Below are 57671 nucleotides of genomic sequence, written 5' to 3'. Positions count from 1 at the left end.
ACGGTAAATGCAAATGCTGTGGCCGGATGGCCGCGCAAATCGATCGCGAGCATTTAGATTAGGAGACTTGAATGAATTGCGCCAACGCATCACCCTGGAAGTACGTCGTCATGTGGTTGCGGCTCTGCTTCCGGAGTTCATCTTTTCTACTCGGGGATCGATACATCCTGAGCGGTTAGGTGCCGGAAATCCCCGGTATCGGCGGAGCTTACGTTGCGGCGGCCACAACAATTCATATGTATTCAGCGGTCAAGTAAATGGAGTTCTTTTACGGGCTGATGCTCTTGACGAACCGGGGCGTACTGCTCGCGCTAATCCGCGAGATGCCAACCACCGTAACGATCTTCTGGCTCAACACGTACATTGTCGCCACGCCGCGCCAGCTCTTTACCGGGCCGCAGGAATTGTTTATGAACGGCGTGCTCCTGCTGGCCTACAGCGGATACATGGCGGCGGTGTTTCGACTCAAACTCGAACCGATGTGGCTTTGGGACGGCTGGAAAAGGTCTTTCCGGAGCGAACCCAACAGTTCAACAGCGAAACGTGCGCTGTCATCACCACATCAAGGCGACGCATAACCGTTGAGGCTGATATGAAGAAGGATACCTGGATAGCAGCAGGAATCTGTTTTTTGCTCACCGTGGCGGCGTATATTGGCTCGACGGGTTTGGGGTATGCCGATTACCGTCCGCTGCGCAATTTCGACTACTTCGGGTTGGGTGTGGCTTAGCTGGTCTTTGTTGCAAACCTCATACGTGACCAGCGATCGGTAAGCGCATAGAGGTATGACCCGGGGCTGATGCAGTAGCAGGCGGCTCAAGATGATGCGGCACCGACACGATACGGTTTGCCGACGACGTGGATCCGGGTCTTTTGGTTGGTCGCTCGACACGATCACCTCGACGGGCGATCATCCGCCTTTCCGTCCGTCAATTCTTGGTTCAGAGAATGTGGAAATAGCACGCTTGTCGATGGTTTGCGCTGGAGCACTGGCATACGCATCGCACGGGCACCCAACATCGGCACAGTGCATCGACAGGCGCCTTTTCGCGGGACAGAGAGGATAAAGTGATGAAGACCGGAGAGCAATCTTTACGTTTCGTAGTTGAAAAGTGGCTCGGGTTGCAACCTCCAGAGAGCGCAAGGGTGACGGCACTGGGCCGTCCGCGCTCGGGCAAAGGGCGTTTCGTGTGCGTCGAGACCGTACACGGCAGCGAAAGACTCGCACTGTTTTTCTTTCGGCACGACGACGGATGCTGGAAGGTCTTTCCTCCTGCTGCGGCGTTGCCAGAGATGGCTTTGGAGCGTCTGTTTGGGTAGCCTAAATCGGGCCTGTCAGTAATTTCGTGTTCGAGGCATACAACCCCGCGTACAAGCAGGAAATTATCAAAATTCCTGCTGTACGCATAATCGAGGCAGGGCCGGTCGTCGAGGACCGTAATACAGCGGCCGCGAAGTAGGGCTCTTGTCAGCTTGGCGGGCACAGACTGACCTGTGTCGCTCAAGAGTAGTTATCCTTATCAAATAATTTTCTCGACTGCGGCAGAGACAGTCCAAGCATGCCATGCGGCGAAGCGTTCTCTGAGTACGGCACGATGACAGGCCGCGGTCATCCGATGTCCGGGCGACGCGAAGTGCTGCCCGATCGGGCCGAAGCATGAGAGAAATGTCTGCGTGCGACGGGATCGCGAAAGCCGCACATCTGGCGTTCGCGCCTGCGGGTCGGCTGGTGGCTGTTCTCGGCGCGGTTGTTCACGCATGCAGCTGCTTCGACGAAAACGTGCTTCACATGAGCGAGCTCGGGAATCTCAGCCTTCGCCGCCGGATAGCTGCGAAGCTGGTCGGTAACGATCCGGCGCCGCGCCGGGTTTGAACGCAGCAGGCGCTTGAAGAAGCGCTTTGCCGCGGCCTTGTTGCGCCGCTTTTGCACCAGCACATCGAGATCGGCGCCATGCTCGTCCACTGCACGCCACAACAGATACGGCTCGCCGCGCAGCGTCACGAACAGCTCGTCCAGATGCCAGGTGCTGCCCGGCTTGCGCCGCGCCGCTTTCGCGCACTGGGCGAATCGAGCGCCGAACTTGTCGCACCAGCAACGGATCGTTTCATACGTGACCACGACACCACGCTCGAGCATCAACTCCTCGATGTCGCGCAAGCTCAGGCTGAACCGGCAATACCAGCGAACCGCGCAACTGATGATGACCGCAGGGAATCGGTGGCCGTGATAAGGTGATTTCGTCTCTTTCATCACTTCATTCTACCGCCGCCTCCCCACCAACCTGACAGTGCCCTTCATGGTCATCCGGCAGGCGATGGGTGTCGCCAGGAGTCGGCGCGAAATGGCTGCGAAGATGTTGCGTGAGTTCGTTGAGGACATGAAACGAAACGGTTTCGTCGCGCAAGCGCTTGAACGCCACCGTATTGCAGGTGCCTCTGTCGCGCCGCTCGAGTAAATAGCAGGGAAGGGTGTAGAAGCGCGGTCCGCTGGATGACCGTTGCGTGACGCCACTGCGGCTCGGGTGACCGTAGACGGTCACGGCTGAAGGTGAGCTGCCGTCGGCCGTCGGCCGTCGCCGTCACGTTGCCATTCGAGATGGTTACTTTCCTTTTTGGGGTGCCGCCTCTTACCACGGGCAATCAGTGTCGAAGATGAATCGAACACTTCCGACCGCATCGCCTACATGCGCGAAGCTACGTGTTGCTTGTCAAAAGGTTCTAAATAAGGATTACGTTCCGAACGCAACAGAATGCGCAGCTATGGCATTGGTAGACCACGTAGTGATTGAAGCTCCGCAGACTTTCCAGATTATTTACGCGGTAACTAAGTTTAATTTGAGCGGGTGTTCTGTGCGTTGGTACTGCTCAATCGGTTCGGAACGGGCTTGAGGTAGGAGGCCGATGCGTGATGGCATGCAGTTACCGACGATTCGTAACCATGCCCGGGCGCGGTTCTCCGACTTTGATCGTGTAAGGAAGATCGCTTAGGGTCATTGCTCGAGCGGCGTCAACTGGCCGAGCGCGCTGCGGTCAATAAGCTGTTCGGCGTACACCGTGGATGCGCGTCGCGCATCTCCCGCGTTTGCGAATGAATGCTTCTCCGGTACATGAAACGGCGCGCAGCACGATCCGGTGCTGTCGGATGCACGCTTCGATGGTATCGCCGACTTTTTCGGCGAGCGGCAGCAGTACTCCATAGTCGAAGCGCAAGCGCAATTGCCTCTGCCTGTACCCAAGAGCGACGCTGTATACGCGTCGCTGATCAAGCGGGCGGTGAAGCTCGCAAAGAGAGCAGAACTGCGCTCGGGGTTCCAGGGTTACCTCGGCCCGGCCGACTGACACGCGCTCGCATGGCATGCATCGGCACCTCTGGCCTATGCTTCCGCTGCTCGCGCTCGCGATGGCCATGCAGGACGAGACAATCGCGAGCTTCGGCGGCCAGTCTATCTGGACGATCGACGTCATCGCCAACATCGTCAAATGCGCGGACGCGATGATAGCGATCATCTGGGTGGGGAAGGCGGACGGGCAGCGGACGGCCTTTTGCTACGATCCCGACGTGGGCCAGGCAGCACGACTTTTATGCACGTCGACCGGACACGCATGGCTCATGACGATGACCGATGAACAGGCGGCCGCGCTGGTCTTGAAACAGGGCTTCGGACAGCCGAATGAATTCGGACCCAATGCGCCGACGACGCTCAGGGCGCTGCTCGGTTTTCTGCACGCTGCACGGGTCCGTGGCTATGCGATGATCGACGAGGTGTTCGCGCCGCGCATGTCGGCGGTTACCACGCCCGTGCGGCTCGCGCTGCGTTGGCGTCATCAGCCCGGCCGGTCCGAGAGGACGGCTGACCGTGGGAAAAATACACGAGTATTCGGTACTGCTGGGCGAGGCGGCCAATGAGCTAGTCCAGTTGAGCAACCTGGCGGGGTTCCCAAGTCGGCCGCCGCTCGGCAAGGGATGAGAAAATCGGGGCTTACGCCGTCCAGCCGACGGGGCTTGCGCCCTTTGGTCGAACCGCTATCTCCGGCACGCCGTGACCGGAGTCGCGTGACACATCAGAAGCCGGGACTTTAATCGGCAAGCGCCTTCGCGCGGAAGCCGACCACTACGCAGGTCGCTGGCTTTACTGGGGAGCTTGCGGAATGTGTACCGAGAGTGACCACCCGCCTCGTATCGGAATGATCCGTTGCAGCTTGAGGCAGTCAAACTGCCAGACAAACGCATCGAATGTGCTCTGGTGATCGAGGAGGATCTGGTGCAAATAGGTAGTGGATAGTGGGTCCGTTATGCCTTGAGATATGGATGCCTTATCAATTGAAAATGACGGCATTCCAGACGGAGGGGCAGTGATGTCCTCAAGCGCAAGAGCGGACAGGTCAAACTGCCCCTTGCGAATGCGATGCATCAACTCGATGCCTGAAATCGTAGTCTGGGCATTTATGAACCTCTTGAGACCGCGCATCACATTCGCCCTGGACTTGATGTGACGATGGTCTTGTTCGATCAGGTTATTGAGGTACTTCGAGGAGCGCACCTTCGTATCCTTGGAAGCAGTCCATAGGACTTCATCTCACGCCCAGCCCGGTGCGACGCTGCATACCCATATGGCGTGGCCGTCTCCCGTGGTCGCCCTGATGCTTGACTGCCTTGGTGAAAAAGGCCTTAGCTGCTGCGACATCGCGCGGCATCACAGCACAAGGTCGTGATACGTGCGCAAGGTTATAACGCGCAACTCAATAGTCGCGAACCGCCACCATTGAATGGCAAATTGCGCCAGTTGGGGAAGCCAAGGGTTTTCACCAGAATATGGCTCATTGACATTGTAGGCCGCTATAAATACTATTTTGACTGAGGACAACGAATTCTATTGTGCCTGCTTTTAGGTGAGCGCTTCCAGTGGAAGACATTGGCATGCGCGCCCTGCGTTCCGCCACGTATCTTCGTGACACGCGGCTCTTCGCGGTCCGCGGGGTCACGGCTGCGAGCGCGCTTCTTCTTCTTTTGTCACCGGGTCATGGTGGCGGGGCAATTACGACGGCCGAAAACGTGGCTTTGCTCGGGAGGATGATACTGAAAGGCATTTCGATCGCAGGCATACAGCTTGGCGAATATCCTCTGTCGACCCATATCTATCCAACACGTTCCGGGGATCCGGTGTGGGATAAATGGTGACTCTTTCCCATGTCGGTGCGATTAGCGCGGTATCGACCGCCGGATTGGCAGTCAAGACGTCGGTTGCTGCTTACGTTTCCGTCGGGGCGGCGGTTGCGATCGGCATTATTGGTGCGCATTAGGTGGTATCAGGATGCATTAGAAAAGCGTTATCGAGATCATGCGAATCCGAAGCCGAACATGATGCTGAAGGCTGATCCGCGGACTCTCACGGAGTGACGGATTAGAAGGTGATTGATGGCCGTAGGAAGTCGGAAGACGGTGTGGTCAAGCTCATGGCTACTAGGGGTGGTCGACAACTGGGCCGACGCCGGCCCCTTTCTCTATTTGGTCGGTGCCTACGGGCAACTGGCACCGCCCCAGGCGCTCGCCATTCAAGAATTGCTTCGGGCGTCCCGCCGGGTCCCGACGTCGCATTGGATGCTGCACATTTCCAGGAGGGCAACGGACCAGCGTAACAAATTGACGTACTCGCGTTTCTAATTCAATAGCAGTCGGTTTCAGAGACCACATATAACAATCAGGAGAATGTATGAAACACCAGGGGACGTGGAGGAAACACCGGTGGGCCGCGGTGCCGCTTGCATGTGCATCAGTTTGCATGAGCGTTACGGCCGCCCGTGCGCAAAGTAGCGTCATGCTTGGGGGATTTCTTGACGAAGGTGTCGCCACCTATCGTGATTCAGGTGGGGCCCGTTTGTATCAAATGCAGGATTCCGCCATCTTTCCCACCAAGTTTTTCTTCCGCGGGAGCGAGGACATGGGAGGGGGCCTGCGCGCAAACTTCAGCCTCGACTCGATGATCAGCCTGAGCACAGGGGGACTTGATCCGCAGTCCCGCGGCGCGATGTTCGAGAACTCGTCGTGGGTCGGACTCAGTCAAGCAGGGATTGGCAGCTTCCGCCTCGGGCGCCAAAACGACTTCGCCTTCGACTACTACCTGATCGGTGGTATCGATCCGGCAACGGGCATCGCTGGCGGTATGCTCAACTTCCGGACCGGTAGCTTCGGTGCCGACCTGCTCGGCGTTTCAGGGCCGGCGCAGATTGCTGGCGCCGTCTCGGGCGGCCCGTTCGCGCCTATCACGACGAACGGCCAAATTTCTGGATTAGCGGCCATCAACTGGGATCGTGTCGGCGGCAAGCGGATGGCGAATGCCATCAAGGTTGTGTCGGAGGAATATGCCGGGCTGTCGGCTGGCGTCATGTATAGCTTCGGCGGCACAGCGGGCGACTTCAACAACGGGGCCGGAAAAAGCGCGGCGATCAGCTTCCGGAATGGTGAAACGCGTGCTGCTGTTGTTTACACTGAGCAGAACTATGCGCCGGTCAACAATGGACATAGTGGCATCGCCAACCTGCTCGCCGGAGCAAGGACGAAGTTCGGCCATTTCACTGTCTCAGGGATGTATAGCGACGCGCGCAACACCCATACGGGGGCCAAGATTTACGCCCTGGCTGGTGGCGTCGGATATGACTTCTCACCGGCTTGGAACCTCGGCGGCGCTTATACCTACGAAAATGGTAACGCGTTGCTGAAGAACGTGGTGATCAACCAGGCCGCGTTGCAGTTGACGTACACGTTGTCGAGACGCACCGCGGTCTATGCCGCCGGCGTATATCAACGCACCAACGGCGCATACGCTGCAGAAATCGGGAACATCGTGGCAAGCGGCAATATCCAGACTGTTTTCCAGCTTGGCATGATGCATCGATTCTGATGCTTCATTGAGGAACGGCAGCGATGATCATGTTTTCGTCATCGCTGTCGTGGCCTTCTTGGGTTATGCACCGGGGGCCGCAAATACTGCCATCCGTCCGTTCCAAGCGGTCGCCAAGGTTAGCGCGGCGCAATTCGAACTCAGTGCCAGCGTGCCTCGATTGATCAGTTTTGCCTTTCCGCTGCGATTTGGGTAGGAAAGTCCGCCCCGTCAAGCTCAGAAAGTGCCCCAATTTCCCCTCGTCCGAAGTAATGATAATATTCACATTTGAATGCTATAATAAAGTCCAACGTCTTCGGAAACGTTCGACCCGCGGATGAGAGCAATTCGGTGCGCCGGGCAAGCAGTAGCAGCGCAGGAGCGAATGATCAACCATAGTACGAGGTGGTTTTAGGACGTATAGAGCACGCCCAACCACTGGTTCCGACCACCTTTGCAGGAAAAGCAGCAAGAAATGAAGAGCGAGGAGGGGCTACACCTAGGTTATGAGGCGGAAGTCCCGGCTTTAAGTTGGCTCACCCGTATTGTTGAGATTGACAAAGCGATCTCCGAGTCTGCTGATCAACATTTGAAGTCATCGCTTGGGATTTCGTTTGCACAGGCGAAGGTCGTCGCATGCCTGGCTGGGCACCAATTCATGACGCAGGTTCAACTCGCGCACCGGCTGCATTTCGATATGGGGGCGCTATCCAGAATCATTCCGCGTCTCATGGATGCTGGAGTTGTAATGAGGTCTCGGCATCCAAACGACTGTCGCTGCTGGTGTGTTCAGCTTACGGGAAGCGGAGTTGCGATGGCTGCGAACATTACAGCCATTCTCGGCGCAGCTGACAATAAATTGATTGGCCTCTTAACCGAGGATGAAGCCGATATTTTTATTGCGTTGCTTAAGCGCCTGCTTGCTAATTCCCCAGCCCACGGCTCAATCGATGTCTCGAGATTTGCCGTGAAGGGCAGTCCAAGACCCTCCAGCGTCGTTGGCGCACCGGCGTGAACGGCAACCTCCCTTCTCCGCCCTAAAACGTGGCCAGCGGATGATCTAATCCAGCGCGTCTTTGCGTTGGCCTTTATCCACGACGTCTTCTCGCGCGCGTGTCCGGTGATCGTCGCGGCCGCGAGCAACGGTCTGAACAAACGCCAGCATTGCGCGCCATGCACGGCTTTCACCCAGTCGACGCGACTGTCCGGATGCCGCATGCGCGGCACGCTGGTCCTGCTCGAGTTCAGAGTTTCCAGTGCGCACGCGTACAGGGCGGTTATCGATCTTGCGGGGCGCGGCTATAACGCATCGGGCCAGATTACACAATTAACGTTGTCACCTATCCATACTCATAGGGCTCATGCCGAAATACAAAGTATACAATTAATGTAGGCAATAAAACATGTTCCTGCTTCTTTGCAATCTCAAAATACGCAACCGGCTGTTTGTAAGTTTCGCAATCGTTATCGTGCTGCTATGCAGTGCCGCGGGATTTGCGCTCTTCCAGGCGCATCAGATTCAATCACATCTAATGGACATCAAACAGAATTGGATGGAGTCAGTCAAAACGATTGCGGATCTTCGTCTGGCGCTCAGTACAGATCGTCGTTCCACGCTGGGTCTTGTCTTGTCTGATACCAAGAATGCCAAAGATACCAATGCTGCGATTCGAGCCGAAGCCTTGAATCAGCTGAGAAAGAGTGTCGATCGCTATGAGAAACACGCGCGCCCGGGCGAGGATCGTCAGTATTTCGAGAACGATAAGAAAGCAATCGCTGCGTACGCGATGATCAACAAAGAACTCTACACGCTTGCAATGTCTGATAATCCGGATCTTGCTACCGAGCGTGTGCTCGCCAACACCAAGATCTTTGCTGTTTTCAAATCCACGGAGGAGACGCTCACCGCCCATATGGACTTCATTCAGAAGCAGGCAGATCAGGCTGCGGAAAAGGCCATTCATGACTATGATGTGGCCTTGATGCTGACGTTCACCGTAATATGTATCGCTATCGTTGCTACGGTATATGTCTGCAACACGGTTGCGACGTCGATCGTCTTCCCGTTGAATGACGCCGTAAAGATTGCTGAGGCAGTTGCGTCAGGGGATTTGACGTCAGAAGTCAGGGTACATTCCGATACTGAACTTGGCCAATTGATGCGCGCGCTTCGCAGCATGAATGAGAGTCTCGTGGATATCGTAAAGCAGGTCCGGTCCGGCAGTGAGGCGGTATTGACCGGCGCATCCGAAATCGCCGCGGGGAACGAGAATCTGAGCCAGCGCACCGAGGAACAGGCGGCGTCTCTCGAGCAGACGGTAGCTTCGATCCAGCAGTTGACGGCGACGGTGCAGAACAACGCGGCGAATGCCAAACAAGGCCTCAAACTCGCACAGACTACGTCCGATCTGGCAAACAGCGGTGGAGAGGTCATGAAACACGTTGTGACCACCATGAGCGGCATTGCCGATCAATCGAGGAAAGTCGCCGACATCATTGCGACTATCGAGGGCATCGCTTTTCAGACCAATATCCTAGCCCTTAACGCGGCGGTCGAAGCCGCACGTGCTGGCAACGAAGGCCGTGGCTTCGCCGTCGTGGCCCAGGAAGTCCGCACGCTGGCTCAACGCTCGGCAACGGCGGCCAAAGAGATCAAGGAATTGGTCAGCAATTCGGTCACCCGCGTTGTCCAAGGATCTCAACTGGTGAACGATGCCGGGTCCAAAATCAACGACGTGGTGAGTGAGTTCACCCGGGTCTCGACTCTGATGGAGGAGATCACCCACGCATCCGATGACGGCCACCGCGGCATCATGGAGATAAATAAGGCGATCGGCGAAATCGATACAGTGACCCAGCACAACGCAGCCTTGGTCGAAGAGGCCGCTGCTGCAGCCCGTGGCGTTCATGCAGAAGCAGAGCGCCTACAGACACTGGTTACTAACTTCAAGATCGCACGCGCCATCTAAATCAGAGTCTCCAGGCACAAAAAAAGCCATCGATGAGGGATGGTTTCCTTGATATCGACGAAGACTGCGGTACTGCGGACAACTTATTGCAACAGAACCGAGAAAAAGCCTTCGATGTTAATTAACTGCATCCCAAAAGTTCGACACGGATCCAACCTTTGGGGTGTCTTTCATGGCGAAGTACGATAAGCGGTTCAAACTGAAGTTAAGCAACACGCATTTGCGCGGGGGGAGTTGGGCGGCCAGTATTGGCAGCCCGCCACGAGATCGGCTACTCGATGTTGCGTCGCTGGGTTGATGCCTATCGTTTGCACGGCGACGCAACGCTATGCCCTAAGCGCAGTCGATACGACGTTCACTTCGCGGGCCGAAGGTGCTCAGGCTCACGTCGCGTGAGGGGCTTTCCCTGCGCGAAGTCACGGCTCTGTAGGACATCCACGATCCTGCCAGGGTCTCGCAATGGGTGCGCCTATATGATGAGGGCGCTGCAGATGCTCTGATGCCCCGCCGACGATGGCGTCCAAAAAATGCCCAAGACCCGGCGTGACCTGCCTGTTGAAGAGAAAGCTGCCGATACGCGATCACGCGAAGAACAACTCAGGGAACTCGTGTATCTGCGGATGGAGGCGGCGTATCTGAAAAAGCTCGATGCGCTGTCCAGGGGAAAAAACCAAACAGCACAAAAGAAAAACACGCAAATCGTGAAGGGCTGCGGACTCGGCATCCGCTTGCCGCACTACTGAAAATCGCGGGACTGGGCGGTGAGCGCGTATCACCGCACGGATAATGCTGACAACGCCATGAAGCCACCATGAATGCCAACATCGTGTCCAGCGGCAAGGTACCGTGGGGCCGAACACCTCCTGTACACGACGTTCCAATCAAATGAGCGTAAGGGGGCACAGATTGCGGCCCTCCTTTCGTTTTTAGGCCCCTCTAGCGGCCAGTACCCTCACCAGTCCTTCCAAAACCACTGAACGCCCTTGATCATAGGCTGCAAGCAGATGAACTCTGTCCCGACTTTCCAGTGCCTGCACCAATCGCGCTTCGATATCTGCCCGGCGATGTTCCGGACTTGCCGAGACATCCGCGGCCAGCGCACGATAGCGATCCGACAAACGCATCAAACGCAGGATTTCTAGCTTGATCACCTTGTGTGGAGACAGTTCGAAAATCGTGTCGTGGAAAGCACGGTGCTTTTCGATCCAGCCATCGCGATTACCCGCCGCCAGCAACTCCGTGAGATCTGTAAGCATTCGCTTGAGCAGCGTCAGCTGCTCGGGCGTAGGCCACTCGATCGTGCTCAGCAGTTCTGCCTCAAGCCGTTGACGCATCCGATATAGTTGTCGGGCCTCATCACTTGACAACTGTGCGACAAAGAATCCACGATTCGGATCGTGCTCAATGATGCCTTCTACCGCCAAGAGCTTCAGTGCTTCCCGGATCGGAACGCGGCTGATCCCGAATCGATCAGCAAGTTCCGACTGCCGCAGTTGGAGGCCCGGTGCTAACACCCCTCGATTAATCAGCTTGCGCGTCTCTGCGGCCACGTGAGCCGGAAAATCAACGGTGTCCGTTTCGCGAAGTGCGGTGACCATCTACTCCCCACCAAAACGAAATACATTTTGGTCTTATATATCAAGATTCGAACTTCCGAGTATCTCTCGTTGGCAAAATGAAGAAAAGCCCTTTTCTGTTCAGGATTCCGACAGCAGATCACTCACGGTGCCGTTTTTTTTCGTTTATTCCCGGGCCGCAAGCACTATCATCAACCCGTCAAGAACCACCGTTCGCCCTTTCTCATAAGTTGAGAGCAGCAATTCCCGGTCTTTGCTTTCCAAAGCGTTCACGAGTTTTGCTTCGATATTAGCGTTACGATTTTGCGGATGCGCTGAAATATCGGCAGCCAGCGCCCGATAACGATCGGTGAGTCGCAACAATCGTAGGACTTCCCGTTTAATCACTTTATTAGGCGAGAGGTTGAAAATCTTATCGTGAAGTGTGCGGTGTAATTCGATCCACCCCTCACGATTACCGGCTTGAATCAATTCTTCAAGCCGGGACAGTAAGCCCTTGAATTCCCTGATCTGCGCGGATGTGGGCCATTCAACCGTCATGAGCAACTCTGCTTCGAGGAGTTGGCGCATCCAATACAACTGTCGGGCCTCACCGCTCGACAACTGAGCGACGAAAAATCCACGATTCGGATCGTGTTCGATGATGCCTTCCGCCGCCAGTAGTTTCAATGCCTCACGCACCGGCACACGGCTGATGCCGAAACGTTCCGCGAGGTCCGACTGTCGTAGTTGAAAGCCGGGCGCGAGCGTTCCCCTATTGATCAGTTTTCGCGTCTCTGACGCCACCTGAGCTGGAAAGTCAATGCCATCCACTTCCGGGACGGTAGCGATAGGAGTTCGGCCTGGTGTCGGAATCGCATTCATTTTAGTATTATATCTGAGAATCTTCGCCTGACAACGTTGTCAGGCGATTCGGTGATCGACCGTTAGAAGGTCTTATAAACTCCCGGCCAGGAAAAGCGCAGAGCCTGGCCAACGGAGATAATCGGGTGAGGAATGGTACTTCTGCGCGCCGTATAGCTGACGTTGATGAACGAGAACGCGCCACAGCGTCGCTATGCCCCGCGCGAGATGTTCAACACTCCTTGCTGGGTTGTGGGCTGGTGCATCGTGACGCTTGTTGCTTGCCCAATGACTTTCGAGCGTGGGAGTCGTCGAACAGCAGACGCAGCGCTGGGTTGAGGAGGCTGTCTCGATGCGATAGACAATGACCTGTGTTCGATCGTCCGGGTCGCGCAGGAGCGCAGTGGTAAATCGAGCGCGGTCTTTGTGGACGGTCGACCTACGCGAGAGCGCCACGTGCGGGTCACGACGGCTACAAACGAAAATGCGGCGGCGAGGTCCACGCGAACGCAGCTTTGCTGGCTCAACTGCGTCCGCTGGCTGAGCCAGACGCGCAGTCATTTATACCCTGGAATTGGCTTGCGCAAAAAACTTGGTTACCACCGCCCGCAAATTCGCCACGCTGCACTGTCAATGTGGAGAAGCGTGAAGGACTTTATGTCCGCATAGATGAAAGTACGTCTGTTCAGAGACATTTCGGCCAGTGCCAGATGTAGCAGTCGAGGCCCCAAACAGAAACTTCCCCGTTCGTCCTGCGCCACCGATCCGGTGCTGCGTAGGCTACAAATGTATCGGTAGGCTGGTACTGCGCGACATGTTCAAGTGTGTCGAAATCTCCTGCTGGCGAAGTGCGAAACATTCTTCCACGGCACCGGTGGCGCATGCGTGATCCGAATGCCAAACGCCGCCAAGATCACGCTTTCATTGCAACCTGGTCACGCAAAAGCCAGCTCATTACGACCTTGGGTTTAAGCGTCTTATCCAGCTTCGCCATGAAAAACCCCAAGGGTCGGATTTATCTCCAATTCTTGGGGTTCAGTGCAACGATAGGGGTTTTCTATGTTGCACCGTGGTTTCAGATCAGTACACGAAGCCGGGCATCACTTCGCTCGCAGTGGGAACATCCTTGATCTCGGGGATACGCGCCGAACCAAAGACCACCAGGGGACGCATCTGACCTTTCTTGATGTACGGGGCTGCGACATCGTACGGAACCGGGATCACCTGCACCTTCGCTTTCATCAAACCGTCGATTTCCTCTGCGGTGTCCTTGTACGATAACTTGACCATGCGAACACCGTTACGCTTTTGCAATGTGGTCATCGCGGTCAGGTCGCGCGTACCGTCAGCCGTCGTACCGAAGGTGTAGCAATCCGGATTATCTTTCAGGCGACTAATCAGATCCGCGTAGTCCTTGATGTCGGTTCCGGACACGCCTTTGCCGATTTCAGCGACCAGAACAACACCCGTGGGCGCACCAACCGGGGCTGCCGCTGCCGGCTTAGCCGCAGGTGCAGCAATAGGTGCAGGTGCCGGTTTGGCAGGTGTACTCGCGAGGGCGACGCCCGAGATCAGTGCGCCCGCTGCGAGGACTGCCGAGAGGAAGAGTTTCCGGTTCAGTTTCAAGATCAATTGTCTCCAAGTATTCTAAAGGATGCCTGAAAGGCGGCTAACAATAATGCATTTTGTGATCAACAAAATCGCATCATATCTTGCGTGCGGAATAATGCGGGCCGTACCTCCATCTGAAATTTTTGGATTAGTCGGACCCCCAGTTGGAGATCCACAGTAAATCATGGAAATCGACGGCTCTATTCGCCTGAAATTCGCCGTAAGAGCCTTGGGAATACAGCAGCGGCGTCGTTGCGTCGCCATTAATGGCAGTGCCTTCGACATGCCCAAAAATCACGGCGTGGGTACCAATCTCAATGATGCGTTCGACGCTGCAATCGAAATTGACCATAGTATTGGCCAAAGCCGGAGCCCCCGTCTTAATACGATTCCACGTCCCTGCCTGAAACTTTTCTTGCGGCGAAATGGGTCGCGAGAACCGCTGCGCCAATTCCCGCTCACTGCGCGCCAGAACGTTGACGACGAAGTTGCCAGTGGCCTGCACGTGCGCCAGAGACGAGTTTGCACGATTGATACAGACCAGCAGAATAGGAGGCGCTGCACTAACAGACGTCACAGCGGTTGCGGTCATGCCGGCAAGCGGTCCGTCCGTGTCCGAACCGGTAGTGATCAAACATACGTGCCCGGTCAAACAGCGCATGGCGCGTTTGAATTCGGATTCTTCTATGCTCACCTCACCCTCCAATCAAAAAACCAGACGGAGAAAATGGAGGGGTGGCGTTTTTTCGGGGCGCCACCCATGCTATAGACGCGAGTCTCAGCCGGTTTACTGATCCCAACCGAAGATACTGAGCGTGCTCTCGCCCGCTTCCATTCGCTTCATCTGCTGTGCTTCTGCTGCTTCGCGTGCTTCGGATGCAATGATCACCTCGGCGATTCGCTCACGCGGGATGCACACGACGCCGTCTTCATCACCAACGATCAGGTCACCTGCATTTATAGTGACATCGTCGAATCGAATCGGGGCGTTGATCCAACCTCTGGCGCCGAAATCTTTTCCTGTGCCACGGATACAAAGACCGCGAGCGAAAACGGGAAACCCGATCTCGGACAGCAGTCGCTGATCACGAACACAGCCGTTAATGACGAGACCGGCAAGCCCCCGAACCTTTGCGGCCGTTGACATGATCTCGCCCCAGTACCCGTGTTCATATGCTTCGCTTACGGAGACGACCAGGACATCACCTGGTTGTGCTCCGTAAATCGCACGGTGAAGCCAAAGGTTATCGCCACCGGGCGAATGGACGGTCACAGCTGGGCCGCAAATCTTGAAGCCGGGCGCGACAGGCTTAATTTCATAAGGCAGGACGCCGATCTTTCCGGCAGCCTCGTGAAGCGTTGCTGCCGGCAATTTCGCGGCGGCGTCAAGCAAATTGACGTCCGGTCGCTCGATAGCGAGACGCGTGGTCTCATGACGATTGAAAACCGGGCCCGTCATGCCTCTTCTCCAGTCCGACGCGTTTGCAGTTGATGGTACTTGAACTGTTTGCGAGCCTCGTCTAGCCGCATACCCGTTGCCACAGACCGTCGGATTGCATTTTCCGCGGCATCGATTTCTTCAGCAGCAGCAAGCACGCGTTCTTCGTGTTCCTTCGGAATCGAGATCACGCCGTCCGCGTCACCGCGCAGCAGATCGCCCGGAGCAACGCGCACGTTACCGATATTCACCGGAACGTTGGTGGCTTCGACCTGCACGCGATCCTTGCCCGTGCGCATCCAGTTATCCTTGGAGAAAACCGGGTAACCGAGCGACAGGCACAGGTGTACGTCACGATTTATGCCGTCGATTACGGTACCAGCGATACCACGGCGATGAGCGATCTCGGTCAGGATGTCGCCCCATACCGTTGCGTCTTCGCGACCACCGTTGTCGAGGACGATGACCGAACCCGGCGGAACGTCGTCGATGAAGTCACCCACGGTGCCTGCGGGCGAAGCGGCGGGGCCGTAGAGAATCGTGAATGCCCGACCGGCCATTCGGAACGACGAATCACGCGGCTTGATCTTGTAGCACTGACCGTTCAGGCCCAATCGGTCCAGTGCGTCGCTCAGGGTCGCCGTTTCGAGTTTCGCTGCGCGGGCAACATTCTTGTCTTGTTCGATTTCGGACATGGTTAATCCTTAAGCATAAATTCGTAGTTGCCACCCATGACTTCATGGATCGGCGTGTCCGCCAGTAGTGCCTTCGCCATCAAGGCTTCGCGTGCGACGATCGATTCAGCAGTCTCGACCACCCTGGCGATGTTTGCCTTGCTGATGAAAATCACGGCGCTGCTGTCGGCGATCACGTAGTCGCCGGCTTCCACTGCGGCCCCGAAGACTTCAATGGGGACGTTCACGCCCTTTTCGACGATACGGCCACGAGCGGTGAGCGCCGTGAACTTGTTTGTGAACACCGGCAGGCCCATCTCGCGGGATTCGTCGATATCGCGAACCGGACCGTCAGCGATCACGCCCGCGATACCGCGAACCTTGGCACCCAGCGACAGGATGCCGCCCCACGAACCGGCTTCAATACCGGTGCGCTGCTCGACAACGATCACATCGTCGGAGTTGCCGAGTTCGATCGCGGTGGTGCCCAGATGACGCGGCGGGCCGGGAGGCGGATCACCAACACCGAGTTTCATCGTGATAACGCGACCTGCGATGCGCTTCGTGCCTGAGGCTTGGGCGACGCCGCTCACGACGCCGGACAAGCCGAGTTTATCGAGTGCGTCCGAGACTGCGCAGCAGTCCAGCCGACGAAGGCGGTGGATCAATTCGTCTTTGGTTGCCATATATTTGATGTTTCCTTATTCGGACTGCGGCTTCCAGTACACAAAGCCCATGGCGTTGCCGGTACCGGCTTCGCTGCGATAGCAGGGCACATAGTCGACCACCGTCATGTCGAAGGCGAGTTCATCCATCATGCCGGCGACGGGAATCCAGTTCTTGATTTCCGATGTACCCGCCTGGAAGATTTCTTCGCCCAACGCGAATACCGGCGTGAGGTCGTGGTTCTTCATCGCGTCGAGAATCAGATTGTCGACGCGCTCGTCAATGACGAAGTGCGTCAGACCACCGGAAGCGATGACAGCTACACGTGCGTCCGAATCCCACGATTCGATGGCGCGAGCAATCGATGCACCGAAAGCGTGGCAGCGTGCGACTGTCGGTTGATTCGGCGGATAGAACGTATTGACAAACACCGGCACGGTCGGAACGACCTGGTCTTTCATCAGCTGGCGGAACACGAAGCCGTATGCATGCGGCGTTTCCGTTTCTGACAAGCGGCCAAGAGCGGCCACGTCAAAGTTGTCGGCGATCGCGTTCTTGATAATGTGCTTTGCAAGCTCTGGAACGCCTTCATGCGTGGCAGTTTCCGGCTTGTAACCCGGCATCGAATGGCGCACGCCCGGAGGCATTTGCATCAATTTATCGTGACTGATCATGTTGTTCACGATCGTCGGGCCGTGCATGACGCCGAATGCGGGAATGCAATCAGTGGTGAAAATTTCCATCTGATCGTTGCCGACAATGACAACGACGTCAGCTTTGGCCTCAGCCAGCACCCGCGCCATTTCCTCGATAGCCGCCCGGCACTGGGCATGGCGCTCCTTCCACTTCTCCGGCGTGATCTGATCCGCGAGGTTCTCGCTACGGCGATATTCAACGAGTTCATCGAAGGCCCATTCGCGGCCTTCGAAATCATGCTTGCTCAGTCGATCATCAGGTACGCGAGCGCCCCAGGTCTCCGGTGGAGTGATGAGCATGGGGCCATGCGAAGTTCCCATTCCCAATACGATTTTTGCCATGATTTCGAGTCCTGTGGGCGTCGGGATTATTCGTAATCCGCGAGGTTGAGCTTAAAGAAGTCGCGAGCGTTCCCGAAGAAGATTGCATCCTTCTCTGCTTTCGACAGCCAGTCGAAGCTTTCGATATACGGCTTGATGTCGTCGAAAGTGCGGCCGGTGTCCGGGTTGATAGCCGAACCCACGCCCGGGCACTCAGCGCCGAACATGCAGCGGTCAGCGCCAACCGTCTTGATCAGTAGACGCAGCGATTCTTCGGAGTAGAGCACGGTGTCGTAGTACAGATTTCGCATGCCCTCGAGGAAGTTGCGGCCGGCACGCGAGGCGCCCGACTGGAAACGGCCGATCTGGTAGGGGATCGAACCGCCGCCGTGCGACACCATGATCTTCAGATTCGGAAAGTCCTTGAAGACGTTCGAATTGACGAGGTTGAACACCGCGATCGTTTCTTCGTTAATGAAGTGAACGGTGTACGGCGAACGAGCCGACTGCGAGCCAGTAGCGTGGATGTGCGCCGGTACGTCGAGTTCGCACAGTTTCTCGTACAGCGGGTACCAGTAACGATCACCGAGACCGGGGGCTTCGACGCCGCTGTTTTCGAATGGGTCGGGATTCAGCAGTACGCCCTTGAAGCCCAGTTCCTTGACGCAGCGCTCCAGTTCCGGCAGCACGACCTCGATCGGGTCGCCCGACACTTGCGGCAGGCCGCCGACTCCGATGAAACGCTTCGGCAGCAGCTTGACAGTGCGCGAGATGATGTTGTTGGTTTCTTCCGTGAACCAGTGCACGAGCTTGCCCGGCTTCTGGCTGTGCATCATCTGGAACGGACGCGGCGACATCAGCTGGACGTTCGTGCCGACGCGGTCGAGCATGTCGAGGTGGCCAACCGGCGCCATTTCCTTCTTGTTGGCGTAGTGCAGGATTTCCTCGTCGGTCACCTCCGGCATCTTGCGACCGTGTTCGCCCCGATGCGACAGAATGTGTGCCTTGTAGACCCACAATTCTGCGGGTGCGCTGACGTGACCGTGGCAATCAATAATCACTTACGTGTCTCCTTGATTAACGTGATGGTGGGTGCCCGTAGGCACACGGGTGTTTGTTACAGATCGAGGACGAGACGATCGCCCTTGCAGCCAGAACAGCAGATAATCATCGTCTTGTTCGAAGCCTTTTCGGGCTCCGACAGAATGGCGTCGCGGTGATCCGGCTCACCTTCCAGCACGCGGACTTCACATGCACCGCATACGCCTTCTTCGCACGAGTATGAGATCGGTACACCGGCTTCGCGCACGACGTTGAGAATCGTCTTGCCTTGAGGGACGGTGAGCGTCTTGCCGCTCTTACGCAGTTCAACGACGTAGTTGCCATCGAGTGCGGCTTCGTGTTTGGCACTGAAGTACTCGACGTGGACTTGTTCAGGGGGCAAAGTCGAGCAAGCCTTTTCGAATGCTTCGAGCATCGGGCCGGGGCCGCAGCAATAGAAATGGGCCGACGCCGGCTCCCGCTTCACCACGTCTTCGATATTCAGAAACGTGCCGACTTCTGCGTCGACGTGAACGAGCGAACCTTCGAACGTCTTCAATTCTTCAGCGTAGGCGACGTCAACCCGGTCTCGGCACGAATAATAGATACGCGGCGACTTTCCGATTTCCTTCAGGCGACGCGCCATACACAGAATAGGCGTGATCCCGATACCACCGGCAACCAGAATCGTGTGCTTAGCGTCTTCGTCGAGGGGGAAGTTGTTGCGCGGGGTTTCGACCTGCACGAGGTCGCCGACACGCATCGTTTCGTGGATGTAGCGGGAGCCACCACGCGACCGCGGGTCGAGTTTGACGCCAATCACGTACGAACGCTGCGTCAGGCTATTGCTGGACTCAAGGAGGGAGTACTGACGCGTCAATCCGTTCGGCAGGATCAGTGCGACGTGCGAACCCGCGTCAGCGGCGGGCAGACGCTCGCCCTCGGGGTCTTCAAAGGTCAGAGCCAGCGTGTTGCGCGCTAAATATTGACTCGCCGTCAAGCGCAGAGTCATCACTTCATTAAGTTCAGTCATCTCACCTCCAAAATCATAGAACGCGCGGAACCCTGCGAATGGGGGGCAGGCATCACACATCACGCTTCCTCAGTCACCAATCATTGAAAGTTTCTTGCCAACCGTTTGACGCGTAATTCTTTTTTGCATATTATTTCGTCTGAGCGGGAAAAAGTCAAAGACAGGCGACATCACATGGGGTATTCCCTAGGGAGGAGAAATGATTGCAGTTTTGACCACCAACGGTGGAACCGTTACGCACGGTGATGGCGCGGCAACGACGCTACTGGTTGCTACGATTCGCGGCATGCTCGTATTCGAGCGTGAAGACGCCAGTGCCCCGTGGGATCTCACGCGCACGACGCTGGAAGATCGCCACGTGAGCGCGTTGCTCTATGTTCCGGGTGCGGGCCTGTTGTTCGCGGGCGCACACGGCCAAGGCAGTCTCGTGGTCTCGAAGGACTTGGGCCTGACGTGGGAACCAGCCAACAATGGCCTGAAGAGCACGCATATTTATACGATGGCGCAGCAGGAGCGCGACGGGAAGACCGTCCTGTTCCTGGGCACTGAGCCGTCCGCGCTTTATCGCAGCGACGATCTGGGTGCTTCGTGGGTCGAAATTCCCGAAATGATGACGGTGCCGGACCAGGACAGGTGGACGTTCCCGCCGCCCCCGCATATCGCACACGTCAAGAATATTTCGTTTCACCCGGCCGAACCCGAAACGCTTTATGTCTGTATTGAACAGGGCGCGCTTCTCAAGACTACCGACGACGGCAAGACGTGGAACGAGCCGCGGTCGTACGAATCGGAAAACGACAAGTTCTACCACGACAACCACCGCGTGGTGATCCGCCCGTCGAATCCGAAACAGATCTTCATGTGCGGCGGCGAAGGCCTGCACTACAGCGCAGACGCTGGCGAGACCTGGGTTCACCTGATGACGCGTCAAGACCTTATCGGTTATCCCGACGCCATGTTTATCGACCCGCGCAACGAGAACGTTTTGTATCTCGGTGGACCGGGTAACGCACCGCGCGATTGGGGCGCCCGTAAGTCGGCGAACGCAACTGTTCTCAAGAGCACCGATGGTGGTGTTACCTGGAAACATATGCGTGACGGTCTGCCCGAGGAAATTATCGGCAACATCGAGGGTATGGGTATGTACCGGTGGGATGACAAGATCATGCTCATCGCCGGTACGGCAACGGGCGAAATCTATGCGACGGAAAACGACGGCGAAAGCTGGTACGTCGTCTCCGAAGACGTTCCGCCGATCTCGAAGGGCGGTCACTATCGCTGGTTCCTCGACGCCAAGGAACGTATGACCGTCGAAGATCGTTATGGTCGCAACGAACACTGAGCGATATCTAAGCAAAAACCATTCTGCACGCCGGCCACGTTCCGGCGCACCAAGTCCTCCCAGGAGAATGTCTTGAGCCGTATTAACAGCCGCGAGGAAGCCCTCGATATTGCCCGTGGTTTGCATGACGCGATTCGTTCACGCGTCAAACAGACCGAAAGCGACCGCGTGGTGCCCAAAGAAACGATCGATGCACTGCGCGAAACGGGTCTTTTCAACATCATCACACCGAAGACGTTTGGCGGTTCCGAACTAGGTTTCACTACGCTCGTCGAAGTTACGGCAGAAATCGCATCGGCCTGTGGCTCGACGGGTTGGGTTTTCGGCGTTCTGGCGGGTCATAGCTGGATGTTGAATCTGTTCCCGTTGCAAGCACAGCAAGACGTGCTTGGCAAAGGCCACGTATTGACGGCAACCGTGTTCCGCTTGGGCGGCACGATTACCGAAGTCGACGGCGGCTACAAACTCGTGAACGGCGACGGTCGCTTCTGTTCGGGTATCGACCACGTGCAATGGGTCATCATCGGAAACGCCGTGCAGCGTTCCGATGGGCCGCCTGAACCGCGCTTTTTCGTGATCCCGCGTTCGGATATCGAAATTGTCGATGACTGGCACACGGCTGGCCTGCGTGGCACCGGTAGCCGCACGATCAAGGTCGCGGAAGCGTTCATCCCGAAACATCGTTCGGTGTCGGTCAAAGACATGATGACGGGCAACGTCGAAGGCGCTGACGCAATGCGTGCCCCGATCTACCGGATGCCTTTCCAGAACGTCACGCCGTTCTCGCTCATCGGCGCGCCGCTGGGCATGGCACGCGCAGCACTCCGTTCGTTCGCTGAGGGTTTGGCGCCGCGTCTTCAGGCAATGCCGGCCGCTCAAATGGCGGAACAGTCGGCTACGATCGAACGCCTGGCACACGCGACGGCAGATCTCGACGCGGCCTACGCATTGATTCTCGAAGACACGCGCCGCGTCGATACGGCAGAAAGTGCAGAGTCACTGACGGCGCTCGAATGGTCACGTATACCGCGCGACTGGGCGTATTCCGCTCAAACCGCTCGTCGCGCCGCCAACAGTGTCTTCGAAGCTGCCGGCGGCACCAGCATTTACAACGCTTCGGAGCTCCAACGTATCTGGCGCGACGTCAATTCCGCCGCCCAGCACTTTGCTTTCACGTGGGATTCGGCGCTGACGGCATTTGGTCGCCATGCGCTCGGCCTCCCACCTTCGCAGTTCGGTCCAGGTCCCAAGAAATAAGGATGAGCCATGAACGTGGATGATATTCACTCGATCGAAGATTACTCACCGCAAACGCTGCGTGAACTGATCGGGCGCGTGGAGAAGTCGAGTACGTTCGAGCACATGATTTACCGCGAATCCGAGCTCGATGAAGTCTGGCGGCTGCTCGATAACGATATCGTCGCTGCTGCACGGCAGGGCTCGAATGTGCGGGAAGTGCAGAACCTTGCTGCTCTGCGCAACCTGATTGTCGAAGCGCACGATTTCATTGGCAACGACAGCAACACCGTAGACGCGCGTGATCGATTGCTGAAGGCCGTCGAACTCGTTTAACGCTAGTGGGAGCGCATTTATCTCCCGCGCATATTCACAGATAAACAAAATCTAGGAGCAAACCATGCTTTCCCGCGAAGATAACGACGTTCTGACCCAGGTTGGTAAAGGCACGCCGAACGGCGACATGATCCGCCAATTCTGGATTCCGATGATGCTGGCGTCCGAAATCAGCGAGCCGGGCGGCAAGCCCGTGCGGGTGCGTCTGTTGGGCGAAGACCTTGTGGCGTTCCGCGATAGCGACGGCAAGGTTGGCCTGCTCGAAGAACAGTGCCCGCACCGTCGTGCGTCGCTCGCGCTGGGCGACAACTCGGACGGCGGCCTGCGTTGTCTGTATCACGGTTGGAAGTTCGCCGTCGATGGTCGGTGCATGGACACTCCGACGGAGCCGGAAGATTCGAAGCTGTGCTCGCGTATCAAGGCAGTGGCGTATCCGACTCGAGAAGTCGCTGGCGTGATCTGGACGTACATGGGCGATCCCGCGAAGGTTCCCCAATTCCCCGACTTCGATTTCCTATCGTACCCGGCGGAAAAGGTTGTTGCGTTCAAGGTACTCGAAGACTGCAACTACGCCCAAGCCGTCGAGGGCACGATCGACTCCGCACACGCAGGCGTCCTGCACCGTGAACAACCGTGGGCAGCGCCGGCCAAGTACGAACACGAACGCGATCTGCGTCCGAAGATCGAAGTCGAGTACACGCACTACGGCCTGCGCTATGCAGGCGTGCGCAATTTCCGTGAAGAAGGCAAGTTGCACGCCCGCGTCACGCAAGTGATCCTGCCGTTTTTCACGCTGATTCCGCCCGATGGATTCGGCGTGCGCAAGAACCGTCGCATGGCAAATGCATTTGTTCCGCGCGATGACGAATCGACGTGGCATATCCAGTGGTTCTTCGACGAAACGCAGCCTGTCGATATCGAATATCGTATTCAGGAAGGCGGTCACTGGCTCGATGAAAACTTCCGCAAGGAGCTCAACATCGACAACTGGTACAAGCAGGATCGCGAGGCCATGAAGACGACGTCGATGTCGGGCATCAAGGGCATCCTGACGCAGGACCACGCAGTCAGTGAAACTCAGGGCCGCATCCTCGACCGCACGAAGGAACACCTCGGCACATCGGATGTCGCGGTCGTTGCATGGCGTCGTCAGATGATCCGTGCGGCTCGTGCTTACTCGGAAAGCGGCGAATTGCCGAGCGTGTTGACGACCACGATTCCGTGGAATGAGATTCACGCTTCGACGGTGATTTTCCCGAACGACCGTACGTGGAAAGAAGAAGTACCCCTCAATCCGGAAGTCGCTCTGAAGGCCTGAGGTCCACATGATCGTCGATAGTCACGCGCATGTTTCGCCTCATTGGTATGAGCCTGTCGAGACGTTGATCGACCAAATGAATGAGTATGGCGTTGATATGGCCATTCTCACTCAGATGATCGGACAGACGGATAACCGATATCAGCAAGACTGCGTCAAGCGATATCCGGGCCGTCTGTCGAGCGTGGCTTGGGTTGATGTCGAAGCCCCGGACGTTGCAATGACGATCGAAAACCTCGCAGCCGGTGGCGTGTCGGGTATTCGGCTTCGCCCCTCCTCGTGTCTTCCGGATGGTCGTCTTCCGGAAGCATGGCGTGCAGTCCAGGAAACTGGATTACCCGTCAGTTGCGTGGGGTCGGCGGAAGCATTCAACGCGCCGGGGTTTATCGAACTGGTTGCGAGGTTGGCAGGGACGACCATCGTCCTCGAACATCTGGGTGGCACCAGCATGCCCGTCACGACAGATGAGCAGTTAGCTATTCGTCGCCAGGTGTTCAAGCTCGCCGCCTTTCCGAATGTCATGCTCAAGGTTCCGGGGCTCGGCGAATTGATGCCTCGCGACCCGAAAACGTGGCATCTGGGCCGTCCCTTCGGGGACGCGGCGTCGCCGCTTGTCCACGAGGCGGTAGCCGCATTCGGCGCGAATCGCCTGATGTGGGGTTCCGATTTCCCAGTCGTGAGTTCTCGCGAGGGCTACGGGAATGCATTGGATCTCACCCGTATTGCACTCAATGGATTACCTGATGAGGATCTCAACGCGATCTTCGGTGGTAACGCACTTCGCGTATTTGGGAAACTCTGAGATCGAAAACGAGCAGGAGACAAACACATGACGAAGAAGGTACTGGCAGCAGTTAAGACGGATGTCGAAACCACGGAAATTCGTGAATTCGATTATCCGACTGTCAAGCCTGAAACCGGAATTCTGCACATCGAAGCGAGTGGCGTAGGTGGCAGCGATCCCGAGCTCTACCGCAAGGCCGGCCACGTTCCGGTCATCATGGGCCACGAAAACGTCGGGACCATCGAAGAAGTCGGTGAAGTCGCGGCCAAGCGTTGGGGCGTGAAGCCCGGCGATCGCGTTGCTCTGCACGAATATCTCCCGTGCTGGCACTGCGAATGGTGCATGAAGGGAGATTTCCGTCTGTGTATGGACGTCGATTTCTTCAATGTGAAGGATCGCCTGAATACCGATCGGTTCGGCATGTCCACCGCCAACAAGGCACCGCATTTGTGGGGTGGCTACGCACAGTATATGCATCTGCCGCTCAACACGGTGTTGCATAAAATTCCGCAAAACATGCCGGCAACGCACGCAACACTGGCAGTGCCGTTCGGTAACGGCGTGCAGTGGGCGTGTCTCGACGGCGGCGCAGGTCCCGGTAAGGTCGTACTCGTCTGGGGACCGGGCCAGCAGGGCTTGGGCTGCGTGCTGGCGGCAAAGGCCGCAGGCTCATATACGGTGATTCTGGCCGGCATGACGCGCGATCAAAGTCGTCTCGATCTGTCGCTGCGCCTGGGCGCCGACTATGCAGTCAACGTCGAAACGCAAGAGCTCGAAGCCGAAGTGATGCGTATCACCAAGGGTCGGGGCGTGGACGTCGTGGTTGATACGACCGGCGACCCCAAGGGCGAGATCGTCAAGCAGTCGATCGCACTGGCGGCAAAAGGCGCCTATCTGAGCCTGAACGGCCTGGAGCAGCACGTACCGATCGGCGAGATCAAGAAGCGCTATCTGACGGTTCGTGCACCGCGTGGCCGTAGCTACGCAGCGGTCGAATTGGCACTGCGCTATGTAGGCTCAGGCCGCTATCCGATCGATGAAGTGTGCTCGCACACGTTCGGCCTGTCGCAGGTGCACGACGCAATTCTGGCCACCGCAGGTCGGGGCATTCAAGGTGCGATCCACGTGTGCGTGGACCCGTGGAAATAATGCCGCAGATCATTGGTTAAATTGAATTTAATAGAGGTAACGTCATGATTGACAGCCACGCACACCTTATTTCGACCGACCGCGAGAAATATCCGCCGTCGCCGCTGAGCGGCGTTCTGGAAGAAAACGCATTCGACAATCCGGTAACGGCTGAGCGCTTGATCGACTTGCTCGGCACATTCGGTATCGATAAGGCGCTCGCGGTCCAACGCGCGCACCTCTACGGCTTCCACAACGACTACGTCGTGGATTCCGCACAGAAATATCCGGACCGTCTGCGTTCGCTGTGCATGCTCGACGCACTGGCACCGAACGTCGAAGAAACGGTGAAATACTGGGTCGGCGAGCGCGGCTCGGTCGGCATCCGTCTGACGGAACCGAAGAAAGGTGCAGACAGCAGTTGGTTCGCTTCGACGCAAGCGCGTCGTGCATGGGCAGCAGTGACGGATCTCGGCGGCAGCGTGCGTCTGCACTTCTACCGCTGGAATCGTTTGGCAGCACTCGAAGCGCTTCAAGACGTGGTGACGGAGTTCCCTGATACGCCGGTTATTCTTGACCACTTTTCAAATATTGTCGGCGAGGGCCCGGGACCGGATTACGGCGTGGATGAAGCACTGCTGAAATTCGTCGACAGTCCGAACGTCTTCTTGCTTTATTCCATGATCAACCTCGGCAAGTTGAAAGCGCTCGAGCTGCCGTCCGCGCCGGTTGTCGAGCGTGTGGTGCGCTCGTTCGGTGCCGATCGTGTGATGTGGGGTTCCGACATCGCTCAATCGAAGGGCGACTACAAGGACATGGTCCAGCTGGCGAAGGACTCCGTCTCCACCCTGTCGGCTGAAGATCAGCGCAAGGTGCTGCATACGACGGCTGAGCGCGTCTACTTCAGCTAATGAAGTTGCAAACATAAACGGCGTTCTGACTGGAACGCCGTTTACGCGCATTTCAGGGTTATCCCGAGTCATGTCGCGCGAAGCAACGCGATAAGATGCCATGAATACTGAATTGAATACTATTTAGGATGCCAGTCCGGTTGAGTCACAGAGGTCGCATGCGCAAACTGGCAGGTCTATTGTGTCGCACCTTGTTCCGATTTATCCGTTCTCGATTCCTTTCTCAGGAGACTGACAATGAAATTCCTCCGGAACTGCTGGTATATGGTTGGATGGTCGAGCGAGTTTTCGGCTACTGATATCGTCCCGTTCACGGTGATGAACGAGGCACTGGCGCTCTACCGCAAGGAAGACGGCACGCTCGTAGCACTCGAAGATCTGTGTCCGCACCGCCTGGTTCCGCTGTCGGTCGGCCGTAAGGAGGGTGATGAACTGCGCTGTATGTACCATGGTCTGAAATTCTCCGCCGACGGACGCTGCACCGAAATCCCGGGCACCGATCGTATCTCGTCGAAGGTCTGCGTTCGTAGCTACCCGATCGAAGAAAAACATGGTGCTGCATGGGTTTGGATGGGTGACGCTGCAAAGGCTGATCCCGCGCTGATTCCGCCGATCGAAGGTCCGGACAGCGCTGTCTTCGCGATGAAATGCTCGAAGAAGGTATGGAAGGGGAACGCGGAAATTGTCGCTGACAACTTGCTCGACCTTTCGCACGCACCGTATGTTCACGAAGCGACGTTCGGTGCCAACAACAAAGTGTCGCTCAAGATTCAGAAAGATGGTGAAGCAAAGCGCGGCATCGATACGGTCGAGCGTGGCGTCGTTGCTGACCGCTGGCACCTGGGACGTCAGTCGAATCCATACTTCGGTGAAATCCCTTCCGACGACAACGTCGTCAGCACGTTCCTCGTGCCGGGCGTCTTCATCCTCAAGATCCATTCGTACGCCCCGGGCGTTCAGGATCGTCTCGTCGATGGCAGGCCCACAGAAGAGCCGATCTTCCGCCGTTGCACATGCCAGATGATCACGCCGATCAACGATACGGAATCGATGTTCTTCTACAACTTCGGTCCTGATCACGAGCATGCCGATCTGGCAGATCACGCTTTCGCGATCGCCGAAGCCGCATTCGCTGAAGACAAGGCAATCATCGAGACGCAGCAGGCAACGATCTCGAAAACGCCGGGGCGCAAGATGATCATGTTGGTGATGGATCAACCGGTGCTGCGTTACAACGAAATCTACAACGGTCTTCGCTCGGCGGAAGAGGCTGAGCGAGCCGCTGCTGCCCCCGCAGCCTAGGTAGATCGAACCGCGCTGGTATGTTTTCTGAGACACGAGGAATAACGAAAATGGAATTGAATTGGACCGAGCCCCGATGGGATGACCAGGCCGATATGGTTGTTGTCGGCTACGGCGGCGCCGGCGCGGTGTTTGCGCTTGAAGCTGCTGAGCAGGGCGCCGACGTGCTCATTCTCGAAAAGGGTGCGCAGGGCGGCGGCAACTCGGTCTGCGTCGCGGGCGGTCTGATCATGACCTCTGTCGACGAAGAAGAGTCGTTCAAATATCTGAATTGGCTGTGTGGAGGCCAAACTGATGAAAGCGTTCTTCGCCATTTCGTGTCGAGCCTCAAGAACATACCCGCCTGGCAGCACAAACTCGAATTGCCGCTCAAGGACAACCCGCAGCCGTTCTCGGCACCGGGATTTTTTCCCGAATTCCCGGGGGCTCCCGGCGGGGAAAGCATCAAAGGTATGAGCGTCGTCGCCGCACCGGGCGGAGCTGGCCTCTGGAATGCGATCTCCGCACAAGCGGAGAAGGCGGGTGGCCGCGTCCAGTGCAACACTCGCGTCACCAGGTTGGTTCAGCACCCGGCCACGAAACGGATTCTCGGTGTTGAAGCCGAACATGACGGCAAGACGATCGCGGTGCGTGCTCGCAAGGCAGTCGTGTTGGCCAGTGGCGGCTTCGAGGCGAACGACGCCATGTGCAAACAATTCCTGACTGCTTGCCCGATCTACTTCCTTGGTAGCCCGAATCTGACCGGCGACGGCATTCGAATGGCGCAGGAGGTTGGCGCGCAACTCTGGCACATGAACGCCGTAGCGGGCCCCCTGAACATGGGCATCAAGACGAAGGAAGGCTACGTCTATGTGACTTACGACCTGAACAAGGTCGCGGGCTTCGGCTATAAAAGCGGCGCCTTCAAGGACGGCGGCAGTCTGTTGTGGGTCAACCGCCAGGCGAAGCGCTTCCATAACGAAACGGTGGACACGTCGGTTGTCCAACATGGATTGGCCAATCGCGATACCTGGTTGGCAACGACGCCGGGCACCCCGGAATTCACGAACGTGCCGGCATTCCACATTTTCGATGAAAAGGTGCGTGCGGGCGGTGCGGCAATGACGACGCTGAATTCGCGTGTGCCGCCATGGTCGCAAGACAACCTCAAGGAAATCGAAGAAGGCCTCGTCATCAAGGCCGATACGCTTGAAGAACTGGCGTTGAAGTGCCAGTGGCCGGAGATCCAGGGTGTGTGCAAGGCCGGCCGCCTCGATCCGGCCGCACTTCGCGAGACGGTTGAGCGTTACAACGATCAGTGCCGCAACAACCTTGATCGCGATTGCGGGCGCGAAACGTTCCTCGTGCCGCTCAACGATGAAGGCCCGTACTACGCGATCGGGCCAATGCTCCCGACCTATTTGAACACGCACGGCGGTCCGAAACACGACGCAGGTCAGCGTGTTCTCGATCATCAGAACAAGCCGATTTCCGGTCTTTATGCAATCGGAGAATGCGGATCGCTATGGGGACCGTATTACAACTCGATGGGCGATATCGCCGAGTTCATCGTATCTGGCGTGACGGCGGCAAAGACCGCACTCGCCGATAGTGGGCGGGAGAAGGGCGCTAAATAGTTGTACGGATAATTAGCAAGGAGACACCGTAGTGAGTGAGATCGCAGATGTACAAACGAAGTTGGCCCCCGCCGACAACGTGGAAGATTCAAAGACGACCAAAGGTGCATGGTGGATGCTTATCGTTTTGACGTCCACCTACGTCATCTCGTTTATCGATCGGGGCGCGCTTGCTCTCGTTGTCGGACCGATTAAGGAAGACCTCGGAATTTCCGATCTTCAGGTCAGTTTGTTGCTTGGCCTTTCCTTTATGTTGCTGTATAGCATGCTCAGTATTCCGATGGGCATTCTGGTCGACAAATACCAACGGAAGACGCTCCTCGGCGGCGCGATCATGGCATGGTCGGTGGTTCAGATGCTTTGTGGTCTGAGTACGACCTATCTCCAGTTGTTCTTCACACGTGTTGGTCTCGGTGTTGGTGAATCGGCGCTAGCACCCGGATCGCAGTCGATGATTCGTGACGCATTTCCGCCGCATCGTCGCAGTATTGCTTTCGGTATCTACAATATCGGTCCGATGTTGGGTACTGGTTTGTCCATGGCTCTCGGTGCCGTCCTGTTGAAGGCAGCTTCTGCAGGCGCATTCGATACACTACCTGTCGTCGGCGGCATGAAGCCCTGGCACTTTGTACTGCTGGTGCCGGGCATCATTGGGGTTCCGTTCGCGATTCTGCTTTGGCTGCTGCGTGAGCCGCCCCGTCGTTTCCAGACCGATATTTCCGATGTGACGTACAAGCAGACCATGTGCTTCGTCTGGAAGAATCGTGGCGTGTATGTTCAACTCTGGGCTGCGATTTGCCTATACGGTATTGCCATTGGTTCCCAGATGGCATGGCTTCCGGAAATCATCGCTCGCACGCTACATGTTGCCCGTCCGGAAATCGGTAAGGCGATAGGCGGCGTTGCACTGCTCGCTTCCCCACTCGGTCTCCTGATTTGCGGCGGAATCGCGGACCGGTTGCGCAAGCGCGGCATGGTCGATGCGCCTGTTCGGGTAGCGGCAGTCACAACGGCAATCGCCGCAGTCGTTACGGCATGCTTCCCGCTCGTCCATACGATGAGCGCGGGTATCGTCCTCTACTTCGTCCAAATGTTCATGTTTGCGATGTTCGCGGTGGCAGGCGGTGCAACGAATGCCGAGTTCACGCCGGGTAACATGATGGGCAAGATCACCGCCCTCTATTACTTGATCACGAATCTCGTCGGGTTGGCACTCGGCCCTACCGTGGTGGCGCTCGTTGCTAAATTCTTCGACGGTGCGAATGCACTTGGCGCCTCGTTCGTCATCTGCTACGTGGTCTCCGTGGCATTGGCAGTGATTCTGCTGATCCGTGTCAGCGGTGCATTGCGTCGGCCAGTTGTGCAATAACTCGTCGTCGCGTCGGGGCGTCATTTCTGACGTCCCTTCCCACGAATATCTATAGGTTTAAATCAAGTGAAGATAACCCGCGTTGAGTGCATTCCGATTTCGATGCCGCTGAAGAAGCCGATTAAGCTTCCGAATGTCACAATCACATGCCTGAATACGCTTTTCTTGGCTATTACAGCCGACAACGGTCTCGTCGGCTATGCGGAGTCGGGGGACACTTCATCGTGGTATCGCGGTGAAAGCCAAGCGTCGATGACGGCGATGATTTCCGATATTTTCGCGCCACGAATTTTGCTTGGTGAAGATGCGAGCAATATCGAAAAGATCGTCGGCATGATGGATCAACTCGCACGCGACAACAATCAGGCGAAGGCGTTGGTCGACTGTGCTCTGCATGATCTGAAGGGCAAATCTTTGGGCGTGCCAGTCTACAGCCTGTTGGGTGGCCGCACTCGCGAGAAGATTCCGCTCGGTTGGGTATTGTCGGCGGGTGAGCCCGGAAAGGTGGCCGAGCTCGCGATCCAGGTCCGCGAAAATGGCTTCTCGGCGTTCAAGCTCAAAGTCGGCCGTCATACGTTCAATAACGACGTGGCTACGGTCCGCGAAGTGCGAGCCGCGCTCGGTCCGGATGCCAAGATCATCCTGGACGCGAATGGCTCATGGAACTACGAGCAGGCGTTGGCGACGATGAAGCGCCTCGATCAATACAACCTCTCATTCATGGAGCAGCCACTGGCGCATCAATACCGCGACAGCCTGTCGAAACTGCGCGAGCGTATCACCACACCGATATACGCAGACGAGGGAGCGCAAGAGTTGGGCGATCTCCGCGAAATCGCCGAACGCCGTTCGGCCGATGGCGTCGTTCTCAAGATTCAGAAGGTCGGCGGGCTGGTCAAGGCACAGCGATTCCTGGCCGCATGTCGCATGTACGACATTCCTGTCTTTTGCAGCACGCTGATCGGATCGGGTGTCGAATCCGGGCCGAGCACGCATCTCATGGTCGCAAACGAGTGGGCATGCCAGTTCATGAGCGAAAGCATGGGCCCTCTCGCGATCCACGCAGCATGGAACAGTGGTGAGATCCCCATCGATCAGGACTTGGCTATCGGCGGCCAGCGCTTTAGCGGCGGCTTTGCGTATCCGAGTGAAGGCGTCGGATTCGGATTTGCATTGAATCAAGAATTACTGGCCAAGATTCATACGCCGGGACAGCAGCATCGAGTTGTCGAAGCGTAATAGCGGAACACAAGGCGGCGGGCTCGATTCCGGCGCGTTGCATAACCATAATCCAATATAGGAGATATTCGATGCACGGACTTAATTCGCCACCGTGGAAATATGCTGTACTTTGGCTCCGGGTTTATTTCGGCGCCGATCTTTTGTGGTCGGGTTTCCGCTATCTTTCGACAGGCTGGGTTCCGTTTATTCCAGGCATCGGAGGCCAATACGTGCAGGCGCTCGATGCCATTCACATGTTTTATGCCGTTAAAGCAGTGGAAATGCTGGCCGGCATCCTGTTGCTGACGAACCGATACGTGTTGCTCGGCGCAATTCTCGAGTTCCCGACATCTATCTCGATTTTCTGGATTAATACCTTTATCGTTGCGACTCCACGTCAATTGTTCTCGGGTCCGAATCAACTACTAATGAATGGCCTCATTCTGGTGGCGTATGGCGGCTATATGGCAAGTGTGTTTAAGCCAAACAAGCCGCTCGCGCTATGGGAGGGCTTCAAGGTCGACGTCTGGAAAGAGCATTTGAGGCTGAGTAAAGGCGCCGAATCGACGTCCGCTATTAAGAAATCAAGCGATTTCGCATAAGGGAGATCGAAGATGAAAAGTAACCGGAATCTTTATATTGGCCTTGCATGCTGCGTCATCATGACGTGCTGGGTATTATTCGGATCCACAGGACTGGGCTATACAGAATATCGAGAATTGCGCGCACGCGATATGTTTGGCCTGGCAATTCCATGGATCTGCGTCATCACCGTTTTAATTCGGGATCGACGCAAAGGCATCATTTAACGGGCTCTCAGGCAGTGGTCTGGACCACCGCCTTTGGGGTATGCCTGCCGCAGGCATATTTCGTCGCTGTACTGCACTAACTTTTTGGAAATATTTCCTTATGCAAAGCGCTAATTCTTCCCCGTGGAAGTACGTCATTACGTGGCTTCGGCTGTATTTCGGCGCACACCTTTTCTTCTCAGGCATTCGATTCGTGATCGACGGGTACGTACCGATGGTTCCTGGTCTTGCTGGTCAGTATTTGGCCGGTGCCGATGCAATCGGTATGTATCATTGGGTCAAGTATATGGAGGCGATTTACGGCTTCCTGCTTCTGACGAACCGTTTTGTCTTACTGACGCTGATTCTCGAAATGCCGACGACGGTTACGATTTTCTGGCTGAATACGTTCATTTCCGCAACGCCGCGTCAATTGTTTTCGGGCCCGCAAGAACTGCTGATGAACGGTTTGCTGCTGCTTGCGTATAGCGGTTATATGGCTGCATGCTTCCGCCCGACTCTGAACCCTATGTGGCTGTGGGACGGTTGGAATGGTTTCAACCTGAAGGGTAAAGGTGGTCTATTGCAAACCGACCCAACTTTGGTCGGTGTGTCTGTCGAAGAAAAAGTATCGGCTTAAGGAGCACTCGCATGAAAAAAAATACCTGGATCGCAATCGCCATCTGTATCGCGCTGACGCTGCTGGCCATCGACGGATCAACGGGTTGGGGTTGGGCGGACTACCGTCCGCTGCGTAACTTCGATTACTTCGGTCTCGGCATCTCCTGGCTGCTTTTTATCGGCGTGCTCATCCGCGACAAGATCAAAGGTGAAGCCTGAGCCTCGGTTGTGGATCTATAAAAGAGCCCGGAGACGACTCTCCGGGCTTTTCTATTTGAAATGTATCGCTAAAAGGTGCTGTTGAGAGTTCGAAAGTGGATGCGCTGAAGCTCGCAGAATACGAAGCTGCTGAGCCAGCAGAAGATGCGTTCGACCATTTAGCGGCTCCGCAACAGAGCGAAAGTTTTTTCGCGACCGGTAGCCTGACGACTAACGCTGGATGCCTTGCCCGACTCGGCCTGGCAGGCTCTTCGCCGGTGAGCTGTCACCGGCGAGCGCCACCGGACAGTCTGACCGGCGGCTTTCTGAACTCGACGCGCCAGTTGGCCAACTGGCACGTCTGCGGCTCGTTGGCTGCCGTCACATGCACGGGGGGCAACAGCGCCAAAGTGTCCATCGCCATATGGACCTTGAGAAGATACGTGCGTCAAATTCGTGTAGAACTATAGAGGAATAGAAACGCGAGGAGCGCGGCGAGCGGTACCACCTCGCATTTCCTACGAAATTAATCTACCAGCGCCTCGTATGTACGATACTTGCGCAGCCCACATTCACGGCCAATGCCACCACGGACTTGGCCAGCGCCGACCTCCCCATATGTCGGCTTCAGGCTCACATCAAGTTCACGAGAATTCGGCACCGAGAGCCAGAGGCGGAACAGATGGCGCTTCCTCGCTTCGTCGGTGTAATCCTCAAACGCCGTACGTCCATGGACACAGACATGGTTATTGACGAACTGCATGTCACCGGCCTCGAACATCATGGACACTGCAAACTCTTCGCTTTCGGCAAGTTGGGTGACCAGGTCGATGGCCTCGCGTTGCTTATCCGTCAGATGGGGAACGCCTTCCAACCCTTGGGCGAGATTGATCTTCACGGGAAGCCACAAGCACGAGAGCTTGTTGGCTACTCGCGAAAACAACGGCTGCTGGAAGTAGGGCGGATGACCTGCACTAAACGGAGCTGGGATTGTAGTTTTCCAGCAGAACGGCTGGTAGAGCACCTCCAACAGATCTGGTCGGGTCCGCGCGATTTCGTTATGTATTGCGACGGTACTGGCAATTCGTGACAGTCCGCCAGACTTCGCCGGACGCACGACAAACAGACCGACTACGTCGCAGGTATCGACATGGAATCCACCGGCGGCGTTGGTATTGTAAAGTCGACCATCGCTTGTACCAAAATCACGGACATCGCCGAGAAAATCTCCTTTATAGCTTTGGCAAACGGCGGTCCCGAGATGCAATCCGATTCCCCAAAAGATATAACGGAGATCGTCGACTGATTTGCCTTCTGTTGGAAATCCGCGAAGGACATACAGCCCGTATTGATTCTCCAGTGACTCCTTTAGGTGAGACAAGCGGACGCCGACGTTCGGAAGCGGAAAATCTTCCATGGTCAACGTATCGATTGTCTTTCCGAGGGAATGGGCATGCGCTGCTGCCCGTTCGATCTCGTCAATTTCATCCGGCGTCAACGAGTGAATCCAGTCTGTTGCGGACCCCATAGCGGCGCCGCGCCAGTCGCAGGGGTCATCAATAACAGTATTCATATGATTCTCCAAATATAAAAGCGGGATGACGATCAGTCATCCCGTGAGTCATTCAGCGAACTCTAGACGGGCGATGCTTGGGATTCCGTAACCTGCTGTTCTACAGATCGTTTCGGAATATGAGTCTTGAGCAAACCAAGCGCGATAAACGTGACAGCAATGGAGATTGCAACGCCCAAGAAAAGATACGGCGCACCAAAACTCTTGATCACCCACCCAGTAATCGAAACGGAGCAAATGGCGCCCGCGCGCGAGACGGCGACCACCCACCCCACTCCGGACGCACGAAATTCGAGGGGGTAGATATTGGTAGAAAGAGGATATTCGCCGAGTTGAATGCCTGCGATCGAAATGCCGGTCAAGCCCATGCCGACAATCAACGCCAGGTCCTCAAGCGGTGTCGAGGGGCCGTTCACGTGGTTGATTGTGAGCGCGAACAATCCGAGGGCAACGAATACGCCGAGCAGAGCAGTATACTGCAGCGATTTTCTGGAACCTAACCGGCCAAGCAGCCAGCCGCCGATCAATGCGCCGATTGCGCCGGCAAAATTCGAAACCATCAGGCCGTGAACTGCGACATAGAAACTGAAGCCCATGCCCGTCAGTGCCGAGGAAGCCCAACTGGAGAAAGAGACGGCCGCAAACTGATTGGACGCCCCGCTGACCCAAAGACAAAGCGTATCCCGGAGATATTGCGGCGAAAATAGCATGCGAACACCAACGCGACCGAACTTGGGACGTTCAACGAAGAATTGGCTTTCGCTTGATACCGTAAGGTCCGGGCGCAACTTTTGTAGCGTGGTCGCGAGTTCCTTATTTCTTGATTTTCTCAGCGTAAGAAAGCCGGGAGATTCCGGCACGAGTCCGAAAAGTACGAAAACGAGAAGTAGCGGCACTACACCGCCAAACATGACGACACCGCGCCAACCGAAATGCGGCAAGACCAATGGAATCAGCAGACCATTCAGCGATGCACCGAGCGGGAATCCGATAAATGCCGTGGCCATGACCTGACTGCGAATGCGCTGTGGCAACAGTTCGGACAGGAGTGATGCGATATTCGGAGTTGCGGCACCAAGTCCGACGGAAGCAATCAGGCGAAATGCGATGATAGCCTGCATGCTGGGTGCCGCCGAAATCGCAACCGTTGCACTACCAAAAAGAATCACACTTGCGATCAATGCACGGCGACGGCCCCACCGGTCACCAAGCGAGCCACCGATAAATCCACCGCAAGCGCCACCAATCGGACTGACAGACAGCGCCAGCGTCACGAGACTACGACTCGCGCCGAAATGCTTGGCCACGACCGGCATCAGGTAGCCGAGTGTCGTGAAGTCCATGCCGTCAATCAATAGCGTAAAGAACAGACAGATCGACACCGCGATCAAAAGGCCTTGAAACTTCGCGCCTTCGATCATCTTATCGACGTCTACTCGCCCTAATATATTTTCAATCACGGGTATCCTCTGTTAGCAAATAGTCCAAAATGCTAAATGGATTAAAACTCAACGGACCAGTAGCAGCGGTTTTCCAAGAAGGAACGATCCACGTCCAGGCCGAACCCAGGTCCGCTAACGGCCAGGCTACCAACTCCGTCGGGACGCGGCACCTTGTGGAACAGGCAGTCGCCCCAGTCCAATACTTCTACGGGCAGATGATCGTCCACGCCGCAGGCGATATGCGCGGAGTAGTACGGATAGGCATGGGAGCCGACGCGAGTTCCGATGCGGTTTAGAATGCGGGCGGCTTCGAGTTGACGCAATGGACCGCCCAAGAGTCCCATATCGAGCAGCATATGGGTAGCGCCTGACTCGGCGAGGAGCAGCAGCTCGGAGACGCTCGTGCTAATCTCACCAACGGCAACGGGCGAGGCGATCGATACACGGTTAAGTTCTGGATAGGCAACGGGATCTTCTACCCAAAACAGCGGGGCCGAAAGTCGCTTGACGAAATCGTTCGCCTGTTGCGGCGTCCAGCGACGAAGCGCGTCGATCGCCAGGTTGTCCGCACCGAACATCATGAGCATGCGCTCGACGCGCTTGATATCTACCTCGAAGGGCTGGGCTCCGACGATCATTTTCGCGCGAGTGAAGTTTTCTTCAAAGCAGTGAGTGGCCGCCGCTTCAAGATCGTCGTCGGCTGCAAATGCGAGGTGGTAACTGCTATAACAGGGCACCGGACGAGCGAAACCGCCCCAAAGATGCGCAACCGGAACATCGAGGATCTTACCTAAGAGGTCCCACGCTGCAAGACTAATAGCGCATGCTGCCGCGCGAGTCGCGTTATCCGAATCCCGACCGAAATGCCGTTCTTCGCTTCTTTCGATAGCGATCAGGGTGGAGAGTTTAATGCTCTGTGCTCTCAATAGCTCTTGAGCGGCATGCGCCGCATCCAACGAAGCCTCGCGCGTCATGTGCTGCACATGGCCGAATCCGCACCGGTCATTTCCATCGCGGATCAATGCATAGAACACGGTTACATGATTGCGGAAACCGGATAGCGCGCGAAAAGGCGTAATCGGAATTTCAGCGGCCCCAATGGAGATCGCGATCTTCGTTCCGAGAAGACTTGCAACGTCGAGATTTTCTACCATTTGTTGCTCACACGACAGAGAAGAGGGACGCGAGAGAACGTACTGAGAATCGATCTGCGTCTTGACAGAGGCGTACAGCCTTGGCCGTGTCAAATCCGAATCCGTCGAGATTGTCTCGAAACTTCTCGACGATCTGCGCCCTTGTTACGGGAGAAGCTCCGTGCTGGCTACCGGTAAATGAACGCCCGTCCTGGGTCTGCAGAGTAATCTCTGTAGACCATCGTCCGGGGCCCGTATTTAGCGGCAAGATGCTAATCCTTTTCATCATCGACTGGACGACGGGGTTTGAGATGTTTTCAGCCTCATACCAATCGCGATAGGGACGAACGCGAAGAATCGCGAGTGCCAGGCCGTATCGCAAGTCGGTCCACGCTTCGATGGGGGTGCTGACATCTTTCTCGTGATGAAGATAGTGTGTTCTTGTCAGGACCTCGACATGATCGAGATCGCCTATGGTCAGATCATTATTGGAAATGAGACCGAGCAACAGCTCGATGATCGGTACAGACCCGGTGCCGACAGGGTAGGGCTTGAATTCGACAGTATCGAGTTTCCAGACCTCACCGAGCCCCGTGAGAAGATGGTCCCAGTCACAGCCCTCGGCGCCGGATAATCGCCAAAACGGATAGTCGCCCTCAAGGACAGATTGATCGCCGGTAAAGCCGCGGCGGGCCAGCAGTGCAGCCTCGACTCCATTGCGCGCCGCCAAACCGATATGATCATATTTGGTCATCGCATCCTGGGACTTGCTGAAGAACCGCCGGAGGGTCGGTATCTGGGCGGAGTAGGCTGCGATACCGAACGCGTTCAGAAATTCGTTTTCAGAAAGTTTCAAAAGGCGACCGGCGGCGACCATAGCACCGATCGTTGCAAAGGTATGTCCCGTCAGCGGAGCCTTCGATTGAGTCGGCCTGCGAAGGGCGGCGCCGAGACGGCCCCCGATTTCCATTCCAAGCGCAATAGCGGTGATCAAGTCGTCGCTGGAAGAGTCGATGGCTTCCGCTACTGCAAGGGCGGCAGGTACAACGACGACTGCCATATGTCCTTCAGGACCGAATGCATCGTAATCAAGGGCGTTTCCGAAGATCGTGTTTGCGAAAACGGCGCTCAGTAGGCTGACGGGCTTATGGCCCAACATAGTGGCTTCCAGAGGTCCGTGCTCTCCAGCACAATAGTCGGCGACGATCCGTCCAACTTCTGTCGTTGCGCCGGCAACCGCACAGCCGATCGTATCCAGCAGAATCGACCTGACGCGACGTTGTGTTTGCTGTGGCAGATTTTCGATCCCAACGCCTCGCGCCATCTTCACGATTTCGAGTGTGGGATTGTCGATCGGTGGCTTGAAAGCCACTGAATTTTCGTTTGGCGCCATGACGCTTTCTCACTCTATTTAGAACGTATTACGACGGGGCCTCCACGGCCGCCCCGGGGCTTCAGCAAATCAGAACTTATGCAAGATACCGACACGCAACACGAGCTGCTTGTTCGTCGTGGACGGCGATTCTCCATTTAGGACAGCGACCTGACCATCGCCGCCCGTTTGTTGATACACAAGCGTGGTGAAGAGTTGCGAGCGTTTTGACAGAAGATACGCCGATGACACAGCAAAGACGTCCCACTTGTATTGGTCCATGGTCGAGTAGGAATAGGCGCCTTGGACGATGACGTCGGGCATGACGTTATAGCGACCGCCGACTTCGTAACTCGACATCGTTTCCGTGATGTTGTGGAACGCCATTTTCGTCTGCGTGAACGTCGCCGTAACCTTGAGGTCTTGGGTCCGATACATCGCGCCGACACCCAATACATTGCTGTGATCGAGGAGGAAACTTCGCGCCGAAAAATTCTGGCCGAACATGCGATGAACCCCAATGTCAGTCGCCGGGTTAATCGTCGTGCCGTTGATGCTCTGATAACTGAGGTACAGGTTATACGGACCGTTGGAGTAGACGAGGTTGCCGCCGACACCCCGGCCCGTGTTCGTCGTCCCGGAGTCGGGCGAGCCGAAACTGTAGAACAGCATCGCGCGCGTGTTGGCAATCGGCTCACTTTGGTACTTGATCGTATTGTTCAGCGTCAGACCGGTACCGCGGTCGTAATTGCCGGCGTGCGCCGCCGTCGTCGAGTTGTCGATCGCCGTGGTGAACGGCACGATACCGTAAGCGGCGTCATACTGCTTGCCCAACGTGAGCACACCGTACTTCTTGTCCGACAGGCCAACCCAGGTTTGACGCGTGTACGAACCGCCAGTATTCAACTGGATACCGGTTTCATATCGGAAGACTGCCGACAGACCGCCGCCCAGATCTTCTGTTCCGGTCATCCCCCACATGTTCGGCCAACGCTTTTGGCTGGCTAGTGACCAGAGCGAGTGCCCATTGGAGTTGGAGTTGTAGCTCAGGCTGTCATCGACGATGCCGTACAAGGTTGCGCTGGATTGGGCATAAACCCAGTTGGTGCCCGCGAGTAAAGCGACTGCGCATAGCGCGCTGTACCTGGTCCTTTTCACGAGAGATAGTCTCCTGATCGTTTTAATTTTGACGCTTGTCCGAAGGGCAGGACTGCCGAACGACACTTCGCGGCTTGCGGAATCGAATATGTTCGCTACCAAATCGAAAACACATCGAATCCGTAAGTAGCCTGCTTCTGATTACCGCAGACACACTCGATAGCGAGCTCTTTATGCCGGCAATATCGTAGGCAAGAAGATATACCATGCACGCACGGCCCGGCCCTCAAGGTTTAACCTGGTTAACATTCCCGAGGAGTATCGGAATTTGAGCGAATTTTTTCGCCAAACCTGCGCCTGCCCCCGGAATGAGCTGTCGGAATTAGAATGGGGGTTTTCCCTGTGTCCACGCGGCGCGACGATATACTATACTTTAGATAGGCTAAATTGAATACAAAAGCTGCGGGCGATTTTCTTTCGTTGAGCCCGCGGGGAGTATGTTTGGTTCGCCACCGGGAACTCTGCTCGAGCAGCACACTGCGACCCGAGTAAGCGCCTGGTTCGACAGTTTGCATGGATGTGGGGCGTCACACTTCTGGGGGTCTTGTTCATCGTGCAGATCGCTCACGAGTTCCACTTCGGCCCGCATTGGCACTGGTACGCGGACACAGGCAAGCTCCGGCATGAAATCTTTACCGGAGTTCATGGACGAGGCTTCCGCAAAGGTGCCAGTACATGATGGTGTGGCACACCAGGCACTGCTCCTGATGGTGATGTTCAAGCCGGTGATCGGCCGTATCGTCGACTGGAAGGCGTTGTCGAGCATTTGCTGGCCGGACGTCGCGTAAGTCTGTAAATCGGATATACGAAATTGCAACTGATTACCCCAAGTGAGGGTTCGCTGCCTCGCATAGGTGACGTAGTCTTTTTATCTGTATCAAAGGAAAGTACGATGAAGATGGCACACGAATCACCGTGGAAGTACCTAGTCATGTGGGGGAGGTTGTATTTCGCGTTCCACTATCTTGAGTCAGGACTTTATTACGTAATTTTTAGATACGTGCCGGATTTCAGCCACGCAGGCAAAGTTGGTGCGTATATCGGTGCGATGGCGGACGTCGGGTTCTATCAAATGATCAAGTATGTTGAGGTCATACTCGGTACGTCGCTGCTACTCGATATAGGGGTGCCGCTTGCGCTGATCGTCATGGCGGGTATCAGTACGACGATCGTCTTTCTGAATCTCTTTGTCTCGCCTGATCCGCGTGAATTGTTCACTGGCCTTCAGGAGTTGTTCCTGAACGGCGCACTCTTGCTGGCATACGGTGGATACTATGCAAATTTTTGCCGTATAAAGGCGCAGCCGTTTTGGTTTTGGGACGGGATGAAACGCGAAGGACTTGAGCCGAGGGGTGAGTCGTGAAGAGGGATTTCGTTGTTGTTTTTATGGTTGTAGTGGCGGTCACGCTGATTGTAATTTCCACTTCGACAATTTTCTTCGTGCGTCATCTACGTCTTTATGATTATGGTCCGCCCCTGGGCGCCGGGATCATTGTTTTGGCGATGATGATCCGGGCCGCGGTATCAAGGCGATATAAAGATTGACGCGCCGTCCACAGCGCACCCGTACCTTCACTTCACCGTCTCGAAGGACGCTGGAAACATGACGAAGCGATTTACACGTTCCAAGTCGATATGGTCGCTAAAGCATATTTGCAATCACATTACCGGGGCGCTGCTCGGAACGCTTTTGATTGCACAGCCGATATGGGTACATGCACAGCCGCTGCAAACGCTTACGATCATGGAATATCGGTCGCCCCTGAATTCGGATCAACCGACAGTGCGCGGCATGATCCGGTTCGCGGAACTCGTCAACGAGGAGTCCAACGGACGCCTGGCAGTGACAGTAAGTCGAGCGACGGTTCCTGGATCGCCCGAAGACCAGATCAAGGCATTGCAAAAGGGGGGGCCTGGTGCTCCCGATATGATGCTGCTGGTTACGCCGGCGCTGCGTCATCTCGAACGCGAATTCGAAATCATGGACCTTCCGTTCGTGGTCAACAGCGATCGCCAGGCGCATGAACTGCTGGACGGTCCCTTTGGCCGGGAATTGCTGTCGCGTCTCCAAGGCCATGGACTGACGGGTCTCGCTTGGTGGGAAAACGGATTCCGGCAGATCACGACGTCGGGGCAGCCGTTCAAACACGCTAATGATCTGACTGACCGTCCGGTTCGTGTGATTCCGGAACCGGCGTTTGTGGAGACGTTTAAGGCCTTAGGTGCCAAGGTCGTTGGTCTTCCGTATCCCGATCTATATCCGGCTCTGAAGTCGGGACGAGTGGAGGCCGAAGACAACTTTTACTCCCAAATCCTGGTTGGCCATCTGTATGATGTTCAGTCGAGCGTGACGGTGACGAATCATTCCTATAGCGCGATTGCAGTCGTTGCTAACTCCGCAATATGGCAAAGGTTGTCGGTTGGGGACCGGAATGTTCTGCAACACGCAGCGGTGGAAGCAGGGCGCTATGAACGCGACCTGGTTCGAGAACAGGCCGAGGCAGATAGAGCCACACTTGCACATCATGGAATGATCGTTCAGAGCCTCTCGCCAAAGGAAATTGCAAGGATGGAATCTATGACGGAGCCCGTCAGAGAGCAATTCTTCCGGAACTACGATCCCATAATTCTCGATACCTATCGGCGTCAGATAGCAAAGCGTTAGATAATTCGGTGAGTGACGAAAATATAATCCTCGGGGCAAAGCAGGACGCCAAAACGGCGTCGCCCTCTCGGCAGACGCGACTGATTCCTATGATCGTCGCTGTGCCGATGTTTTTGCAGGCAATCGATACGTCGATATTGGGCACGGCACTTCAATCGATTGCTACGTCGTTGAACGTCGAGATACTTCACCTCAACTTCGCCATCACCGCGTATCTTTTAAGTTTAGCGCTGTTTCTGCCCGCGAGCGGTTGGCTCACGGATCGCTTCGGTACCCGCCGTGTTTTCTGTTCGGCAGTTGCGATATTCTCGGTGGCGTCGGCACTGTGCGGAGCCGCAACTTCTATCACTCAAATAGTTCTGTTCCGGGTATTGCAGGGCCTTGGCGGCGCAATGATGGTGCCAGTCGGCCGGTTGATTCTCTTGCGCAGCATTCCGCCTGCACATTTGGTAATGGCGATGGTCTGGTTTACTGTGCCTGGGACCATCGGTCGTGTCTTGGGACCGCTCCTCGGAGGCTTCATCGTCACGCTGGCGTCATGGCGCTGGATATTCCTGCTCAACATCCCTTTCGGCGTGCTGGGGATCTTGTTGTCACTAAAGTTTGTGCCGGATTCGCGATCAGAAAAAAGGGAACCGTTTGATGTCACCGGCTTTGTTTTGATGGCGATCGGACTTTCTGGAGTGGTCTGCGGCCTGGAAACTATCGGGCACAATTTTGTTTCTCTAAGCGCTACAATTTTTGTTACAAGCATTGGTATCGTGGCATCAATCGCCTATTGGATCTATAGTCGAGATCGTGCTGACGTGATCATTCCGCCCAGCCTATTCCGATATAAAGCATTCAGTATCACAAATATCGGCGGTATGCCATTAAGAATAGCGGTCGGATCGTCTCCGATTTTCGTTCCGCTGCTTTTGCAAGTCGGTTTGGAATTCACGCCTATTCAGGCCGGATTGACGAGTGCCTGGCTTTCGGTTGGAGCCTTTGGGATTCGGCCAATTATGCGACGGGCGATTAATAGATTCGGATTCAAACCTCTTATGATTGCAGCGACGGTACTGTCAGGTGCCGCATTTGCTGCTTATGGTTTGTTCTCGCCCGGAACGTCGATCTATTTCATGTGCGCCGTGCTCTTCGCGGCTGGCATCTTCAATTCGCTTGGAATGATCACGATGAATACGGTCGGATATTCCGGCGTCCCGAAGGCCATCATGAGCAAGGCAACAGCACTTTCAACTATGATGCAGCAGACGTCGATGAGTATTGGTGTCGCACTATGCGCTTCCTGCTTGACGTTTAGTGCGCGGGCTCACGGGCATAGTGCGGAGCATTTGACGATGAGCGATTTTCCGATGATGTTCTTTATCGTCGGGGCGTTGAGTTGTCTGTCAATGCCTGCGTTCCTCCGTCTTCCGAACGATGAAGGTGCCGAGCTGCGGTAAGTGACCTCGGTTAAAACGATGAGCGCCGGATGCGCACCCGCAGTCAGCGACAATTTCGGGCGGAGTTTAGGCTAGCCATTATGATGGCCACGATCGCGATGTGCGCTTCGCATGCTTCACATTCGGCCCGATCTGCTTGTCGACTAGACTTTGCGGACGATACCGTCGGGCCTAACCGTTAAGAGAAAAAGCCCAGGCACTGAACTGAGCCCGGAGAACCGGATGGTGCAAGGAGGCGGAATACCGAAGGGCTGGGCGCTACACCGGAGGCGAGCTGTATGCAATTGAGCCCGCGATCCGCGGCAAGCCACGGACGTGCGAAGACGTGTCTGTCAGGAGCAGGCGGGTCCGCTACTCGACGCCCTCGAGACCTGGCTGCGCTCGACATTGAGTCATATTTCGCAGAAAGGCGATACCGCCAAAGCCATCAACTACGCGCTCAACCAGTGGCCCGCGCTTACAATGTACGTCGACGAGGGGATAGTCGAGATCGACAACCATGCCGCTGAACGCGCCCTGAGAGCGGTAGAGCAGGAAAGGAAAGGCGGATTCATCCGGTCGTCGCAATCTTTGATCATGTTGGTGTTTATGGGGCGACCAGCGGGATGGATGCATAAGCTGACGCGGCGAGGGGCGATGCGCTCGTCAGGTGCACCGTCGCGTCGGCGTGAGATCGAGCGGCGACTCTGGAAGCAATTTGCAAGAGACATTACAAACGCGAAAGCAGAAGATCTGTTTTCACGGATTCAGTTTGACCTCGTTCGCCTTTCCGAATTGCAGGGGGATGAACGGTGCGGATCATCTCGCTGACGGTCATCGAGAAGCAGTATTGCCGGAATGCGAAACTGGCGAAGCAGATTTCAAGCGTCCCGACGTTTTCCATAGCGTCGCATGTCGTGAAGAAGCGACGACGGTGCCCGACATCCACTCCGCCGCATTGAAGACTCGACGCGGGCTTCCCGCCCTTCACGTCCCTTTGTGATGGACGGCAGCCAGAAGATTGCGCCGCGTATTCCTTTGACAATTGCGGCGTGGCTCGATGCTAGGCGATCCATCAAACACCTCGGGCCGGCCATGGCCGCAAGGTCCAAATTCGCGCCTGGACGAAGGACTGCGGCGAAGCCGGCGGTCTGTCGAAGCTTGCCTCGGCGGCGCAGGAAGTAGGGCACCAAGTCGGCGCGCCGCTTGCTGGAGCCACATTTCGAGGGTCTCGCCGGTACACATCAGGCAGAATGAATGTTGTTTCGATCTGCCTTTTTTTTGTCAAGACAGCGCCTATACTCTCAGGGATATCCCCGATAAAAAAGGCCTTGCCATGACCTCTCTTCCGCGTATTGCGCTCGGCGCCCTTGCCGCAGCGTGCTGCTTTGCGTCCGTTGCGGCGCTCGCCCAACCGTACGATTCCACAGCGCCGCTGACGCGCGCCCAGGTGCGCGCCGAGGTGATCGAATGGCAGCGGGCGGGCTACGATCAGTCCGACGATTGGTCTCACTACCCTGAAAGCGCGTTACGCGCAGGCGCGATCGTCGCACAACGGCGTGCAGAGACTGCCACTCCTGCGGGTGGCGCGCGCCATTGACCGCGGCGATCCTCGACTGGAAAGACCGCTCGCGTGAACCGCGCCCCTGTAGTTGGATATTGATCCGGCCTTTGGATGCAAAGTACAACGAGCAGTTTCGGCGGCAGATAGTTCAGTGGTATCTGGAGCCGGGCGCGAGCACACGAACGTCGGCCGCGCGTTATGGCATGGGTGGCAGGGCGATCCGACCCGGGGGCGAGCTACCGGGAACATCGCCTGGCCGGCCAGTGCACTAAGGTCATTGGCCACGATGCCCGGTTTAGGCCGTCGGTGCTTTGCCTGCAGCAGCGCATCGAGCCTTTTCAGGGACGCTACTCTGGGGACGAGCGTCCGGTACGCGGACCTCACAGTCGAGCTCCGGAGCGACTATGATCATCACGGGCGCGTTACGGCGATGTGCATGTCATGGAGGCGATCCGGCAGGCTGGACAGTTGATCAAGTACCGCGCCGGTGGCCCGTCCAGAAGTGGGTTCCGATGTAGCCGGCTTTAACGTCGACGGGCCGAAGCTTCTATGTGTCGCCGGTGATGGATTCATACAACGGAGAAATCGTTGCTTCCGGATGGATCAGCGACTCAGCTACGAACTGGCCAGCGGAGGTTGAAGAACGCACAGACCGCACTCCCACGCAAGGAGTGGCCACTGCAGCGTTCAGACCAGTGCTGACACCGCTGCACGTCAGCCTATCGTCAACTGCAGGACCGCCGCAGCCACGTGCAAAGCATGTCCCGCAAGGGCGATTGCCTCGATAAGGCGGCCATGGAAAGCCTCTTCGGCGCGCTCAGTCTGAATCCGCCGGGCTCGAACGTTTTGGGTGCGCCGGTCAATTGCACGCGCGCTGGATAGATACATCCACTACAACAACCACGAACGCGTCAGGAAAAATTAATGGCCTAAGTCCTATTCAGAAAAGGACTCAGGCCTTGATGGCCCGCCAGATTTTAACTGTCCGACTTCGCGGGGTCAGTTCGTTCGGCGGGTTTTCAATTGCAACAGCAACTACGCTCAGAAGCGCGTCGACATGCCCAGACCGATAGCCGTCACATTCGAGTGCTGACCGGTAGTAGCCAAGCCCCCCGGGGGGTAAATCGACTGACTTGCGATACCGCTATTCCAGAGCTTCTTGACGAAGCCATAGAGCATAGTGGATTTCGAAACCGAGTAGGTGTAGCCGATAGCAGCGGAACGGATGAACCAGTCTCCGACTTTAACCGGCGTCGTGATTTGTGTGCCGCTCGCAGTGAGATTCTGGTCGCTCAGCTCGCCATACGAGACGCGGACCGTGCCGAAAGGGCTGGTCGGGACCGTGAAGCCAACCTGCCACCCCTTGTCAACGAAGCCTGGATCGTTGGTACGGATTTGGCCCGAGGCATACAATTCCATGAAATTCAGGTTGTAGCGGATGCCAAGGACATTTTCGTACGTATTGCGAGCCACGGCAGCTTGGTTCTGAAGGCTATGGCCGAAACCGTATTCCGTGATCAGGGGGCCGTTTTCATACCGCAGCGTCGCGAGTTCGAAGTGCCGCTGGTAGGCTTGAGCCGTCAGCGGATCGGAGGGATCACCCCAAGAATAGGTTAGCGTGCCGGTCAAGCCGCGAAATGTCGGGCTCGTGTACTGAATCGAATTGTCCGACCGTGCCGGGTCTTGCAGCATGTTGAACAGCCACGGACGCGGATTCTCACCGCCGATCGAACCCAGCGGGGATCCCGGTGCGAGCAGTATCGGGTCGAACGTGCCACCCCAATCGTAACCCATCGTCTGGAGGCGACCGGCGATCAACTCGCCGTACTGTGCGCTATGCAGGCCGACAAACGCACGACGACCAAACAGACGGCCGCTTTGGCCTGAGGTGCCGTTGTTGATATTGAAGCCACTTTCGAGGGTGAAGATTGCCGATAGACCGTTACCGAGATCTTCCTGGCCCCTCAAGCCCCAGCGCGAACCACCTGCACCACCGCTGTTCATGCTGATGACGTGCTGCCCATTGGAGTTGGCAAAATAACCCATGAACACATCGGCCACGCCATACAGTGTGACACTGCTCTGCTGCGCTTGAGCCATCATCGGCGCGAATGCTGCTGCGGCAATTGCGCCGCAGGTAATAAGTTTACGCACTGGAAGCCTCCAAAAATTGATATTGGTCGTAGGGCGGGCTGCCGACCCACCGTGACACGCCGAGATATGGGGTGTACGAATTCAAAATGATATTCTTTGTTGCATAAGTTGTGTGGAAAAAGCACCAAAATGTTGCTTAAGGGTATCCACTAGATGACAGTCGCGTGATCCATTTGGCATGACTTTGTTACTTAGCGATGCAAAGTAATGTGCAATAGGGACTCATTTTTCTTAGGGTCGGAAGTCAAAATCGGGTTTTCCCCACGTTTACAAGGCTTCTTGTTTGCCTATAGCATTAGATATGCTAAATTGAATACAAAACACGGACCGGGCAGCGGGCTCAAGGTTCCTATTGCAATGTGCCAAGGAGAAAGGATGTCAAACATTCAGGGTGGTCTTTCGTCGCCCGAGTTCATCGCGCAAGCAGATGGATGGCTCGATAGTTGGACGGGACGTGTAGCAGCAATGCTTGTCGGATTCATTTTCGTCGGCTGGATTGCGCACGATCTCCATTCGGATCCACGTTGGAAGTGGCACGCAGGCACCGGCAAACTTCCCCATGAGGTCGTTCACGAATTTATGGACATGGCCTATGCGCAGGGCCATGGGAGCGAGGCCTACAAGGAATACTTCTCGGCTAAAGCGATTGATACCGCGCCCCAGACCGTCGATCACCGGGATGGCGAGCCGATCCCCGATCACGTGAAGAAGATTATCGTTGAAGGCTTTGACGTCGCTGTCTACCACACGATTGGCGCCGCGCGCGGTCAGGCCGCACAAGACGTCGTTGATGTATTCCAGCTCGACGGGTCGGGCTGGATCATTCGACGTGATCGTCTCACGGCTCCGGTGCAAGAACAGGCGGCGAACACTGAGGTTGCCGCGCAAAAGCGGGGCTCCAAATAAGCGGGTCGTAAACAAAACGGTGAAAGCATATATGTCTAACGATGATCGTAGGACGACGGCTCAACTCGTCGGCAAAATTATTCTGACCTTCTGTCGCCTGTATCTCGGCGGTTGGATGGTGGTGAGCGGCACCAGCTATTGGCGCACCGTACTCGGGATGGGACCAATCTTTCCGCAGCCGTTCGGCACGCTCCATGCGTCGAATGAATTGCTTGTCACGATGGTTCACACGCACTTCTTCCACATCGTGAAGACGCTTGAGATCTTGGGCGGCCTGTCTCTCGTGCTTGGCCTCTTCGTGCCGATCGGCCTACTGGTCCTGCTGCCGGTGTCGTTTGTGGTCTGGTACAACGCAATCATCCTGAACCATCGTTTCGATAAGATGTTCACGCCATACATGGGCGTCGGGTGTCTCTACATCAACCTGGTGCTGTTGGTCTGGTATATCCGCTACTACCTGCCGATGATGACGTTCAAGACGACGATCGGCCGCATCAGCGACTGGAAGAAGTTGTCCAAAATTTTCAAACCAGATGCTGCTGATCTGGTCTGAATTCGGATTTTGAAGTGAGGGATTTAGCTATGCTGCTTCGGCAACGTAGCTCTTTTTTTGTGTAAGTATCTCGCGATATTCCGGAACAAACGACAAAAAGGTTACTACTTCTTAAATCGGTTTGTCATTCAGCCGAGTTTGTAGCGACATTCGGGGTGCATTATTTGCCATGCTGTTGATCGTGCAATAACGAAGTTCGGATTCAAGCCGATCATGGTCCTGTCCGCGTCTGTGCAGGCGATATCGGCGCAGCGTCGGGACTTGGGCGACTTCGCGCGATTGCAGGCATTCCTTCAAGTGTCTGACGAAGAGGGCGCACTCAGTTACGGTAAATGATATGAGCTATTCTTTTAAATCACAGTCCAACACACATCCCGGTTCAAATGACTACGGTCAAGACCTTGCAAATCACTTCGGTGGTTTCGACCTGGAATTTTACGACCGGCGCGTGGCCCATCAAGAAACCGAACTGCAGGAGACGCCGCGAGGTGAAGCGCGAGAAATCGAACAGGGCGTAAAGTTCACGCTCGCGCGTGATCAATGGTAAGCGCGCGATTTAGCACACCGAGTTCATAGGGGTATACGGAAGGCGACATGCAATACGGCAGCGCATCGATCGGCAAGGCGCTTCGAATGCGTCGGCCAGATCAAGCTCAACGAGCGGCTGCGGTGAGCTTTGCGTAGTTGAACGGCAGGAGGTCAGTCACGTCGGCACGCGGTTCGCGTTGCGGTAGTTCGGTGAGTACGTGCACGAAGTAGGTGGGCCGGCCCCCGCGAAAACCGGACACAAGGTAACGCTTAAACTTTGAGGTAGTCTTACGCCTATGTTTAAGCCCAGCTCTAACGTGGAACCCATTGAAGTTCTGACCCAACCCGAACAGCGCCGTCGGCGCTCTGTCGAGGAGAAGCTCGCGATAGTGCGCGAGACCTTTGAGCCCGGAGCAACCGTTTCCGGAGTCGCCCGTCGTCATCAGGTGAATGCAAACCAGGTATTCGCCTGGCGCAAGCTCTATCAGGACGGAAGCCTGTCAGCAGTCAGTGCCGGCGAGCAGGTGGTGCCGGCGTCGGACCTGGCCGAAGCGATGAAGCAGATTCGTGAACTCCAGCGGCTGCTGGGCAAGAGGACGATGGAAGTGGAAATCCTCCGCGAAGCAGTGGAGTACGGCCGGGCAAAAAAATTGATTGCGCGCTCACCATTGCCGCCGGGGGACGACCGATGAAGACGGTCTGTGAAGTCCTGGGTGTGTCGCGCTCTAATCTCGCGGTGAAATCAAAGCGCGACGCTGAATGGGTCGACAGGCGCAAGACGCCCACCCGCGACGACATGCCGCTCGTGGCGGAACTTCAAGGGCTGGTTGCTGATTTGCCTACTTACGGCTACCGACGCGCCTGGGCCCTGCTACGGCGAAATCGGGACGCACATGGGCAGCCTCGCGTTAATGCAAAACGGGTTTATGGGGTCATGCATACCCATGGTCTGCTGCTCGAACGCCGGCCGCGCCATCCCCAGTCAACTCGCCGGCACGACGGCAGGGTCGCGGTGGACCAGAGCAATGCGCGCTGGTGCTCGGACGGCTTCGAGTTCCGTTGTGATGACGGCTCGCCGCTGCGCGTTATCTTTGCACTGGACTGCTGCGACCGGGAGGCCATGAGCTGGGCTGCGACCACCGGGGGCTACACCGGAGACATGGTGCGTGACGTTATGCTTCAGGCTGTGGAAAACCGTTTCGATGGTGCACTGAAGGCCGACAACGAAATCGAATGGCTCAGCGACAACGGTTCCTGCTACATTGCCGAGGAGACGCTCACCTTCTCGAAAAAAGTGGGCCTGAAACCTATCACGACTCCGGTCAGAAGTCCGCAGAGCAACGGGATGGTCGAAAGCTTCGTCAAAACGATGAAGAGAGGGATGCCCAAGCCGGACGCGAGAACGGCGTTGCAGAACCTGGCCATCGCGTTTGACCACTACAACGAGTCGCATCCGCACAGCGCCCTGAAATACTGCTCACCACGCGAGTTTCGCCAGCGAGCAAATTCACCAACCTAAGCGTGACTGCATGTCCGGTTATGCAGGGGCAAGTCCAAAACCGTGGACCCCACCATGCCCGGCATTCCCCGGTTAGCAGGCCTGCGACGCCGACTAGACATTCATAGCTCTGGTTGAAGACTTGTCCCGCGTGCTGCGAGGCAAGATCTCGAAGACGATCCTGGACGTCAATCAGCATCGAGGGGCCGTAGGGTGCGTCTCGCTGGCGCGCGCGAAGATTGGCTTCAGACAGTTCCCCATGCACGCGCTGCTCAATCTGCTGGAGTCGCTCGGGGAACTTTTCAGGGTATCGGGTTGCTTCTTCGAGAAGGTTATATTCGGCCGCACGTGCACGCGCAAGCATGTAGTCAACATCCTCTGACAATCCAGCTGCAACGAGCTTCTGTTCCAGCACGCTGGTCTTCAGGCCCGCATTGAGATCGATCGTCGGTTTGCCCGGAAACCGGAAGGAGGGTTTCCCGGCTGACGAAGGTACAGCCAGCAGCGCCTGTGCGATGTCGATACGCTTGGCCAGCAGGACTGGATCGGGATCCACAGGATCGATGAGTGCACGCAGATGCCTGATGGGGTCGCTCACCTGAAGGGATGCGGCCCGATGGACGAGTGCAACCAGGCTGTCCCTGAATGTATCGAGCTGTTCAGCAATGAACTCGCGGCAGATCGGCAGCCGGGCAATGTGTTCGTGTGACAACGCGGCATCGAACTCGCCACGCGACGGACCGAGAATCAGATCCATGCGGTGCAGGGTGAGCAGCAATTCGTCGACCTCACAGCCACAGGTGGCCAGTAGTTCGTCGAAAGCGCCGTCAAAGGGCGATGATATTTCGGCCCTGCTGGGACACTGGCGGATATGCTCGAGGAATAGACGTGGACTGCGCCCGCGTCGTTTCTGGTCTGTACTCGCCGGCGTTGGCTCGTCGAACTCTGTATTGGAGACGAAGTAGACGTGACCAATCCGGTCGCCGAATTCCGCTATGAGATCAACGAAGCGCCCGATCGACCTTGTCAGTTCGCTATCGGCCAAGTCCCAGGCGCCGCGTTCCGGGCGTGATGTCTTGATCTGGTATGCATCGAAGATGCCCTGGCCGTTCTCGGCGAGAAAGTCCTCATGATGTTCGCACCACAGCGCGGTGTACGGTCGCGTCCCAAGCCGGGCCGCAACCATAAGCATGACCCCGTACGCATGCTGATACCGGAAATTGCGCTCCGTGGCGTCGCCGGGGTCGCTGGTATTGCGTTTCGTTGCAGGGTTGGGCGCGCTCGGTGCACGCACTGTTGATTTGGCCTCGCCGCTCGGTCCCATGGGAATTCTATATTTGGATTGGGGTGAACCTCATCGCTCTCGCGCAGAACAGTATCAGGAAACAAGCAAATGCGGCAACGATTCCAGGGGAGATGCCAAGCAATCCGGCGCAGCATTCCACAGTCGTGCGAGTGTGCTGCCCGGCAGAGCCCGTACTGCTGGTGACGACGTTGTCGTATCCATATCGCATACGATCCCGTTATTTTCGTTTTTTCGTTTCCGAAAGAAATGCGAAACCCGGACGCGACGCGGGTTTGAGGGACGCGACGACTGGGCGCCTTGACGTGACGGTAGCGGTTGGTCTATTCGAGACTACACGTCCCATCAGGTTCTTTGATTTCCGAAATTTTAAGAACTTCAGGGCTCCAACGAAGCTGGGCTACTGGTACGAGGACTATGAAGAGCGACAGATCTGCCGTGAATTGTTGCTCCATCTGCCGGAGGTCATCGCTAAGCCAGTGCGCGAAGGCGAAACCGGTTATATCACGACACAAGCGATGGTCGAGTTTATTCGTCACAAACTCGCGGGCGATTTCGGTGGTGTGATTTTCTCCTCCGTTCAGCATGCGGGTGGTACCAACTTTGTTGTTTTCAGCGATAGTGCGGTTTCGGCGCTGCTGGACGATCTTACTCACGAGCCGACGTTCCCAGTGAAGCTTCACGACAGGCCGCAGTTCTTTCATATTGACGCGGTGGCGTATACGTCGAAACCACTAAAGGTCGAGTCTTCCGCTTCGGTTTGATAGCTTCACCCGCAATAAATGCAGGCGGATTGCCAGATGGTCTTGTGCTGTCTTGTTTGGGGGTAGCGGTTCTCGTATCAAGAGGTCACGTCAGAAATGCAAACTATGTATCTAACAAGCGAACGAACCCACTACACATCCGCCGGGTACGAAGAAATCTCGACACATTCTGGAACGGGGTCATTCGTCCTTCTGAACCATGCAGCGGAGAGAGCGGTCAAGATCTCTCAAGACGAAGCCTACGATCAGTTTGTCCGATTCGTCCATACCCAGTCATTACCTTGCTTTCCGAGAATCGATTGTCATCGAGCGCCGCTCGGACCTTTCATCTCAGGATCGAATGATCCATACACTGTAACGGAAACTGAACTGTTGAAAGACCTCGATGCGGCGACCCAAAGGCAGATTTATGATTGGATACAATCCGTGTTGCTTTTTGTACATGGAGCTCCGGGAGCGAGCGCGCCAGTTGGCGATCCGTATGGCCTGCTAGCGGGTTTGCAAGCTATGAGCATATGGCTCAAGCGCGAATGCACGGGAATCGGTATTGACAACAAACCCGGAAATGTACTTCCTCGTCATCGCGGCGGCAGTGTGGAGTGCGTTATGACTGACGGCTTTGCTTGTTGTTGAGCCATTGAACGCTTTACGTGCGTGGCGAGAGGATCGAAGACACGCGGACGGTGGCGTGTGCTCGCGCGACGGACAGACCTAATAGAGGCGTGAAATCGGTCGCTCCCGGCCAGCATGCACGTCGGGCAGGGGAAGATAATGACCGGGCTATGCAGTAGTACGTGGAGCGAAACAATTCGCGATCAAACGGGGCAGGGATTCTCAGTTTCTACCTGCTCCAGCAGTTCGCGTTGAAAGTTGACCTCTGTGTCCGTCGCTTGGCACATGCAGGACCCGTTGGATGCTTTTTGGAAAAAAATGAGTCTGGAGTCAGCCGGTCCAATGTTACGCTGACTTGCACAATGCAAGGATTGATTTGTTGTCAGACTTTGATGTCGAGTTTCTCGAGAGCATTTCTCACTGCAGCTTGACCTGGATGCTTGTCGCCGGACCGTACGTGCCTGAACGAAAAAGCATTGCCAGGGCATGGAGCTGTCAGATTTTTTACGATACCGACTACATGCCTAATCTCGGACAGCAAGTAATTCAGCCAGTCGAGAAACGTAAGTTCATCGTGAAGTTCGAAAACCAGACCTTGGAAACTTTCTTCCGCACCAGTTTCCGTGCCATCATCTCCTTTCGCAATTCGCGGACGCCTCTGAATTTCAACGATGTAAATTACCTTTTTGGGGCTAACAACGCGCGCTACAAGTATGCCGCGAGGAAGGCGGTGTTCGACATCGAAGAAAAGCCAGTTGCGCTTCTTCGTTGTAATGTCCTTGTCGTCTTTGTCAAACGGTGTAAGCGCGACGAGTTGTGGTGGCTCGCTGCTTCTGAAACCATTCTCGTGCGTGTACCATTCAACGCTGCGAACCTGATCGGGATGTGACGTTGGGAGTTTTCGGAGAGCATTCCACATGTCACGTAGTGTGCCTTCGGATTCCATTGCCACATGCGCGTGAATGGAAGCATGGCCGGTGTCAGTCCCGGCACCGCGGACTTCTCCACTTGAGAACGAGTCTGGATTGCGCCCATCGCTGCGTTTCCCTGCGGATGTTTCCGCTTGGTAGCGGCGATAATCCTTAACTGCCCGCTTTTCTCCCAATACTTCGAAGTCGTCTTCGACCACGTCGGTCGACGCGGCCCCGAACCGCGGGGCATTAGCATCAGTGAGGTCCACGATCTCTGGGGGGCGAACGATGTGACGGCCCGGTGCTCCTTTCCACGCTTCTCCGATGCCGCTGCCTGTCGCCGGATTTTCCACTTTGTTCGAATTTTCCCTATCGCGCTGTAGTGGAATGCCGCTTGGTTCTGTCAAGCCATCGACGCGAAGAGCCAAAAACGTCCGGCCATTGTTTATCCAGTGGCCACGGACCTTGATCGTTGCTGTGCCCGAGAACCACGGGCCTATTTTGGGGAAAGCGTACGAGTCGCCGCGGTTGAATGCAGTGCTGATCTGAGTGAAAATGCTCTTTGCTGCGTTTCGCGCGAAATCGTCGTGCAATGCATGGGCGAGGAATACCGTGTCTCCGTTGTGCAGACGCTTGCGTAATCTGATCGGCCAGTACCCTGGCTCGACCGCTGTCGCGTCGAATGGAGCGAAAAAGCGGTTCGCAGCTTCTTCCCAACGATACGTTGTAAGTATGCGAGGCACTTCCTGGGAGCGGCCATAACATCGGGTCAAAAACTCGATGCATGGGACAAGAAGATTGCCTCCGTTGGGCAAGCGGAAGCTAATCAACCAATTCCTGTCGCGTTGATACCGGAGCGGGTAGTCGGAGCCGGACAGGGGGCTCGGTTCACCTTTATACAAACACTCGTCAGGAGAGGTAAAACTCCATTCCCCTGGAGTAAACTCGATCTCGGCACGCAGATCGTCTTGTTCAGCTTTGCCAATACAAACTCCATTTTGCCAAACCGTCCCAATGCGCAGAATGCCCAAGTGGGTCAACGCCACGCTAATTTGCTGCCATGCTCGGGGTACATTGTCCTTGTCGAGCGTTCGGAGGAACACTGCGACTTTGGGCACGCTTTCATCGCGGCGGTTCTGAACTATGCCGCCGAACCACCAAACCACGACTTTCCCCTGTATCGCGCGGAGATCCTCACTAGGTCTGACATTTCCGGAGACCGGTCGCAAGGCGATTGCCCCACTGGGAGGACGATGCTCAACGGGCGGACTGGCTTTGGTAGTTTCGGCGGGTGTATCGAGCGACATTGGGGACAAGATATATTTTCCAGACAAATTCATTGTGCCACAGGGACGGAACAGCAAAGACTTCGAGAAGGAGTGCGCAGCGTACTTCCTGAGGCGTCTTTCAACTGCCTGAGCGCGAAGATAATCACCTTGCTTTCCCTCGACCTCGACATCTGCCTTCCCGCCGTATGCGCTTGCAAAGGCCGATCGACGTGGGTGAAGAGTTGGCGCAGTAGTTATTTTTAGCGCTCCGTCAACGCGGTGACGTCACCATCTTGATGGTTTTGACTGCCAGAAAATCGTTCGCGATACCCGGGGAGACAAGTGCAGTCGCGCGACCGCTCTACGCCTATGAGTGCAATAACTTCATCCGCATTTTCCGAGGGAATCCGCATGCGGCCATCGCGTAGGGCGTGATATAGCGCGTCTACAGCATGTTGGACACCAAGTGTGGCGATGACCGTCGGATGCCAAAGAAGGTCTAGCGACCAGTGCGGCACTAACGCTGGCAGCAGTGTGCCGGCGCGTATTCGCTCCCTTCGTTCATCAATAACCGGTCGAAGTTGCCTGGAGGCGGCGATGGCAATCGTCGCGGCCTCACCATCATCCAGCGACGGAGACGTCGAAGTAAGTTCGTGGAAAATCAGATACTCAGCGTCGGTTAGACCGACGACAGTAACGATTCGATCTGCCACAAGCGCCTGCAGAAAGGTGTACTCGCCATTTTTACGGCTTCTCTCATGCGGCGCGCGTCAAGCAAGTTGTCGCCTCACTCATGCAGCCAGAGGCTGTTTATTTGCGCTGATCGACGCCATCTCGACGACTGAGTCGCGTTCGGGGTTAAGCGTCACGGCACCAACCGGTGTCCAGTTGCGCGTGTGGCGCGACCAGCGGGCCGGATTGCGCTCG

Annotated in this window: 52 protein-coding genes and 4 pseudogenes; 35 read left to right on the top strand and 21 right to left on the bottom strand. The window is 56.2% G+C overall.

Going from position 1 to position 57671, the window contains the following annotated elements; all coding sequences use genetic code 11:
- Positions 1-257: 257 nt before the first annotated feature.
- From HDG34_RS39410 to HDG34_RS24570, 3 genes are all read left to right on the top strand, one after another.
- On the top strand, positions 258-578 hold the full coding sequence (locus tag HDG34_RS39410) for a hypothetical protein (RefSeq protein ID WP_260321314.1): 321 nt from the start codon (positions 258-260) through the stop codon (positions 576-578).
- Between the two features lie 14 nt (positions 579-592).
- Positions 593-730: a hypothetical protein gene (locus HDG34_RS24575; RefSeq protein WP_184062862.1), complete on the top strand. Its 138-nt coding sequence runs from the start codon at positions 593-595 to the stop codon at positions 728-730.
- A 341-nt stretch (positions 731-1071) separates the two neighbouring features.
- Positions 1072-1320 (top strand): hypothetical protein, encoded by a 249-nt coding sequence (locus HDG34_RS24570; protein ID WP_184062860.1) that lies wholly within the window; start codon positions 1072-1074, stop codon positions 1318-1320.
- Between the two features lie 200 nt (positions 1321-1520).
- On the opposite strand, the pseudogene HDG34_RS24565 reads toward HDG34_RS24570, so the two are convergent.
- Positions 1521-2251: pseudogene (locus HDG34_RS24565) on the bottom strand (IS6 family transposase).
- Between the two features lie 43 nt (positions 2252-2294).
- On the opposite strand from HDG34_RS24565, the pseudogene HDG34_RS24560 reads away from it, so the two are divergent.
- The 3 genes and pseudogenes from HDG34_RS24560 to HDG34_RS24550 form a co-directional block, all read left to right on the top strand.
- Positions 2295-2456, top strand: a pseudogene (locus tag HDG34_RS24560) (ABC transporter substrate-binding protein); the annotation flags it as partial.
- A gap of 676 nt (positions 2457-3132) precedes the next feature.
- A complete protein-coding gene (locus HDG34_RS24555; protein ID WP_184062858.1) occupies positions 3133-3339 on the top strand; it encodes a hypothetical protein in 207 nt (68 codons plus the stop codon).
- A 37-nt stretch (positions 3340-3376) separates the two neighbouring features.
- Positions 3377-3907: a hypothetical protein gene (locus HDG34_RS24550; protein ID WP_409259533.1), complete on the top strand. Its 531-nt coding sequence runs from the start codon at positions 3377-3379 to the stop codon at positions 3905-3907.
- A 478-nt stretch (positions 3908-4385) separates the two neighbouring features.
- Here the strand turns inward: HDG34_RS24550 and HDG34_RS39405 are convergent.
- Positions 4386-4538 (bottom strand): annotated as a pseudogene (locus tag HDG34_RS39405) (DDE-type integrase/transposase/recombinase); the annotation flags it as partial.
- A 1173-nt stretch (positions 4539-5711) separates the two neighbouring features.
- Here HDG34_RS39405 and HDG34_RS24540 point away from each other — a divergent pair.
- From HDG34_RS24540 to HDG34_RS24520, 4 genes are all read left to right on the top strand, one after another.
- Complete coding sequence (locus HDG34_RS24540; protein ID WP_184062856.1) at positions 5712-6899, top strand: porin; 1188 nt, start codon at positions 5712-5714, stop codon at positions 6897-6899.
- Positions 6900-7353: 454 nt separating this feature from the next.
- Complete coding sequence (locus tag HDG34_RS24535) at positions 7354-7893, top strand: MarR family winged helix-turn-helix transcriptional regulator (protein WP_184062854.1); 540 nt, start codon at positions 7354-7356, stop codon at positions 7891-7893.
- 388 nt (positions 7894-8281) lie between these two features.
- Positions 8282-9847 carry a methyl-accepting chemotaxis protein gene (locus HDG34_RS24530; RefSeq protein ID WP_184062852.1) on the top strand — a complete coding sequence of 522 codons (1566 nt, stop codon included), beginning with the start codon at positions 8282-8284 and terminating at the stop codon, positions 9845-9847.
- Between the two features lie 527 nt (positions 9848-10374).
- Complete coding sequence (locus tag HDG34_RS24520; RefSeq protein WP_184062848.1) at positions 10375-10590, top strand: hypothetical protein; 216 nt, start codon at positions 10375-10377, stop codon at positions 10588-10590.
- A 183-nt stretch (positions 10591-10773) separates the two neighbouring features.
- Here the strand turns inward: HDG34_RS24520 and HDG34_RS24515 are convergent, their stop codons facing one another.
- From HDG34_RS24515 to HDG34_RS24470, 10 genes are all read right to left on the bottom strand, one after another.
- Positions 10774-11445 carry a GntR family transcriptional regulator gene (locus HDG34_RS24515; protein ID WP_184062846.1) on the bottom strand — a complete coding sequence of 224 codons (672 nt, stop codon included), beginning with the start codon at positions 11443-11445 and terminating at the stop codon, positions 10774-10776.
- 144 nt (positions 11446-11589) lie between these two features.
- Positions 11590-12288: a GntR family transcriptional regulator gene (locus HDG34_RS24510; RefSeq protein WP_184062844.1), complete on the bottom strand. Its 699-nt coding sequence runs from the start codon at positions 12286-12288 to the stop codon at positions 11590-11592.
- A 1059-nt stretch (positions 12289-13347) separates the two neighbouring features.
- Positions 13348-13893 carry a tripartite tricarboxylate transporter substrate-binding protein gene (locus HDG34_RS24505; RefSeq protein ID WP_184062842.1) on the bottom strand — a complete coding sequence of 182 codons (546 nt, stop codon included), beginning with the start codon at positions 13891-13893 and terminating at the stop codon, positions 13348-13350.
- A 133-nt stretch (positions 13894-14026) separates the two neighbouring features.
- Positions 14027-14572, bottom strand: coding sequence for a flavin reductase family protein (locus HDG34_RS24500; protein ID WP_311734868.1), 546 nt, complete (start codon positions 14570-14572; stop codon positions 14027-14029).
- A 93-nt stretch (positions 14573-14665) separates the two neighbouring features.
- Complete coding sequence (locus HDG34_RS24495; protein WP_184062839.1) at positions 14666-15337, bottom strand: 4-carboxy-4-hydroxy-2-oxoadipate aldolase/oxaloacetate decarboxylase; 672 nt, start codon at positions 15335-15337, stop codon at positions 14666-14668.
- Positions 15334-16011 carry an RraA family protein gene (locus tag HDG34_RS24490; protein ID WP_184062837.1) on the bottom strand — a complete coding sequence of 226 codons (678 nt, stop codon included), beginning with the start codon at positions 16009-16011 and terminating at the stop codon, positions 15334-15336. The genes HDG34_RS24495 and HDG34_RS24490 overlap by 4 nt, the downstream gene beginning before the upstream one ends.
- 2 nt (positions 16012-16013) lie before the next feature.
- Positions 16014-16676, bottom strand: coding sequence for an RraA family protein (locus HDG34_RS24485; protein ID WP_184062835.1), 663 nt, complete (start codon positions 16674-16676; stop codon positions 16014-16016).
- A 15-nt stretch (positions 16677-16691) separates the two neighbouring features.
- The gene (locus HDG34_RS24480) at positions 16692-17693 is read right to left on the bottom strand and encodes a protocatechuate 3,4-dioxygenase (protein WP_184062833.1); all 1002 of its coding nucleotides are present in this window, start codon (positions 17691-17693) and stop codon (positions 16692-16694) included.
- A 26-nt stretch (positions 17694-17719) separates the two neighbouring features.
- Positions 17720-18733: an amidohydrolase family protein gene (locus HDG34_RS24475; RefSeq protein WP_027197812.1), complete on the bottom strand. Its 1014-nt coding sequence runs from the start codon at positions 18731-18733 to the stop codon at positions 17720-17722.
- Positions 18734-18789: 56 nt separating this feature from the next.
- Positions 18790-19746, bottom strand: a complete 957-nt coding sequence (locus tag HDG34_RS24470; protein ID WP_184062825.1) for a PDR/VanB family oxidoreductase — start codon at positions 19744-19746, stop codon at positions 18790-18792.
- Between the two features lie 199 nt (positions 19747-19945).
- On the opposite strand from HDG34_RS24470, the gene HDG34_RS24465 reads away from it, so the two are divergent.
- The 14 genes from HDG34_RS24465 (at position 19946) to HDG34_RS24400 (ending at position 33937) form a co-directional block, all read left to right on the top strand.
- Positions 19946-21088, top strand: a complete 1143-nt coding sequence (locus HDG34_RS24465) for a glycosyl hydrolase (RefSeq protein ID WP_184062823.1) — start codon at positions 19946-19948, stop codon at positions 21086-21088.
- A gap of 72 nt (positions 21089-21160) precedes the next feature.
- Positions 21161-22345 (top strand): acyl-CoA dehydrogenase family protein, encoded by a 1185-nt coding sequence (locus HDG34_RS24460; RefSeq protein ID WP_184062821.1) that lies wholly within the window; start codon positions 21161-21163, stop codon positions 22343-22345.
- Positions 22346-22354: 9 nt separating this feature from the next.
- On the top strand, positions 22355-22660 hold the full coding sequence (locus HDG34_RS24455) for a hypothetical protein (protein ID WP_184062819.1): 306 nt from the start codon (positions 22355-22357) through the stop codon (positions 22658-22660).
- A gap of 64 nt (positions 22661-22724) precedes the next feature.
- Entirely contained in the window at positions 22725-23978 is a 1254-nt protein-coding gene (locus HDG34_RS24450) for a Rieske 2Fe-2S domain-containing protein (protein ID WP_184062817.1), read from the top strand.
- Between the two features lie 7 nt (positions 23979-23985).
- Positions 23986-24780 carry an amidohydrolase gene (locus HDG34_RS24445; RefSeq protein WP_184062815.1) on the top strand — a complete coding sequence of 265 codons (795 nt, stop codon included), beginning with the start codon at positions 23986-23988 and terminating at the stop codon, positions 24778-24780.
- A 27-nt stretch (positions 24781-24807) separates the two neighbouring features.
- Positions 24808-25911, top strand: a complete 1104-nt coding sequence (locus tag HDG34_RS24440) for a zinc-binding dehydrogenase (RefSeq protein WP_184062813.1) — start codon at positions 24808-24810, stop codon at positions 25909-25911.
- A gap of 44 nt (positions 25912-25955) precedes the next feature.
- Positions 25956-26801, top strand: a complete 846-nt coding sequence (locus tag HDG34_RS24435) for an amidohydrolase (protein ID WP_184062811.1) — start codon at positions 25956-25958, stop codon at positions 26799-26801.
- A gap of 237 nt (positions 26802-27038) precedes the next feature.
- The gene (locus HDG34_RS24430; protein WP_260321311.1) at positions 27039-28103 is read left to right on the top strand and encodes an aromatic ring-hydroxylating dioxygenase subunit alpha; all 1065 of its coding nucleotides are present in this window, start codon (positions 27039-27041) and stop codon (positions 28101-28103) included.
- A gap of 20 nt (positions 28104-28123) precedes the next feature.
- On the top strand, positions 28124-29719 hold the full coding sequence (locus HDG34_RS24425) for an FAD-dependent oxidoreductase (protein ID WP_260321310.1): 1596 nt from the start codon (positions 28124-28126) through the stop codon (positions 29717-29719).
- 31 nt (positions 29720-29750) lie between these two features.
- Positions 29751-31088, top strand: coding sequence for an MFS transporter (locus tag HDG34_RS24420; protein WP_184062809.1), 1338 nt, complete (start codon positions 29751-29753; stop codon positions 31086-31088).
- A 66-nt stretch (positions 31089-31154) separates the two neighbouring features.
- Positions 31155-32327, top strand: a complete 1173-nt coding sequence (locus tag HDG34_RS24415) for an enolase C-terminal domain-like protein (RefSeq protein WP_311734865.1) — start codon at positions 31155-31157, stop codon at positions 32325-32327.
- Positions 32328-32398: 71 nt separating this feature from the next.
- Positions 32399-32911, top strand: a complete 513-nt coding sequence (locus tag HDG34_RS24410) for a hypothetical protein (protein WP_184062807.1) — start codon at positions 32399-32401, stop codon at positions 32909-32911.
- A gap of 307 nt (positions 32912-33218) precedes the next feature.
- Entirely contained in the window at positions 33219-33737 is a 519-nt protein-coding gene (locus HDG34_RS24405) for a hypothetical protein (protein WP_260321309.1), read from the top strand.
- A gap of 11 nt (positions 33738-33748) precedes the next feature.
- The gene (locus HDG34_RS24400; RefSeq protein ID WP_184062805.1) at positions 33749-33937 is read left to right on the top strand and encodes a hypothetical protein; all 189 of its coding nucleotides are present in this window, start codon (positions 33749-33751) and stop codon (positions 33935-33937) included.
- 505 nt (positions 33938-34442) lie between these two features.
- Here the strand turns inward: HDG34_RS24400 and HDG34_RS24395 are convergent.
- The 5 genes from HDG34_RS24395 to HDG34_RS24375 all read right to left on the bottom strand — a co-directional run bounded on the left by HDG34_RS24395 (position 34443) and on the right by HDG34_RS24375 (position 40594).
- Positions 34443-35489 carry a TauD/TfdA family dioxygenase gene (locus tag HDG34_RS24395; protein ID WP_184062803.1) on the bottom strand — a complete coding sequence of 349 codons (1047 nt, stop codon included), beginning with the start codon at positions 35487-35489 and terminating at the stop codon, positions 34443-34445.
- Positions 35490-35551: 62 nt separating this feature from the next.
- A complete protein-coding gene (locus tag HDG34_RS24390; RefSeq protein ID WP_184062800.1) occupies positions 35552-36949 on the bottom strand; it encodes an MFS transporter in 1398 nt (465 codons plus the stop codon).
- Between the two features lie 41 nt (positions 36950-36990).
- Positions 36991-38085, bottom strand: a complete 1095-nt coding sequence (locus HDG34_RS24385) for a mandelate racemase/muconate lactonizing enzyme family protein (RefSeq protein WP_184062798.1) — start codon at positions 38083-38085, stop codon at positions 36991-36993.
- 7 nt (positions 38086-38092) lie between these two features.
- Positions 38093-39436: an MmgE/PrpD family protein gene (locus HDG34_RS24380; protein ID WP_184146137.1), complete on the bottom strand. Its 1344-nt coding sequence runs from the start codon at positions 39434-39436 to the stop codon at positions 38093-38095.
- 90 nt (positions 39437-39526) lie between these two features.
- Positions 39527-40594 carry a porin gene (locus tag HDG34_RS24375; RefSeq protein ID WP_184062794.1) on the bottom strand — a complete coding sequence of 356 codons (1068 nt, stop codon included), beginning with the start codon at positions 40592-40594 and terminating at the stop codon, positions 39527-39529.
- A 623-nt stretch (positions 40595-41217) separates the two neighbouring features.
- On the opposite strand from HDG34_RS24375, the gene HDG34_RS24370 reads away from it, so the two are divergent.
- The 6 genes from HDG34_RS24370 (at position 41218) to HDG34_RS24345 (ending at position 46283) form a co-directional block, all read left to right on the top strand.
- Complete coding sequence (locus HDG34_RS24370) at positions 41218-41382, top strand: hypothetical protein (protein ID WP_184062792.1); 165 nt, start codon at positions 41218-41220, stop codon at positions 41380-41382.
- Positions 41383-41486: 104 nt separating this feature from the next.
- Positions 41487-41957: a hypothetical protein gene (locus HDG34_RS24365; RefSeq protein ID WP_027197791.1), complete on the top strand. Its 471-nt coding sequence runs from the start codon at positions 41487-41489 to the stop codon at positions 41955-41957.
- A gap of 240 nt (positions 41958-42197) precedes the next feature.
- Positions 42198-43259, top strand: coding sequence for a TRAP transporter substrate-binding protein DctP (gene dctP / locus HDG34_RS24360; protein ID WP_184062790.1), 1062 nt, complete (start codon positions 42198-42200; stop codon positions 43257-43259).
- Between the two features lie 89 nt (positions 43260-43348).
- Entirely contained in the window at positions 43349-44704 is a 1356-nt protein-coding gene (locus HDG34_RS24355) for a DHA2 family efflux MFS transporter permease subunit (protein WP_184062788.1), read from the top strand.
- Between the two features lie 315 nt (positions 44705-45019).
- Positions 45020-45514, top strand: a complete 495-nt coding sequence (locus HDG34_RS39875; protein ID WP_311734864.1) for a transposase — start codon at positions 45020-45022, stop codon at positions 45512-45514.
- Positions 45515-46019: 505 nt separating this feature from the next.
- A complete protein-coding gene (locus HDG34_RS24345) occupies positions 46020-46283 on the top strand; it encodes a DUF4148 domain-containing protein (protein ID WP_184062786.1) in 264 nt (87 codons plus the stop codon).
- Between the two features lie 1005 nt (positions 46284-47288).
- Here HDG34_RS24345 and HDG34_RS24340 read toward each other — a convergent pair.
- Positions 47289-48401: a porin gene (locus tag HDG34_RS24340; protein WP_184062784.1), complete on the bottom strand. Its 1113-nt coding sequence runs from the start codon at positions 48399-48401 to the stop codon at positions 47289-47291.
- A 375-nt stretch (positions 48402-48776) separates the two neighbouring features.
- On the opposite strand from HDG34_RS24340, the gene HDG34_RS24335 reads away from it, so the two are divergent.
- From HDG34_RS24335 to HDG34_RS24315, 4 genes are all read left to right on the top strand, one after another.
- On the top strand, positions 48777-49307 hold the full coding sequence (locus HDG34_RS24335) for a hypothetical protein (RefSeq protein WP_260321307.1): 531 nt from the start codon (positions 48777-48779) through the stop codon (positions 49305-49307).
- 31 nt (positions 49308-49338) lie between these two features.
- Positions 49339-49860, top strand: coding sequence for a DoxX family membrane protein (locus tag HDG34_RS24330; RefSeq protein ID WP_027197785.1), 522 nt, complete (start codon positions 49339-49341; stop codon positions 49858-49860).
- Between the two features lie 337 nt (positions 49861-50197).
- Positions 50198-50407, top strand: coding sequence for a hypothetical protein (locus HDG34_RS24325; RefSeq protein WP_184062782.1), 210 nt, complete (start codon positions 50198-50200; stop codon positions 50405-50407).
- Between the two features lie 277 nt (positions 50408-50684).
- Positions 50685-51907, top strand: a protein-coding gene (locus HDG34_RS24315) for an IS3 family transposase (RefSeq protein WP_184062780.1) whose coding sequence is annotated in 2 segments (ribosomal slippage) — positions 50685-51039 and positions 51039-51907 — 1224 coding nt in all. Because the reading frame shifts where the segments join, the coding sequence is not laid out codon by codon here.
- Between the two features lie 925 nt (positions 51908-52832).
- On the opposite strand, the pseudogene HDG34_RS39400 reads toward HDG34_RS24315, so the two are convergent.
- A pseudogene (locus HDG34_RS39400) lies at positions 52833-53210 on the bottom strand (dsDNA nuclease domain-containing protein); the annotation flags it as partial.
- A 23-nt stretch (positions 53211-53233) separates the two neighbouring features.
- On the opposite strand from HDG34_RS39400, the gene HDG34_RS24310 reads away from it, so the two are divergent.
- A complete protein-coding gene (locus tag HDG34_RS24310) occupies positions 53234-53953 on the top strand; it encodes an RES domain-containing protein (protein WP_184062778.1) in 720 nt (239 codons plus the stop codon).
- Positions 53954-54947: 994 nt separating this feature from the next.
- Here the strand turns inward: HDG34_RS24310 and HDG34_RS24305 are convergent.
- Together HDG34_RS24305 and HDG34_RS24300 are read right to left on the bottom strand one after the other, a co-directional pair.
- Positions 54948-56642: a hypothetical protein gene (locus HDG34_RS24305; protein WP_184062776.1), complete on the bottom strand. Its 1695-nt coding sequence runs from the start codon at positions 56640-56642 to the stop codon at positions 54948-54950.
- A gap of 362 nt (positions 56643-57004) precedes the next feature.
- Complete coding sequence (locus HDG34_RS24300; protein WP_221309243.1) at positions 57005-57457, bottom strand: DNA-binding protein; 453 nt, start codon at positions 57455-57457, stop codon at positions 57005-57007.
- Positions 57458-57671 lie beyond the last annotated feature (214 nt).

It is taken from the genome of Paraburkholderia sp. HC6.4b (assembly GCF_014200875.1).
Classification (GTDB): Bacteria; Pseudomonadota; Gammaproteobacteria; order Burkholderiales; family Burkholderiaceae; genus Paraburkholderia; species Paraburkholderia tuberum.
The sequence above is the reverse complement of the archived record's forward strand: the minus strand, read 5'-3'. Positions and strand labels throughout refer to the sequence as shown.

What these genes read in the sequence shown, in the direction of transcription:
- HDG34_RS24550 (WP_409259533.1), top strand. Translation starts at nt 3,377, where the DNA reads ATGCTTCCGCTGCTCGCGCTCGCGATGGCCATGCAGGACGAGACAATC.
- HDG34_RS24450 (WP_184062817.1), top strand. Translation starts at nt 22,725, where the DNA reads ATGCTTTCCCGCGAAGATAACGACGTTCTGACCCAGGTTGGTAAAGGC.
- HDG34_RS24430 (WP_260321311.1), top strand. Translation starts at nt 27,039, where the DNA reads ATGAAATTCCTCCGGAACTGCTGGTATATGGTTGGATGGTCGAGCGAG.
- HDG34_RS24520 (WP_184062848.1), top strand. Translation starts at nt 10,375, where the DNA reads ATGCCCAAGACCCGGCGTGACCTGCCTGTTGAAGAGAAAGCTGCCGAT.
- HDG34_RS24385 (WP_184062798.1), bottom strand. Translation starts at nt 38,085, where the DNA reads ATGGTAGAAAATCTCGACGTTGCAAGTCTTCTCGGAACGAAGATCGCG.
- HDG34_RS24335 (WP_260321307.1), top strand. Translation starts at nt 48,777, where the DNA reads ATGTCAAACATTCAGGGTGGTCTTTCGTCGCCCGAGTTCATCGCGCAA.
- HDG34_RS24480 (WP_184062833.1), bottom strand. Translation starts at nt 17,693, where the DNA reads ATGGCAAAAATCGTATTGGGAATGGGAACTTCGCATGGCCCCATGCTC.
- HDG34_RS24435 (WP_184062811.1), top strand. Translation starts at nt 25,956, where the DNA reads ATGATTGACAGCCACGCACACCTTATTTCGACCGACCGCGAGAAATAT.
- HDG34_RS24495 (WP_184062839.1), bottom strand. Translation starts at nt 15,337, where the DNA reads ATGACGGGCCCGGTTTTCAATCGTCATGAGACCACGCGTCTCGCTATC.
- HDG34_RS24530 (WP_184062852.1), top strand. Translation starts at nt 8,282, where the DNA reads ATGTTCCTGCTTCTTTGCAATCTCAAAATACGCAACCGGCTGTTTGTA.
- HDG34_RS24365 (WP_027197791.1), top strand. Translation starts at nt 41,487, where the DNA reads ATGAAGATGGCACACGAATCACCGTGGAAGTACCTAGTCATGTGGGGG.
- HDG34_RS24425 (WP_260321310.1), top strand. Translation starts at nt 28,124, where the DNA reads ATGTTTTCTGAGACACGAGGAATAACGAAAATGGAATTGAATTGGACC.
- HDG34_RS24575 (WP_184062862.1), top strand. Translation starts at nt 593, where the DNA reads ATGAAGAAGGATACCTGGATAGCAGCAGGAATCTGTTTTTTGCTCACC.
- HDG34_RS24400 (WP_184062805.1), top strand. Translation starts at nt 33,749, where the DNA reads ATGAAAAAAAATACCTGGATCGCAATCGCCATCTGTATCGCGCTGACG.
- HDG34_RS24535 (WP_184062854.1), top strand. Translation starts at nt 7,354, where the DNA reads ATGAAGAGCGAGGAGGGGCTACACCTAGGTTATGAGGCGGAAGTCCCG.
- HDG34_RS24515 (WP_184062846.1), bottom strand. Translation starts at nt 11,445, where the DNA reads ATGGTCACCGCACTTCGCGAAACGGACACCGTTGATTTTCCGGCTCAC.
- HDG34_RS24510 (WP_184062844.1), bottom strand. Translation starts at nt 12,288, where the DNA reads ATGAATGCGATTCCGACACCAGGCCGAACTCCTATCGCTACCGTCCCG.
- HDG34_RS24470 (WP_184062825.1), bottom strand. Translation starts at nt 19,746, where the DNA reads ATGACTGAACTTAATGAAGTGATGACTCTGCGCTTGACGGCGAGTCAA.
- HDG34_RS24325 (WP_184062782.1), top strand. Translation starts at nt 50,198, where the DNA reads ATGAGCTATTCTTTTAAATCACAGTCCAACACACATCCCGGTTCAAAT.
- HDG34_RS24485 (WP_184062835.1), bottom strand. Translation starts at nt 16,676, where the DNA reads ATGGCAACCAAAGACGAATTGATCCACCGCCTTCGTCGGCTGGACTGC.
- HDG34_RS24370 (WP_184062792.1), top strand. Translation starts at nt 41,218, where the DNA reads ATGAAATCTTTACCGGAGTTCATGGACGAGGCTTCCGCAAAGGTGCCA.
- HDG34_RS24355 (WP_184062788.1), top strand. Translation starts at nt 43,349, where the DNA reads ATGATCGTCGCTGTGCCGATGTTTTTGCAGGCAATCGATACGTCGATA.
- HDG34_RS39410 (WP_260321314.1), top strand. Translation starts at nt 258, where the DNA reads ATGGAGTTCTTTTACGGGCTGATGCTCTTGACGAACCGGGGCGTACTG.
- HDG34_RS24410 (WP_184062807.1), top strand. Translation starts at nt 32,399, where the DNA reads ATGCACGGACTTAATTCGCCACCGTGGAAATATGCTGTACTTTGGCTC.
- HDG34_RS24330 (WP_027197785.1), top strand. Translation starts at nt 49,339, where the DNA reads ATGTCTAACGATGATCGTAGGACGACGGCTCAACTCGTCGGCAAAATT.
- HDG34_RS24570 (WP_184062860.1), top strand. Translation starts at nt 1,072, where the DNA reads ATGAAGACCGGAGAGCAATCTTTACGTTTCGTAGTTGAAAAGTGGCTC.
- HDG34_RS24455 (WP_184062819.1), top strand. Translation starts at nt 22,355, where the DNA reads ATGAACGTGGATGATATTCACTCGATCGAAGATTACTCACCGCAAACG.
- HDG34_RS24490 (WP_184062837.1), bottom strand. Translation starts at nt 16,011, where the DNA reads ATGTCCGAAATCGAACAAGACAAGAATGTTGCCCGCGCAGCGAAACTC.
- HDG34_RS24540 (WP_184062856.1), top strand. Translation starts at nt 5,712, where the DNA reads ATGAAACACCAGGGGACGTGGAGGAAACACCGGTGGGCCGCGGTGCCG.
- HDG34_RS24445 (WP_184062815.1), top strand. Translation starts at nt 23,986, where the DNA reads ATGATCGTCGATAGTCACGCGCATGTTTCGCCTCATTGGTATGAGCCT.
- HDG34_RS24395 (WP_184062803.1), bottom strand. Translation starts at nt 35,489, where the DNA reads ATGAATACTGTTATTGATGACCCCTGCGACTGGCGCGGCGCCGCTATG.
- dctP (WP_184062790.1), top strand. Translation starts at nt 42,198, where the DNA reads ATGACGAAGCGATTTACACGTTCCAAGTCGATATGGTCGCTAAAGCAT.
- HDG34_RS24440 (WP_184062813.1), top strand. Translation starts at nt 24,808, where the DNA reads ATGACGAAGAAGGTACTGGCAGCAGTTAAGACGGATGTCGAAACCACG.
- HDG34_RS24465 (WP_184062823.1), top strand. Translation starts at nt 19,946, where the DNA reads ATGATTGCAGTTTTGACCACCAACGGTGGAACCGTTACGCACGGTGAT.
- HDG34_RS24405 (WP_260321309.1), top strand. Translation starts at nt 33,219, where the DNA reads ATGCAAAGCGCTAATTCTTCCCCGTGGAAGTACGTCATTACGTGGCTT.
- HDG34_RS24345 (WP_184062786.1), top strand. Translation starts at nt 46,020, where the DNA reads ATGACCTCTCTTCCGCGTATTGCGCTCGGCGCCCTTGCCGCAGCGTGC.